General features: G+C 73.8%; 54 protein-coding genes (2 of these 54 cut by a window edge). 5 read left to right on the top strand and 49 right to left on the bottom strand.

Annotated features, from left to right (window positions below; translation table 11 throughout):
- The 7 genes from OVA32_RS09455 to OVA32_RS09485 all read right to left on the bottom strand — a co-directional run.
- Positions 1-694, bottom strand: partial view of an SseB family protein gene (locus OVA32_RS09455; protein ID WP_060973580.1) — the 5' portion only. Its footprint begins 308 nt before the window's first position; only the first 694 of its 1,002 coding nucleotides appear in the window; it begins with the start codon at positions 692-694; its stop codon lies beyond the left edge, outside the window.
- Positions 691-1,476, bottom strand: coding sequence for a bifunctional 1-(5-phosphoribosyl)-5-((5-phosphoribosylamino)methylideneamino)imidazole-4-carboxamide isomerase/phosphoribosylanthranilate isomerase PriA (gene priA, locus OVA32_RS09460; protein WP_020628149.1), 786 nt, complete (start codon positions 1,474-1,476; stop codon positions 691-693). The genes OVA32_RS09455 and priA overlap by 4 nt, the downstream gene beginning before the upstream one ends.
- A gap of 32 nt (positions 1,477-1,508) precedes the next feature.
- Positions 1,509-1,667 carry a hypothetical protein gene (locus OVA32_RS09465; protein WP_004167696.1) on the bottom strand — a complete coding sequence of 53 codons (159 nt, stop codon included), beginning with the start codon at positions 1,665-1,667 and terminating at the stop codon, positions 1,509-1,511.
- Positions 1,667-2,326 (bottom strand): imidazole glycerol phosphate synthase subunit HisH, encoded by a 660-nt coding sequence (gene hisH, locus OVA32_RS09470; protein ID WP_004167703.1) that lies wholly within the window; start codon positions 2,324-2,326, stop codon positions 1,667-1,669. Before hisH ends, OVA32_RS09465 begins: the two co-directional genes overlap by 1 nt.
- Positions 2,326-2,907, bottom strand: a complete 582-nt coding sequence (gene hisB, locus OVA32_RS09475) for an imidazoleglycerol-phosphate dehydratase HisB (RefSeq protein ID WP_152743305.1) — start codon at positions 2,905-2,907, stop codon at positions 2,326-2,328. Before hisB ends, hisH begins: the two co-directional genes overlap by 1 nt.
- Before the next feature lie 181 nt (positions 2,908-3,088).
- On the bottom strand, positions 3,089-4,210 hold the full coding sequence (locus OVA32_RS09480) for a histidinol-phosphate transaminase (protein ID WP_060973582.1): 1,122 nt from the start codon (positions 4,208-4,210) through the stop codon (positions 3,089-3,091).
- Positions 4,211-4,253: 43 nt separating this feature from the next.
- Positions 4,254-4,628 carry a LysM peptidoglycan-binding domain-containing protein gene (locus tag OVA32_RS09485; RefSeq protein ID WP_020628151.1) on the bottom strand — a complete coding sequence of 125 codons (375 nt, stop codon included), beginning with the start codon at positions 4,626-4,628 and terminating at the stop codon, positions 4,254-4,256.
- A gap of 291 nt (positions 4,629-4,919) precedes the next feature.
- On the opposite strand from OVA32_RS09485, the gene lexA reads away from it, so the two are divergent.
- Positions 4,920-5,636: a transcriptional repressor LexA gene (gene lexA / locus OVA32_RS09490; protein ID WP_020628152.1), complete on the top strand. Its 717-nt coding sequence runs from the start codon at positions 4,920-4,922 to the stop codon at positions 5,634-5,636.
- A 43-nt stretch (positions 5,637-5,679) separates the two neighbouring features.
- Here lexA and OVA32_RS09495 read toward each other — a convergent pair whose 3' ends face one another.
- Both OVA32_RS09495 and hflX read right to left on the bottom strand, forming a co-directional pair.
- A complete protein-coding gene (locus OVA32_RS09495) occupies positions 5,680-7,779 on the bottom strand; it encodes an ATP-dependent DNA helicase (RefSeq protein ID WP_036383346.1) in 2,100 nt (699 codons plus the stop codon).
- Positions 7,776-9,416, bottom strand: coding sequence for a GTPase HflX (gene hflX, locus OVA32_RS09500; RefSeq protein ID WP_101967148.1), 1,641 nt, complete (start codon positions 9,414-9,416; stop codon positions 7,776-7,778). Before hflX ends, OVA32_RS09495 begins: the two co-directional genes overlap by 4 nt.
- Positions 9,417-9,860: 444 nt before the next feature.
- On the opposite strand from hflX, the gene OVA32_RS09505 reads away from it, so the two are divergent.
- Together OVA32_RS09505 and OVA32_RS09510 are read left to right on the top strand one after the other, a co-directional pair.
- Positions 9,861-11,024: an NAD(P)-binding domain-containing protein gene (locus OVA32_RS09505; protein WP_036315046.1), complete on the top strand. Its 1,164-nt coding sequence runs from the start codon at positions 9,861-9,863 to the stop codon at positions 11,022-11,024.
- A gap of 25 nt (positions 11,025-11,049) precedes the next feature.
- Complete coding sequence (locus OVA32_RS09510; RefSeq protein WP_020628156.1) at positions 11,050-11,685, top strand: class I SAM-dependent methyltransferase; 636 nt, start codon at positions 11,050-11,052, stop codon at positions 11,683-11,685.
- A gap of 57 nt (positions 11,686-11,742) precedes the next feature.
- Here OVA32_RS09510 and dapF read toward each other — a convergent pair whose 3' ends face one another.
- From dapF to dapA, 14 genes are all read right to left on the bottom strand, one after another.
- A complete protein-coding gene (gene dapF, locus OVA32_RS09515; RefSeq protein ID WP_044658590.1) occupies positions 11,743-12,696 on the bottom strand; it encodes a diaminopimelate epimerase in 954 nt (317 codons plus the stop codon).
- A gap of 9 nt (positions 12,697-12,705) precedes the next feature.
- Positions 12,706-13,716, bottom strand: coding sequence for an IS481 family transposase (locus OVA32_RS09520; protein WP_101967147.1), 1,011 nt, complete (start codon positions 13,714-13,716; stop codon positions 12,706-12,708).
- A 115-nt stretch (positions 13,717-13,831) separates the two neighbouring features.
- Positions 13,832-14,770: a tRNA (adenosine(37)-N6)-dimethylallyltransferase MiaA gene (miaA, locus tag OVA32_RS09525; protein ID WP_101967224.1), complete on the bottom strand. Its 939-nt coding sequence runs from the start codon at positions 14,768-14,770 to the stop codon at positions 13,832-13,834.
- Positions 14,770-16,209, bottom strand: coding sequence for a tRNA (N6-isopentenyl adenosine(37)-C2)-methylthiotransferase MiaB (miaB, locus tag OVA32_RS09530; protein WP_239074780.1), 1,440 nt, complete (start codon positions 16,207-16,209; stop codon positions 14,770-14,772). Before miaB ends, miaA begins: the two co-directional genes overlap by 1 nt.
- A 148-nt stretch (positions 16,210-16,357) precedes the next feature.
- Entirely contained in the window at positions 16,358-17,254 is an 897-nt protein-coding gene (locus OVA32_RS09535) for a regulatory protein RecX (protein WP_231862033.1), read from the bottom strand.
- A gap of 119 nt (positions 17,255-17,373) precedes the next feature.
- Complete coding sequence (gene recA, locus OVA32_RS09540) at positions 17,374-18,438, bottom strand: recombinase RecA (protein ID WP_041104259.1); 1,065 nt, start codon at positions 18,436-18,438, stop codon at positions 17,374-17,376.
- Between the two features lie 210 nt (positions 18,439-18,648).
- A complete protein-coding gene (locus OVA32_RS09545) occupies positions 18,649-18,867 on the bottom strand; it encodes a DUF3046 domain-containing protein (protein WP_002856506.1) in 219 nt (72 codons plus the stop codon).
- A 98-nt stretch (positions 18,868-18,965) separates the two neighbouring features.
- The gene (locus tag OVA32_RS09550; protein WP_036315027.1) at positions 18,966-19,367 is read right to left on the bottom strand and encodes a helix-turn-helix domain-containing protein; all 402 of its coding nucleotides are present in this window, start codon (positions 19,365-19,367) and stop codon (positions 18,966-18,968) included.
- Between the two features lie 106 nt (positions 19,368-19,473).
- Positions 19,474-20,757, bottom strand: coding sequence for a hypothetical protein (locus OVA32_RS09555; protein WP_101967146.1), 1,284 nt, complete (start codon positions 20,755-20,757; stop codon positions 19,474-19,476).
- Between the two features lie 80 nt (positions 20,758-20,837).
- A complete protein-coding gene (locus tag OVA32_RS09560; RefSeq protein WP_170721021.1) occupies positions 20,838-21,359 on the bottom strand; it encodes a CinA family protein in 522 nt (173 codons plus the stop codon).
- A gap of 10 nt (positions 21,360-21,369) precedes the next feature.
- A complete protein-coding gene (locus OVA32_RS09565; protein ID WP_060974316.1) occupies positions 21,370-21,984 on the bottom strand; it encodes a CDP-alcohol phosphatidyltransferase family protein in 615 nt (204 codons plus the stop codon).
- The gene (locus OVA32_RS09570; protein WP_101967145.1) at positions 21,981-25,124 is read right to left on the bottom strand and encodes an FtsK/SpoIIIE family DNA translocase; all 3,144 of its coding nucleotides are present in this window, start codon (positions 25,122-25,124) and stop codon (positions 21,981-21,983) included. The genes OVA32_RS09565 and OVA32_RS09570 overlap by 4 nt, the downstream gene beginning before the upstream one ends.
- 54 nt (positions 25,125-25,178) lie before the next feature.
- Positions 25,179-26,864, bottom strand: coding sequence for a ribonuclease J (locus tag OVA32_RS09575; RefSeq protein ID WP_002856517.1), 1,686 nt, complete (start codon positions 26,862-26,864; stop codon positions 25,179-25,181).
- A 14-nt stretch (positions 26,865-26,878) separates the two neighbouring features.
- On the bottom strand, positions 26,879-27,796 hold the full coding sequence (dapA, locus tag OVA32_RS09580) for a 4-hydroxy-tetrahydrodipicolinate synthase (protein WP_036384223.1): 918 nt from the start codon (positions 27,794-27,796) through the stop codon (positions 26,879-26,881).
- Positions 27,797-27,837: 41 nt separating this feature from the next.
- Here dapA and OVA32_RS09585 point away from each other — a divergent pair, with 41 nt between their 5' ends.
- Positions 27,838-29,109, top strand: coding sequence for a heparan-alpha-glucosaminide N-acetyltransferase domain-containing protein (locus OVA32_RS09585; protein ID WP_101967144.1), 1,272 nt, complete (start codon positions 27,838-27,840; stop codon positions 29,107-29,109).
- Positions 29,110-29,126: 17 nt separating this feature from the next.
- Here the strand turns inward: OVA32_RS09585 and OVA32_RS09590 are convergent, their stop codons facing one another.
- The 5 genes from OVA32_RS09590 to rpsO all read right to left on the bottom strand — a co-directional run bounded on the left by OVA32_RS09590 (position 29,127) and on the right by rpsO (position 34,712).
- The gene (locus OVA32_RS09590; RefSeq protein WP_060973492.1) at positions 29,127-29,645 is read right to left on the bottom strand and encodes a hypothetical protein; all 519 of its coding nucleotides are present in this window, start codon (positions 29,643-29,645) and stop codon (positions 29,127-29,129) included.
- A complete protein-coding gene (gene dapB / locus OVA32_RS09595) occupies positions 29,638-30,429 on the bottom strand; it encodes a 4-hydroxy-tetrahydrodipicolinate reductase (protein ID WP_060973493.1) in 792 nt (263 codons plus the stop codon). The genes OVA32_RS09590 and dapB overlap by 8 nt, the downstream gene beginning before the upstream one ends.
- A 43-nt stretch (positions 30,430-30,472) precedes the next feature.
- Positions 30,473-31,801, bottom strand: coding sequence for a M16 family metallopeptidase (locus tag OVA32_RS09600; RefSeq protein WP_036315003.1), 1,329 nt, complete (start codon positions 31,799-31,801; stop codon positions 30,473-30,475).
- Between the two features lie 83 nt (positions 31,802-31,884).
- A complete protein-coding gene (locus OVA32_RS09605; RefSeq protein ID WP_036315001.1) occupies positions 31,885-34,146 on the bottom strand; it encodes a polyribonucleotide nucleotidyltransferase in 2,262 nt (753 codons plus the stop codon).
- Positions 34,147-34,442: 296 nt separating this feature from the next.
- Complete coding sequence (gene rpsO / locus OVA32_RS09610) at positions 34,443-34,712, bottom strand: 30S ribosomal protein S15 (RefSeq protein WP_017488396.1); 270 nt, start codon at positions 34,710-34,712, stop codon at positions 34,443-34,445.
- A 131-nt stretch (positions 34,713-34,843) separates the two neighbouring features.
- Between rpsO and OVA32_RS09615 the strand changes: the two genes are divergently transcribed.
- Positions 34,844-35,848, top strand: a complete 1,005-nt coding sequence (locus OVA32_RS09615; RefSeq protein WP_044658601.1) for a CPBP family intramembrane glutamic endopeptidase — start codon at positions 34,844-34,846, stop codon at positions 35,846-35,848.
- Here the strand turns inward: OVA32_RS09615 and OVA32_RS09620 are convergent.
- The 21 genes from OVA32_RS09620 to OVA32_RS09720 all read right to left on the bottom strand — a co-directional run.
- Positions 35,826-36,668 (bottom strand): class I SAM-dependent methyltransferase, encoded by an 843-nt coding sequence (locus OVA32_RS09620; RefSeq protein WP_060974128.1) that lies wholly within the window; start codon positions 36,666-36,668, stop codon positions 35,826-35,828. The genes OVA32_RS09615 and OVA32_RS09620 overlap by 23 nt on opposite strands.
- Complete coding sequence (locus tag OVA32_RS09625; RefSeq protein ID WP_036314988.1) at positions 36,665-37,642, bottom strand: bifunctional riboflavin kinase/FAD synthetase; 978 nt, start codon at positions 37,640-37,642, stop codon at positions 36,665-36,667. The genes OVA32_RS09620 and OVA32_RS09625 overlap by 4 nt, the downstream gene beginning before the upstream one ends.
- Positions 37,642-38,073 (bottom strand): hypothetical protein, encoded by a 432-nt coding sequence (locus tag OVA32_RS09630; RefSeq protein WP_036314984.1) that lies wholly within the window; start codon positions 38,071-38,073, stop codon positions 37,642-37,644. Before OVA32_RS09630 ends, OVA32_RS09625 begins: the two co-directional genes overlap by 1 nt.
- An 11-nt stretch (positions 38,074-38,084) precedes the next feature.
- Positions 38,085-38,453 carry a hypothetical protein gene (locus OVA32_RS09635; protein WP_002855305.1) on the bottom strand — a complete coding sequence of 123 codons (369 nt, stop codon included), beginning with the start codon at positions 38,451-38,453 and terminating at the stop codon, positions 38,085-38,087.
- Positions 38,450-39,415: a tRNA pseudouridine(55) synthase TruB gene (gene truB / locus OVA32_RS09640; protein WP_078026112.1), complete on the bottom strand. Its 966-nt coding sequence runs from the start codon at positions 39,413-39,415 to the stop codon at positions 38,450-38,452. The genes OVA32_RS09635 and truB overlap by 4 nt, the downstream gene beginning before the upstream one ends.
- Positions 39,416-39,428: 13 nt before the next feature.
- Complete coding sequence (rbfA, locus tag OVA32_RS09645) at positions 39,429-39,881, bottom strand: 30S ribosome-binding factor RbfA (RefSeq protein ID WP_073116937.1); 453 nt, start codon at positions 39,879-39,881, stop codon at positions 39,429-39,431.
- Between the two features lie 80 nt (positions 39,882-39,961).
- Positions 39,962-42,763 (bottom strand): translation initiation factor IF-2, encoded by a 2,802-nt coding sequence (gene infB, locus OVA32_RS09650; protein ID WP_267714214.1) that lies wholly within the window; start codon positions 42,761-42,763, stop codon positions 39,962-39,964.
- Between the two features lie 191 nt (positions 42,764-42,954).
- Positions 42,955-43,296 (bottom strand): YlxR family protein, encoded by a 342-nt coding sequence (locus OVA32_RS09655; protein WP_049147995.1) that lies wholly within the window; start codon positions 43,294-43,296, stop codon positions 42,955-42,957.
- Between the two features lie 42 nt (positions 43,297-43,338).
- Positions 43,339-44,325 (bottom strand): transcription termination factor NusA, encoded by a 987-nt coding sequence (gene nusA / locus OVA32_RS09660; RefSeq protein WP_036314069.1) that lies wholly within the window; start codon positions 44,323-44,325, stop codon positions 43,339-43,341.
- A gap of 1 nt (position 44,326) precedes the next feature.
- Positions 44,327-44,914: a ribosome maturation factor RimP gene (gene rimP / locus OVA32_RS09665; protein ID WP_049147994.1), complete on the bottom strand. Its 588-nt coding sequence runs from the start codon at positions 44,912-44,914 to the stop codon at positions 44,327-44,329.
- Between the two features lie 130 nt (positions 44,915-45,044).
- A complete protein-coding gene (locus OVA32_RS09670) occupies positions 45,045-45,794 on the bottom strand; it encodes a sulfite exporter TauE/SafE family protein (RefSeq protein ID WP_179288550.1) in 750 nt (249 codons plus the stop codon).
- 43 nt (positions 45,795-45,837) lie between these two features.
- Positions 45,838-47,664, bottom strand: coding sequence for a proline--tRNA ligase (locus OVA32_RS09675; RefSeq protein ID WP_207477098.1), 1,827 nt, complete (start codon positions 47,662-47,664; stop codon positions 45,838-45,840).
- A 120-nt stretch (positions 47,665-47,784) separates the two neighbouring features.
- A complete protein-coding gene (locus tag OVA32_RS09680) occupies positions 47,785-48,717 on the bottom strand; it encodes a GNAT family N-acetyltransferase (RefSeq protein ID WP_267714222.1) in 933 nt (310 codons plus the stop codon).
- Positions 48,692-49,876, bottom strand: coding sequence for a flavodoxin-dependent (E)-4-hydroxy-3-methylbut-2-enyl-diphosphate synthase (ispG, locus tag OVA32_RS09685; protein ID WP_061866731.1), 1,185 nt, complete (start codon positions 49,874-49,876; stop codon positions 48,692-48,694). Before ispG ends, OVA32_RS09680 begins: the two co-directional genes overlap by 26 nt.
- Positions 49,877-49,981: 105 nt before the next feature.
- Positions 49,982-51,349, bottom strand: a complete 1,368-nt coding sequence (locus tag OVA32_RS09690) for a M50 family metallopeptidase (protein ID WP_041104226.1) — start codon at positions 51,347-51,349, stop codon at positions 49,982-49,984.
- Entirely contained in the window at positions 51,346-52,581 is a 1,236-nt protein-coding gene (dxr, locus tag OVA32_RS09695) for a 1-deoxy-D-xylulose-5-phosphate reductoisomerase (protein WP_166795261.1), read from the bottom strand. Before dxr ends, OVA32_RS09690 begins: the two co-directional genes overlap by 4 nt.
- A 139-nt stretch (positions 52,582-52,720) precedes the next feature.
- A complete protein-coding gene (locus OVA32_RS09700; RefSeq protein WP_216880333.1) occupies positions 52,721-54,343 on the bottom strand; it encodes a cation acetate symporter in 1,623 nt (540 codons plus the stop codon).
- Positions 54,340-54,714 (bottom strand): DUF485 domain-containing protein, encoded by a 375-nt coding sequence (locus OVA32_RS09705; RefSeq protein ID WP_134416518.1) that lies wholly within the window; start codon positions 54,712-54,714, stop codon positions 54,340-54,342. Before OVA32_RS09705 ends, OVA32_RS09700 begins: the two co-directional genes overlap by 4 nt.
- A 201-nt stretch (positions 54,715-54,915) precedes the next feature.
- A complete protein-coding gene (locus OVA32_RS09710; protein ID WP_134416516.1) occupies positions 54,916-55,794 on the bottom strand; it encodes an HpcH/HpaI aldolase/citrate lyase family protein in 879 nt (292 codons plus the stop codon).
- The gene (locus tag OVA32_RS09715; RefSeq protein WP_002855019.1) at positions 55,791-56,321 is read right to left on the bottom strand and encodes a MaoC family dehydratase; all 531 of its coding nucleotides are present in this window, start codon (positions 56,319-56,321) and stop codon (positions 55,791-55,793) included. Before OVA32_RS09715 ends, OVA32_RS09710 begins: the two co-directional genes overlap by 4 nt.
- A 1-nt stretch (position 56,322) precedes the next feature.
- Positions 56,323-56,461 carry the final stretch of an acyl-CoA dehydrogenase family protein gene (locus tag OVA32_RS09720; RefSeq protein WP_036314059.1) on the bottom strand. 1,049 nt of this gene lie beyond the right edge of the window, so the window shows 139 of its 1,188 coding nt (coding positions 1,050-1,188); its start codon lies off the right edge, out of view — the gene reads right to left on this strand; it ends in the stop codon at positions 56,323-56,325.

Consider the following 56,461-nt stretch of genomic DNA (forward strand, 5'->3'; position numbering starts at 1 on the left):
TCTGCTGGGCGAGCGACCACACGGCCGGGCGTCGCACCACGTACGTGTGCTCGGCGCCGGCGTCGATGACGACGAGCTCACAGCCCTCGTCCACGGCGGACAGGCAGGCACGCGGCAGCCACACGGCCACGGGTCGGGCGACCGGGTTCCACGCCGTCAGCGCGGGCACGTTCGTGAACACCGGCAGCGCCTGCCGGCCGTCCGGCGCGCGCATGGTCACGAGGGCCACGTCCGCGGCCTTGTCCCCGTGCGCCGCGACGTCGTGCTCGTGGCCGGTGTGGTCGGCGTGGTCGTGGACGTCGTCCTCGTCCCCGGCGAGGGTGGGCACGACGGCGGCGAACACGCGGATGCGCGCGAGCACCTCCGTCACCTCCCGCTCACCGGCGGAGCCGTCCGTCAGGGCCGCCATGACGGCGGTCCACTCGGCCGGGCTGGTGCCGTCGTCCTCGTCGAACACGTGCAACGGGTTCGCGGAGCCGTCCACGCCGGGGCCGGAGAGGTCGCGGCCCTGCCACGGGATGCCCGCGGTGTCCGCGGTGTTCTCGCCCGCGGTCTTCTCCCGCATGCGGTCGAGTGCGGCCCGGATGTGCCCCGGCAGCTCCCGGGCCGCCGGATGCGGCACCGCGACCGTCTCGTCGATCGGACCGAGCCCGTCGCCGCGGGCCAGGCCGCCGTCGTCGTGCGAGCCCGTCACGGGGCGACCGGGCCGGGCTGCTCGGAGCGCGCCTGCTCCACCGTGGCGCCGCCGGCGACGGCCAGCGCCTGCTCCAGGCTGAAGCGGCCGGCGTACAGCGCCTTGCCCATGATCGCGCCCTCGACGCCCTGGCCGGTCATGGCCGCGAGCGCGGCAACGTCCTCGAGGGAGGAGATGCCGCCCGAGGCGACGACCGGCTTCGCGGTCTTCGCGCAGACCTGGGCGAGCAGCTCCGTGTTCGGCCCCTTGAGCGTGCCGTCCTTCGTGACGTCGGTGACCACGTAGCGGGCGCAGCCGGCATCCTCGAGGCGGGCGAGCACCTCCCAGAGGTCGCCGCCCTCCTTGGTCCAGCCGCGGGCGGCGAGCGTGGTGCCGCGCACGTCGAGGCCCACGGCCACCCGGTCGCCGAAGCGCTCGATGACGCGCGCGGTCCAGTCCGGGTCCTCGAGGGCGGCGGTGCCCAGGTTCACGCGCGCCGCACCCATCTCGAGGGCGTTCTCGAGCGAGGCGTCGTCGCGGATGCCGCCGGACAGCTCGATCTTCACGCCGATCTCCTCCACCACACGGCGCATGACCTCGCGGTTGTCACCGCGACCGAAGGCCGCGTCCAGGTCCACGAGGTGGATCCACTCCGCGCCGGCGCGCTGCCAGTCCAGGGCGGCGGTGACCGGGTCGCCGTACGAGGTGGCGCTGCCGGCCTCGCCCTGGACGAGGCGGACGGCCTGGCCGTCCTGGACGTCGACGGCGGGCAGCAGCTCGAGGGCGGGGGCGTTCGGGGTCATGGGGTTCCTCTCGGGTGGGGCGGCCGGCGCGGTCAGGCGCCGACGGTCAGGAAGGAGGCGGCGATGGCCATGCCGGCCAGCACGAGGACGATCACGATGGCCCACAGCGGCGCCTTCTGCGTGCGCATGGACCAGGCGGCGCCGAGCAGCAGCCCGCCGAGGGCGAGGTAGAGGACGGACCAGTAGGGCATCAGAGGGTCTCCAGCCAGTTGCGCAGCAGCTGCAGCCCGGCGTCCCCGGACTTCTCGGGGTGGAACTGCGTGGCCGACAGGGGGCCGTTCTCCACGGCGGCGATGAAGTCCGCGCCGTGGTGCGCCCAGGTGACCTGGGGCGGACGCATGGCGGAGATCGTCTGGTCGAACTCCCATTCGAGCACGCCGTAGGAGTGGACGAAGTAGAACCGCTCGTCCTCGATGCCCGCGAAGAGGGCGCTGCCCTCGGGCGGCCGGACGGTGTTCCAGCCCATGTGGGGCAGGACCTCGGCGGGCAGCTCGGCGACGACACCCGGCCACTCCCCCATGCCTGCGGTGCGCTCGCCGTGCTCGACGCCGGCGTCGAAGAGGATCTGGTGGCCCACGCAGATGCCGAGGACGGGTCGGCCCCCGGCCACGCGGCGGCCGATCCAGCGGGTGCCGCCGACCTCGGTCAGTGCCCGCATCACGGACGCGTACGCCCCGACGCCGGGCACGAGCAGCCCGTCGGCCTCCTGCACGGCCTGCGGATCGCGCGTGAGCTCGACCTCCGCGCCGGCCCGCTCCACGGCACGCAGCGCCGAGTGCACGTTGCCCGAGCCGTAGTCCAGGACGGCGACGCGCGGCCGCACGCCGGGGACGGTGGTGGGGCGGGCCATCAGAGGGCGCCCTTGGTGGAGGGCACGCCGGTCATGCGGGGGTCGTCCTCGACGGCGGCGCGCAGGGCGCGGGCGAAGGCCTTGAACTGCGCCTCGACGATGTGGTGCGGATCCCGGCCTCGCACGACGTCCATGTGGAGGCAGATCGCCGCGTGGTACGTGATCGACTCGAACACATGGCGGGTCATGGAACCGGTGAAGTGCCCGCCGATGAGGTGGTACTGCTGGCCCTCGGGCTCGCCCTCGTGCACGAGGTACGGCCGGCCGGAGACGTCGACGACGGCGCGCGCCAGCGCCTCGTCCAGCGGCACGGACGCCTCGCCGAAGCGGCGGATGCCGGACTTGTCCCCGAGCGCGGTCTTGAGCACCTCGCCCAGGGTAATGGCGACGTCCTCGACCGTGTGGTGCACGTCGATGTGCGTGTCCCCGGTGGCACGGACCGTCAGGTCGATCTGGGAGTGCCGGGACAGCGCGGTGAGCATGTGGTCGTAGAACGGCACGGTGGTGGAGATCTCAGCGCGGCCGGTGCCGTCCAGATCCATCTCGACGTACACGTCCGACTCGCTCGTGGTGCGCGTCATGCGCGCACGGCGTCCGGAGATCAACTCGGCTGCCACGGGTCCTCCTCGGGCTGGGTCCGCACCGGTCCGGGACGGGTGCGGGGGGATGCGGGTGCGCGCGGCCGGTGCCGGCGGGCCGGGGCGCCGCGCGCGCTGTCCCTATCCTAGGGAGCCGGGCGGACGCCGAGACTCCGGTGACGCCTCAGGACCGGTCCCCGGTCTCGCCGAGGACCTCCGCGAGAGCGGTGAGGAACGCCGTCGTCTCCGCCTCGGTGCCGGCGGTGACGCGCAGGTGGTGCGGGATGCCGACGTCCCGCACGAGGACGCCGCGGTCGAGCAGGCGGCGCCACACGTCGGACGCGTCCTCGAGGTGACCGAAGAAGACGAAGTTCGAGTCGGACACCGAGGGCCTCAGTCCCAGGCCGCGCAGGGTGGAGACGATGCGGTCGCGCTGGGCCTTGATGTCCTCCACGGTGCGCAGCAGCGCGTCCACGTGATCGAGGGCGGCCTCCGCCGTGGCCTGCGTGACCGCGGAGAGGTGGTACGGCAGGCGCACCAGGCGCAGGGCGTCGGCGACGGCGGGGTCCGCGGCCAGGTAGCCCAGGCGCGCGCCGGCCAGGGCGAACGCCTTGGACATGGTGCGCGTGACGATCAGCCGCTCACGGCCGGGCAGGAGGGTGAGGGCGGAGCGGGTGCCGGCGAGGGCGAACTCCGCGTAGGCCTCGTCCACGACGACCATGGCGCCGGGCCCGCCGGCGGCCTCGTTCTGCGCCTGCGCGGCGTACACGGCCTCGATGGTCGCCAGGTCCAGGGCGGTGCCCGTCGGGTTGTTGGGCGAGGCCAGGAAGACGACGTGCGGACGGTGCTCCCGCACCATGGCCGCCGCGTGCTCGGCGCTGAGGGTGTGGTCTTCGGCACGGCCGCCGTCCACGAACACGGTGTCCGTGCCGCCGGCCAGCAGCGGGTACATGGAGTACGAGGGCAGGAAGCTCAGCAGTGTCCGCCCGGGGCCGCCGAAGGCCTGGAGGATCTGCTGCAGGATCTCGTTGGAGCCGTTGCCGGCCCACACGTGGTCCGCCGTGAGGCCGTGGCCGAGGTAGCCGGCGAGCGCACGTCGCAGCCCCGTGAACTCGCGGTCCGGGTAGCGGTTCAGCCCCCCGGCGACGGCCGCGACCCGCTCGGCGATGGCGGCGGCGACCTCCTCCGGCACCGGATGCGTGTTCTCGTTGGTGTTGAGCATGTACGGCACGTCCAGCTGGGGGGCGCCGTAGGGGCTCAGGCCGCGGAGGTTCTCACGCAGGGGCAGAGAGCTGAGGTCGGTCATGGCCGCCAGTCTAGGAAGCGTGGAGGGCGAGGCCCGCCGTGCGTCACCGCGTGGCCGGGACGAACAGCTCCTCGCCCGGCGCGGGGGCCCGGCCCTCGAGCCCGTTGAGCTCGTCGATCGTGGCGATCACCTCGTAGACGTCCGCCTCCGGAGCCACCGTGGTGGCGATGGTCCACAGGCTGTCCCCGGGCATGACCGTGACGGACTGGGTGGCGGGCCCCGCGGTGTCCGCGGACACCGCGGCGGGCGACAGCAGCACACCCAGGAAGAAGGCGGCCGCCAGCGTGGCGGCCACGGCCGCGGCGATCACGGGGATCCCCCGCAGCACGAGGCGGCCGCGGCGGGTCAGACGGATGGTGGCCGGACGCGGCCGCGCCGTCGCGGGCGAGCCGGCGAACTGGGCGGTGGTGAGCGTCATGGTGTCCTCCTCCGGGGCGGATGCCCTCCAGGTGATCGAACATGTGTTCGAATCCGTTCGAATGCCTTTCTAGCACAGGTGTTCGAGACATGCCACGACGAGATCGAACATATCTTTGAAGGAGAGGCGGCTCTCCTCTAGGCTCGAGGCCATGCACGGACGCCCCGGAACGCCCCGGGACCGCCAAGACACAGGCAACCAGCGGGGGCGGACACGGTAAGCGTCCGGACGGCAGCCGGACGCCGGAACACGAGTCCGGCCACCATCACCCCGGGAGAACGGACGGCAGCCATGAGCACCACCGACGATCAGCCGGCGGCGCGCGCGCCGCTCACCGACCGCCAGCGGCGGATCGTGCAGACCATCCGGGACGCGATCGCCGACCACGGCTACCCGCCCTCCATGCGCGAGATCGGCGACGCCGCGGGCCTGGCCTCGCTCTCCTCCGTCACGCACCAGCTGGGCCGTCTCGAGCGGCACGGCTACATCCGGCGCGACCCCGGACGCCCGCGTGCCCTCGAGGTGCTGCTCGACGTGGACGGCACCCCGCTGGGCGAGGCCGCCTCCCCCACCGCTGCGCCGTCGTCGCGGGTCTCCGCGATCCCCGCGTGGCACACCGGCGCAGACGAGGCGGACAGCGTGCCGGTCCCCTGGGTCGGCCGCATCGCGGCGGGCGGCCCGGTCCTGGCTGAGCAGCAGGTCGAGGACGTCATGGCGATCCCGCGACGCCTCACGGGCGAGGGCGAGCTGTTCATGCTGCGCGTCACGGGCGACTCGATGGTGGACGCCGCGATCTGCGACGGCGACTGGGTGGTGGTGCGCCGGCAGGACACGGCGGAGAATGGCGACATCGTCGCGGCCCTCCTCGACGACGAGGCCACCGTGAAGACCTTCCGCCGCCGCGACGGGCACACCTGGCTCCTCCCCCAGAACACGGCCTACGAGCCCATCCTCGGCGATCACGCCACCGTGATGGGGCGGGTCGTCACGGTCCTGCGTTCGCTCTGACCCGCTCCCTCCGGCCGGGCCGACGGCCCGAGGCCGAGCGAGGTCAATCGCCCGAGGCGAGCCGTGCCAGCACCCCGCGGACGACGTCGCGGTCCGTGGTGCGCCAGAAGTCCGGCAGGGCGCTCGTGATGTAGCCGCCGTACCGCTCGGTGGCCAGGCGGGGGTCCAGCACGGCCACCACGCCGCGGTCCGTCACGGAGCGCACGAGGCGCCCGGCGCCCTGGGCCATGCGCACGGCCGCATGCGTGGCGGAGATCCGCATGAACCCGTTGCCGCCGTGCCGGGCGACGTCCCGGGTGCGGGCCTGGGAGAGCGGGTCGTCCGGCCGCGGGAACGGGATGCGGTCGATCACCACGAGCCGCAGCGAGTTCCCCGGCACGTCCACGCCCTGCCACAGGCTCATGGTCCCGAACAGGGACGTGTCCGGCTCCTCGGAGAACTGGCGCACGAGGGCGGAGAGGGTCGCGTCCCCCTGGCACAGGATCGTGGTCTTCGGCCCGAGCCGACGGCGCATCTCGGCGGCGGCGTCCTCGGCCGCCCGGCGCGAGGAGAACAGGCCGAGGGCCCCGCCCCGCGACGCCCTCAGGAGCGCCTCGAGCTCATCCAGGGACTCGGGCGAGGCCGTCCGGCCGGGCCGGGGCAGGTGCCGGGCCACGTAGAGCACCCCCTGACGCGGGTAGTCGAAGGGGCTGCCGACGTCGAGGGCCTCGAACTTCGGGGCGTCCGGGCCGGCCAGGCCCACGTCGCCGGCCACCGAGTCGAACCGGCGCTCCCCCGAGCCCACGGTGAGCGTGGCGGAGGTGAGCACCGTCGTCGCCTTGCCGAACAGGCCCTCCCGCAGCTTGCCGGCCACCGAGAGCGGGGCCACGTAGAGCTGGGGCGGGTCGGTCTCGTCCCCCGGCTGCCAGCCCACGCCGGGCTCGAAGTGGCCGGGGCGGGTGGCCCACAGCACCTCGGGGAAGTCGGCCTCGGGCCGGGCCGCGAGCATGCGCTCCACCACCTCGAGGACCTCGAGGATCCGCGAGCGCGCCATCTGCCGTCCGCCGTCGGCGTCGGCCTCCTTGTCCTTGTCCTGGCCGAGGTCGGACAGGCACTGGCGCGCGGCCGTGAGGACGCCGGTGAGGGCCTGCTCCTGGACCTCGTCCGGGCCCGCGGCGATCAGACCGGACGGAGTGTCCGTGAACGCGCGGTCCAGGGCCGCCCCGGCCTCGATCAGGTCCTCCACGGCCACGGTGGTGTGGCGGCGCAGCGAGGTGGCCGCGCCGTGCACGATCGACCCGGACAGCTGCCCGGTGACCGCACCGGTCACCCGGTCCTGCAGCTCGTGGGCCTCGTCCACGACGACGGCCGAGTACGCCGGCAGCACCGCGAGGCCCTCGAAGGCGCTGATGGCGAGCATCGCGTGGTTGGTGACCACGACGTCCGCGTCCGCCGCGTCCGCGCGGGCACGCTCGGAGAAGCACTCCTCGGCCTGGGGGCAGCGGGACGCGCCGAGGCAGTCGACCGCGGTGACGGAGACCTGCCGCCACGCGCGGTCGGTGACGGGGACCTCGAGGTCGTCGCGGTCCCCGGTCTCGGTCTGGTCCGCCCACGCCCGCAGGTACATGACCTCCTTGCCCAACAGGGAGGAGGGCCCGGCGGCGCCGTCCGTGGCGGAGCCGATCACCCCGCCGTCGTCGGCGACCGTGAAGAGGGCCTCCTCGCCCTCATCCCCGGGGTAGCCGCCGTCCACCTTGTGGCGACAGAGGTAGTTGGAGCGGCCCTTGACCAGGGCGACGACGGGCTCGCGAGGCAGCTCGTCCTTGAGCGCCTCGACCAGCCGGGGGGCGTCCCGCTTCATGATCTGGGCCTGCAGGGCGAGCGTGGCCGTGGCGACGACGACGGGGTCCTCCTGCGTCATCGCGTGCTGGATCGCGGGGATCAGGTAGGCCAGGGACTTGCCGGTGCCGGTGCCGGCCTGCACGAGCAGGTGGCGGCGCGACTCGAGGGCGCGCGCCACCTGCAGCACCATCTCCCGCTGGCCCGCGCGGTGCTGGCCGCCGGTGGCCTGCACCGCGGCGTCCAGCAGGCGCAGTGCCTCGCGCTCGTGCTCCGTGCGGGGCTGCGCGCCGCCTGCCCCGACTTCCTCCGCCCCGCCGCTCACAACGCGTCCGCCTCCACGACGAACTCGGCGAAGTCCGGCGCGATGTCCTCACGGACCAGCACGGACAGGCGGGTGCCGCCCTCCTCGTAGCCCTCGGCCAGGATCTCCGCGTCCGCCGAGTGGAGGCGGGAGACCAGCTCACCCCGGGTGAACGGGATCAGCAGTTCGAGCCGCACGTCCGGCCGCGGGATGGTGGCCGCGATGGCGCGCTCGAGCTCGTCGATGCCCTCGCCGGTGCGCGCCGAGACCACCACGGCGTGGGGCTCCTTGGCCCGGATCCGGGCGATGACGGCCGGGTCCGCGGCGTCCGCCTTGTTCAGCACGATGATCTCGGGGATCCGGTGCGCGTGCACCTCCGCGAACACGGAGCGCACCGCGGCGATCTGGCCCTCGGGGTCCGGGTGCGAGCCGTCCACGACGTGCAGGATGACGTCCGCTTCCGCGACCTCCTCGAGGGTGGAGCGGAACGCCTCGACCAGCTGCGTGGGCAGGTTCCGCACGAAGCCGACCGTGTCCGAGAGGGTGTAGCCGATGCCGTCCGGCGTCATGGCCTTGCGCACGGTGGGGTCCAGCGTGGCGAACAGGGCGTTCTCCACGAGCACCCCGGCGTGGGTGAGGCGGTTGAGCAGGGACGACTTCCCGGCGTTGGTGTACCCGGCGATCGCCACGGACGGCACCCGGTTGCGACGACGGTTGGCGCGCTTGGCCTCCCGGGCCGGCTTCATCCCGGCGATGTCCCGGCGCAGCTTCGCCATGCGGGTGCGGATGCGGCGGCGGTCCAGCTCGATCTTGGTCTCACCGGGTCCACGGGAGCCGATGCCCTCGCCGGCGGCGGCACGGCCGCCGGCCTGCCGGGACATGGACTCGCCCCAGCCGCGCAGGCGCGGCAGCAGGTACTCGAGCTGCGCGAGCTCGACCTGGGCGCGGCCCTCACGCGAGCTCGCGTGCTGGGCGAAGATGTCCAGGATCAGCGCGGTCCGGTCGATCACCTTCACCCGCACCACGTCCTCCAGCGCGCGACGCTGAGACGGGGCGAGCTCGGAGTCCACCACCACGGTGTCCGCACCGGAGAGCGCCACGATCTCGGCGAGCTCCTGCGCCTTGCCCTTGCCGAGGAACGTGGCCGGGTCCGGGGTGGCGCGGCGCTGGATGACGCCGTCGAGCACCTCCGAGCCCGCGGTCTCGGCGAGCGCGGCGAGCTCCCGCAGGGAGTTCTCCGCATCCTCCGCGGAGCCCTCGGTCCAGACGCCCGCCAGCACCACGCGCTCCAGGCGCAGCTGGCGGTACTCGACCTCGGTCATGTCCTCGAGCTCGGTGGACAGACCCTGCACGCGCTTGAGGGAGTGGCGCGCGGCGAGCTCGTCCTGGTCACCGTCGGCGTCCGTGTGCCCGTCCTCGCCCTCGTCCAGGGCGAGTGCACGGCCCGCGAGCGCGCCGGAGCGGTCCGGGGTGCCGGCGTCGGGGGCGTCCTCGTGGTCCGCGACCACACTGTCCGCGGAGCCGCGCCCGGTCGCCTCGCGCTCGGAGGCGCGGCGAGCGTCATCGGCGGCCAGGATGCGGTCGATCACGGCCTGGATCTCGTCCTCGGAGCCGTGGGCGCCCTGGGGGCCGGGGGTGTGCTGGTTCTTCTCAGTCATGGTCTCCTCTGGGCCGCCGCGGTCGGGCGACCCGATCGTCTCAGGGTAGAGGGGTCGGCGGACGCGTTAGGCGGCTGTCCGCAGGGGGCGGACGTGGCGGGTGACGCGCACGGCCGGTTAGGCGGAGGTCGGCGCCGCGCTGCGACGATCTCGCGGCGGCTCCGTCGGCATGGGGAAGGTGAGCACGCGGCACCGCAGCCACGAGGTCTCGTCGGCGGGCGTGCAGGGACGGACCACATCGTCCATGGTGGGATCTCCATCAGGTGCCGGGGCGCGCTCGACGGCCTCATCCGAGGCGGGCGCGCGAGGGGGCGGGGGCGGGCAGTGACGCGGGGGCGTCAGCGCAGGAAGATCCACATGGGCGTCGAGTGTACCGGGCGGCGCGTGTGGGCGACAGGGGCCCCGGCGCCCGGTCCGCTGACGACGCGCACGTATCCTGCGGGCATGACCGCGTCCCCCTCCCCCGCCCCGCCGCGGCCCGGCCGGACGGGCCGGGCGACCGTCGTCGTGATCGGCGCGGGCCAGGCGGGGCTGTCCGCCGCCTACCACCTGCGCCGCCGCGGTTTCGTGGGGCTGGGTCCGAACGACGACGGCGCCGCCGGCGTCCCCGACGACGCCCCCGGCACGTTCGTGGTGCTCGACGCGGAGACCGCCCCGGGCGGCGCGTGGCAGCACCGCTGGGACTCGCTCACGATGGCCACCGTCAACCACATCCACGAGCTGCCCGGCGACCCGGTGCCGCCGGCCGACCCGGCCGCGCACGCCAACACCCTGCTGCCGGCCTACTTCGCCGATTACGAGGCACGGTTCGCCCTGCCGATCCGGCGGCCCGTGCGTGTGAGGCGCGTCGAGCGGATCGGCGAGCCGGGACGTGCGCGCGGGTTCTTCGTCCGCACGGACGGGGCGCCGGGCACGTGGCGGGCGGACTTCGTGGTCAACGCGACCGGCACCTGGACGTCCCCGCGGTGGCCCTCGGTGCCCGGGATGCGCTCGTTCCGCGGCCGGCAGCTGCACACCCGTGACTACGTGTCCAAGGACGAGTTCGCCGGGCAGCGGGTGGTGATCGTGGGCATGGGCGTCTCGGCGACGCAGCTGCTGGCCGAGATCTCCACGGTCGCGGACACCCTGTGGGTGACCCGCCGCGAGCCGCAGTGGCAGGACTCGGCCGCGCCCGGCGCCCTGGCCGAGTCGGTGCGCGGGGTGGACGAACGGACCCGTGCGGGCCTGCCGCCGGGCTCCGTGGTCGGGGCGACCGGGATGCACCGCTCGTCCTGGGTACGCGAGGCCGAGACGCGAGGCGTGCTGGTGCGCCACCCCATGTTCATGGCCGTCGAGCCGGACGGGGTGCGGATGCCCGACGGCTCGTTCGAACCGGCGGACGTGATCCTCTGGGCCACCGGCTTCCGGCCGGCGATCCGGCACCTCGCTCCGCTGCGGCTGCGCACGCCCGCCGGCGGCATCCGCGTGGCGGGCGGGCGCGCCCTGGACGAGCCGCGCCTGTTCCTGCTCGGCTACGGGCCCTCCCAGTCCACGGTCGGGGCCAACCGCGCCGGGCGCGACGCAGTGCGCGCGATCCTCGCGGACCTGGCCGGGCCGGCATCGGGCTGAGGGCCGCCACGACCCGCTGGCTACCATGGTCGCCGTGAGCTCCGCATCCCACTACTTCGACGCCGACCCCTCCGCGCCCGAGCGGCGGCGCACCGTGCGGACACGCCTGGCCGGCCGCGACGTCGAGGTCCAGACGGCCAACGGGATCTTCTCCCCGGACGGTCTGGACAAGGGCACCGCGGCCCTGTTCTCGGCCGTGCCCGCGCCGCCGGCGAGGGGCCGGTTCCTCGACGTCGGCGCGGGCTGGGGACCGATCGCCCTCACGCTGGCGCTGCGGTCGCCCGAGGCGGAGGTGACCGCCGTCGAGGTCAACGACCGCTCCCTGCAGCTGACCCGCGACAACGCCGCGGCGCTGGGTCTCGACAATCTCGTGGCACTGCGGCCGGAGGACGTCCCCGAGGGCGCGGAGTTCGACCTCATCTGGTCCAACCCGCCCATCCGGATCGGCAAGCCGGCGCTGCACGCCCTGCTGGAGCGGTGGCTGCCGCGCCTGGCCCCCGGCGGCGAGGCCTGGCTGGTGGTGCAGAAGAACCTCGGCGCGGACTCGCTGCTGCCGTGGATCGGCCGGATGCTCGAGGAGCGCGCGCCCAGCCGGTTCACCGCGGAGCGGGCGGACAGCGTCAAGGGCTTCCGGATCCTGCGGGTGGCGCGGGCGCGCTGAGGCGCCGTTTCCCGAACGACAGCGGTCCGTGGCCCGCCGTTTCCCGAACGAAAGCGGTCAGGCGGTGAGTTCGCCGTCGAAGACCAGCTCGGCCGGGCCGGAGAGGACCACGTGCTCGGTCCCCTCCGGACCCGGCACGACGTCGACGGCCAGCACGCCGCCGGGCACCTCGACGAGCCACGAGTCGGTGCCCTGGTCGCCCGACCACGCGCGCATCGCCACGGCCACCGCGCACGCACCCGTCCCGCAGGACTGGGTCTCGCCCACCCCGCGCTCGTGCACGCGCATCCGCACGCGGCCGACGCCCTCGCGCACGAGCGGCTCGTGCGCGGCCACGAACTCGACGTTCGTGCCGTGCGGCGGGGCGGGGTCCACCTCGGGGGCGCGGCCCAGGTCCAGGCCCTGCAGGTCGGCGAAGGAGGCCAGCGGGACCACGGTGTGGGGGTTGCCCATCGAGACGCTCAGCGCCGGACGCGGATCGGTGAGGCCGTGGGCGAGGACCATCGAGTCCGACGCCGCCTCCTCCGCCAGCTCGGGGTTGAGGTACGACCAGGGGCCCATGTCGATCGCGTAGCCGTGCTCGAGCCGGGTCACGGCCTTCACGCCGGCGCGCGTGCCGATGGTGATCGCCCGGCCGGGGGCCAGGTCCACGAGGCCCTTCTCGACCAGGAAGTGCACGAAGACGCGCACCCCGTTGCCGCACATCTCGGCGATCGAGCCGTCGCCGTTGCGGTAGTCCATGAACCACTCGGCCTCGGGGTGCTCGGCGAGCAGCGCCTCACCCTCCGGCAGGCGTGCCGAGCGCACGGCGCGGATGACGCCGTCGGCGCCGATCCCCCGGTGCCGGTCAGCCAGCCGTGCGACGCGCTGGGCGTCGAGCTGCGTGTTGCCGTCCGGGTCGGCGATCAGCACGAAGTCGTTGCCCGTGCCATGGCCCTTCGTGAACGGCACGCGCGGCGCGCTCGCGTGGAGGGGGTCCTGGGCGGCGGGCGCCGCGGGCTGCTCGGTCATGGGCCCAGTCTAGGTGTAGGAGGGCATGACGTTGTTGACACGCACCGGGGCCAACGAGGCCGGAGGAGCCTCTCCGCAGGAGGTATGCGGCCGATGGTAGTTGTAGTGATTCACCCACACCTGCAGGGCCTCACGCCGAGCCCGCTCTGAGGAGTACGGGCGGGCGTAGAGGACCTCGTCGACCATCAGCCGGTTGTACCGCTCGACCTTCCCGTTGTGGCGCGGGGTGTAGGGGCGGATCCGGTGATGCCGGCCCCCGAGAGAGACCACCTTCCGGGTGAAGTCCACGGCCCGGTAGTTGTTCCCGTTGTCCGTGACCACCCGGTCCACGGTGATGCCGTGAGCGGCGAAGAACGCGCGGGCCCGGCAGTAGAACCCGATCGTGGTCACCGCCCGCTCATCCTCCAGCGCCTCCGTGTACGCCAGGCGGGTGAACCCGTCGATCGCCGAGTGCAGGTAGGTGTAGCCGACCCGCTGGCCAGACCCCCGCTTGGAAGCACGCCCTGCCTCACTGTCTCTTCCGTGGGCGCGCCAGCCTCCCCCTTCAGGGATGCGTCCGATCTTCTTCACGTCCAGGTGCACCATGTGCCCTGGCCCCCTCGCGGTGATCCTCCGGGCCGGCTGCCGGCGGAGGTCTTCTCCGGCTGGGGTCAGGTCCCGTAGGCGGGAGATCCCGGCCCGGTGCAGCCATCGCCCCACGGTGCGAAGACACACCTGGTAGCCCTCGCCGACCAGATGGTGATGGATGCGCCGGGCGGACCACTTCTCGGCCCGGCGCAGGGCCTCCAGCTCGGCCACGATCGCGGGGTCGAGCCGGGCAGGTGAGCGATGGGGCCGGCTCGAGCGGTCTTGCAGTCCTGCCTCGCCTTCGGCACGGTAGCGGGCGACCCAGGTGGCCACCGTGGGCCGACTGACGCGGAACTCCGCGGCCACGTGGGACTGCGGGATCCCGTCGTTCAGGTGGCGGTGGACCATGCGCAGCCGGCCGGTGGGGGTCAGAGGTGCGTTAGCGTGAGTCACGAGCGGGCTTCCTTCCGCGGATGAGTGGATGTCGCAATTCCCATCCTGCGGGGCGGAGCCCGCTCGTCTCATCTCAGCCCGTGCCTCGTGTCAAGAACCTCATGACCCACAACATCTAGGTGGCGTCCCCGGCGACGACGGCGAGCGCCTCCGCCACGACGTCCTCGTCCTGCGCGTCGAGCCAGACGACGCGCGGGTCGGCCCGGAACCAGGTCTCCTGGCGGCGGGCGAACCGGCGCGTGGCCACGACGGTCTGGTCGGCCGCCTCCGCCTCGGTGAGCTCGCCGTCGAGGACGGCGAGCATCTGGGCGTAGCCGATCGCGCGGGACGCGGTCGGTCCCTGCCGCAGCCCGTCCGGCCCGGGGACGTCGAGGCGGCGGACCTCGTCCAGCAGCCCCTCGGCCAGCATGCGCTCCACCCGGGCCGCGATCCGCTGGTGCAGCTCGGCCCGGTCCAGGCGCAGGCCGAGCTGCACCACGGGGGCGACCTCCGGGGCGTACGTGCGCTCCGGCATGAACGCGGAGAACGGACGGCCCGTCAGCCGGCACACCTCCAGCGCGCGCACGATGCGGCGGGCGTCCTGCAGCCGCTCCGCCGAGACCGGGTCCAGGGAGGCCAGCTCGGCCCTCAGCCCGGCCAGGCCCTCCCGCTGCGCGCGCGCCTCCAGCTCGGCCCGCAGCGCCGGGTCCGTGGGCGGGAAGTCGAGCACGTCCAGCGCCGCCCGCACGTACAGCCCGGAGCCGCCCACGAGGATCGGGGTCCGACCCCGCGCGCGGATCTGGTCGAACAGGTCGCGGGCCGCGGACTGGAAGGCCGCCACCGAGGCCTCCTGGCCGACGTCGAGCACGTCCAGCAGATGGTGCGGGACGCCCTCGCGTTCAGCCGGGGTGACCTTCGCCGTGCCCACGTCCATCCCCCGGTAGAACTGCAGGGCGTCCCCGTTGACCACCTCGCCGTCCAGCGCGTGCGCCAGGGCGACGGCGAGGGCGGACTTGCCCGTCGCCGTCGCCCCGACGACGGCGACGACGGGCGGCCGGGCCGCGGCGGCGGGCATCAGGACCGCGGGCGCAGGGTCGGCATGCCGAGGCTCGTGGCACCGGAGCCGCCCGCCGTGCCGGGGGCCGGCGCGCCGCACGATTCGGCCTGGGCGCGGTCCCACGCATCGCCGGCGCGGGAGCGGCGCAGGACGTAGTCCTGTGCGGTCGGGTCGGCGACGGCGAAGAACGGGTGGGCCTCGGTGACCGTCACGGTGACGAAGTCGCCGGGGCGGGGGGTCTCGGCGCCGGCGGGCACGGAGAAGTGCACGAGCCGGTTGTCGGGTGCGCGCCCGGACAGGCGGCCGCGCTCCGCGGCCTTGGAGCCGGAGTCGGCGGTGACGAGCAGCTCCTGGCGGGTGCCGACGAGCGTGGCCATCTCCTCGGCCGAGATCCGGTCCTGCAGGGCCACGAGGCGCTCGAAGCGCTCCTGGACGACGGCCTTGGGCACCTGGTGGTCCATCTCCCCGGCGGGGGTCCCGGGGCGGATGGAGTACTGGAAGGTGAACGCGGAGGAGAAGCGGGAGGCCTCGACCACGCGCATCGTCTCGGCGAAGTCCTCCTCGGTCTCCCCGGGGAAGCCGACGATGATGTCCGTGGTGATGGCGGCGTGCGGGATGCGCTCGCGCACCTTCTCCAGGATCCGCAGGAACTTCGCGGACCGGTAGGAGCGGCGCATGTCCTTGAGCACCTTGTCCGAGCCCGACTGCAGGGGCATGTGCAGCTGCGGCATGACGTTGGGGGTCTCGGCCATCGCGTCGATGACGTCGTCCGTGAACGCGGCCGGGTGGGGGCTGGTGAAGCGGACGCGTTCGAGGCCCTCGATCTCCCCGCACGCGCGCAGCAGCTTGGCGAACGCGCCGCGGTCGCCGAACTCGACGCCGTAGGTGTTCACGTTCTGGCCCAGCAGCGTGACCTCGACGGCGCCGGCGTCGACGAGCGCCTGCACCTCGGCGAGGATCTCCCCGGGGCGGCGGTCCTTCTCCTTGCCGCGCAGCGACGGGACGATGCAGAACGTGCACGTGTTGTTGCAGCCCACGGAGATGGACACCCAGCCGGAGTGGGTGGAGTCGCGCTTGGTGGGCAGGGTGGAGGGGAACACCTCGAGCGACTCGAGGATCTCGATCTCGGCCTCGGCGTTGTGGCGCGAGCGCTCCAGCAGCACGGGCAGGGAGCCGATGTTGTGGGTTCCGAAGACGACGTCCACCCACGGGGCCCTGCGCTGGATGGCGGCCTGGTCCTTCTGGGCGAGGCACCCGCCGACGGCGATCTGCATGCCCGGGTGCGCGTCCTTCACCGCGCGCAGGTTGCCGAGGTTGCCGTACAGGCGGTTGTCCGCGTTCTCGCGGACCGCGCACGTGTTGAAGACCACGAGGTCGGCCTGGGCGTCCTCGGCGACCGGGGCGTAGCCGGTGGACTCGAGCAGGCCGGAGATGCGCTCGGAGTCGTGCACGTTCATCTGGCAGCCGAAGGTGCGGACCTCATAGGTCAGACCCTCGTGCGGGCGCGCGGCGGCGCCGTCCTGCGCGAGCGGGGTGGTGCGCGGGGGTGGGGTCCGTCAGAGTCACCGCACCATTCTAGGAACTCCGGGCGCGGCCCGGATCCGCTCACTCCTCGTGCTCGGCGAGGACCTCCTTCACGACGGCGAACGCGAGGCCGCCGCCGTAGCCCTTGCGTCCCAGCATGCCGACGAGGCGGCGGGTCACCTTGTCCCGCTCAGCCCGGGCCTCCGGCGAGGCACCGCCGGGGACGGTGCGGCCCCGCAGCCGTCGGCGCACGAGGTCGAGGGCGGCGGCCCGTTCGTCCTCGCCGTCGATGGCCTCCAGCGCCTCGGCGGCGATCTCCCGGTCCACGCCCTTCTGCTGGAGCTCGTGCCCGAGGGCACGGCGCGCCAGGCCCTTGCTTCGGTGACGGCTGCGGACCCAGACCTCGGCGAAGGCGGCGTCATCCACGAGGCGCACCTCCTCGAAGCGGTCGAGGACGCGCTCGATCAGCTCGGGCTCGGCCTGGCGCTCGGCGAGCTTGCGTTCGAGCTGGCCGCGGGAGCGGGGGCCCAGGGCGAGCTGGCGCAGGACGACCTCGCGTGCGGCCTCCTCGCGCTCACGCGGTGCGGTGGGCAGGGGCGCCGGGCCGGGGCGACGTCGGGGGCGGTCGGTCTCGACGGCGGGGCGGGGATCCACGGCCGGGCGGCCCTCGTCGCGCGGGCGGCCACGCCGCGAGGGCGTGGTGGTGGCCCGCTTCCGGCCCCGGCGCTCGGTGTCCTCCCGGGTGTCCTCGCGCCCGGACCAGGGCAGCGTCCGGGGCCCGGCGCCGGGCGCGGGGCTGGGCAGGTCGCTCGCGCGAGTCAGCAGGGCCCCGAGATCCGGTGCCACGCCGGGGGCGGGATCCGGGACGTCCCCCGCGGGGGTCCCGGCATCGTGCGCGGGCACGGCGTTCCGCGCGGCCTCCGTGGCGTCCGCGTCGGACGACGTCGGCTCCGGTGCGCCGGCCAGATCGAGCCACATCCGGCCCACGTCCGAGTCCCGGGCGTCGTCGAACGCGGACGCACCGGGAGCGGAGCCGCTCCGGCCGGTCGTCTCCGACCGGTGGGCGGCCCCGCCTCCGACGTTCCGGCGCGATCGGGTCATCCGGCCGCGGTGTCCCCCGGAACCGCGGTCAGGGCCGGGGCCTCGTCGTCCTCGGCCTCCGGGGCCACGCCGATGCCGAGCTTCGTGAGGATGCGCTCCTCGATCTCGTTGGCGAGGTCCGGGTTGTCCTTGAGGAAGCGACGGGCGTTCTCCTTGCCCTGCCCGAGCTGGTCCCCGTCATAGGTGAACCACGCGCCGGACTTCTTGACGATGCCCTCCTCGACACCCATGTCGATCAGGCCGCCCTCGCGGGAGATGCCGACCCCGTAGAGGATGTCGAACTCGGCCTGCTTGAAGGGCGGGGCCATCTTGTTCTTGACGATCTTCACGCGGGTGCGGTTGCCGACGGGGTTGCCGGCCTCCTTGAGGGTCTCGATGCGGCGGACGTCGATGCGCACGGACGCATAGAACTTGAGCGCCTTGCCGCCCGTGGTGGTCTCCGGGGAGCCGAAGAACACGCCGATCTTCTCGCGCAGCTGGTTGATGAAGATGGCCGTGGTCTTGGTCTGGTGCAGGCGGCCGGTCACCTTGCGCAGCGCCTGGGACATGAGGCGGGCCTGCAGGCCGACGTGGGAGTCGCCCATCTCGCCCTCGATCTCGGCGCGCGGGGTCAGCGCGGCCACGGAGTCGATGACGACGATGTCCAGGGTGCCCGAGGAGACGAGCATGTCCATGATCTCCAGGGCCTGCTCGCCGGTGTCCGGCTGGCTGACCAGCAGGGCGTCCGTGTCCACCCCGAGCTGGCGGGCGTAGACCGGGTCCAGGGCGTGCTCCGCGTCGATGAAGGCCGCGATGCCGCCGTTGCGCTGCGCGTTGGCCACCGCGTGCAGGGCCAGGGTGGTCTTGCCCGAGGACTCCGGGCCGTAGATCTCCACCACGCGGCCGCGCGGCAGGCCGCCGATGCCCAGGGCCACGTCCATGGCCACCGAGCCCGTGGGGATGACCTCGACGGGTGCCTGGGTCTGGTCCCCCAGCCGCATGACGGAACCCTTGCCGAACTGCTTGTCGATCTGGGCGAGAGCGGCCTCGAGGGCCTTCTCGCGATCCGTCACCTTGCTCATCCTTCACCCCTAGCTCTGGTGGTGCTGCCGCGGACGCTGGAGCGCCCGCCTCGGTCATGTCCGTGAATCTACGGGGGGCGGCGGACACGATAAGCGTGGCCGGCCCCGCCTGTGCACGAGATCACCCCGTCGCACTGCTGTGCAGGACTCTACCGCATTCTTCGAACACGTGTTCGAACAGGGGCAGTGCCCCGCCAGCGCGTCGCGGCGTCAGCGTTTCGGCGGCACGTCCCGACCGAGACGCCGCTCCTGCGGGATCTCATGCAGGTCGCAGACCGCCAGCCAGACCCGCCGCGGGTCCACGCCGGCGGCGAGCGCCGCCGTCGCGGTGGTGTCCAGGCCGGGCAGGTGCAGGGAGTCGGCCACGAGGCCGGCCCGGGCGGGGCCGAACTCCTCGTCCATCAGCCGGCGGAACTCGCTCTCGCGCACGGGCGGTCCTCTCTGTGGTCGGTCGCGGGGTCAGGGACGGGGACGCAGACGGCGCGGGCGCCCCGAGACGGGGCGCCCGCGCCGTGGGTGTGGCGGGGTCAGCGGCCGGCCAGCGAGCCCAGGCTGGGGTCCGTGAGGTCGTCCGGCAGGGTGTCCGGGACGACCATGCCCTCCTGCTCCACGAGCCGGTCCGAGACCTCCCGCAGCAGGTAGGACAGCGGGATGTCCAGCGCCTGGCAGATCGAGGCCAGCAGCTCGGAGGAGGCCTCCTTCTGGCCGCGCTCCACCTCCGACAGGTAGCCGAGCGAGACACGGGCATCGTGCGAGACCTCGCGCAGGGTGCGGCCCTGGAGCTGCCGGACGTCGCGCAGGACGTCGCCGATCTCGTGGCGGAGGAGGGGCATGCTGCGCTCCTTGATGTCGGGGGCGGCCGCGCGGGGACGGGGCTGGTCATCGACCCAGCGCGTGATTCCGTGGGAATGGACGGGATGTCGCATCATGTCTATCGCCTGCTCCTGGACTTTTCCTGAAGGCACCGGGCCGCGGGCCTGATCCCGCGAGGCACTCTTCTTGACTCATTACATTCAACGTCGGGCGGGGTCGCGTTCATTCCCGAGGCACGGCCTCCCCCTCCCTCGGGCGTTCCGCGGCCCCGTCGCCCCCGTGCCGCTCCGAGCGCCGATGCCGTTCCCGCAGGGAGTACGTGGCGTTCCGGATGCGCTCGGAGTCGTCCAGGCTCGATCCGACGGCCCCGGCCATCGTGCCCATCGACGCCGCCAGCCACACGAGCCGGACGTAGTCGCCCACACCGCTGGGCTGCTCGAGCTCCTCCCCCAGATACTCCACGGGGATGATCATGAGCGCGACCAGCAGCAGCGTCACGAAGAGCAGCACGTAGACGACGGTGCAGGCCAGGCCCACGGTGAGCACGGTGGAGAGGTTGTCCAGTCGCGAGCTGTGCCGGTGGGCCGCACCGTGCGTCCACAGACCGTTCGTGGTGACCAGCCACGCCACCAGCAACACCACGGACAGCACGCTGACCGCCGCGAGCCGCCCCGGAGACATCACGCTGGAGAGCACCCAGATGGAGCCGAAGAACACGCCGTAGGCACCGGCCGCGCTGGCCGAGGCGATCGTGAACGTCATGTCCCGCGGCATGAGCAGCGGCCGGTTGGCCATCACCATCCCGGCCAGCAGGCGCAGCGTGCCCGTCCAGCCCTTCACGTACACCGTGGACGTGCGCCGGGACCCGCCGCCCATCCCGGTGGTCGTGGTCACGTCCGCGTCGACGTCGCCCAGTGGGGCGATGCCCCGCAGCGCGGCCGTGTCGGGCTCGGGAGGCTCGTCCGCCGGGGACCGGCCGCCGTCCTCCTCCACCTCGCCGGACTCGTCGGAGGACTGCACGTCCAGCTCCCCGTCCGGCGGGTCCACGTGCGGGGCGGTGTCGATGTGCTCGACGATCCGCAGCACCGTCTCCCGCAGCCGGCGGGCCGGGGTGATGACCCCCAGCGCCGGGACGCACACGACGCCGACCCGCAGCTGCGGCACGACGTCCGCCACCACGCCGCGCCGGTCGTCGAACCGGGGCAGGTCGACGACGGCGACCACCGTGTCCCATCCCTGCCCGTCCGCGAGTGAGCGGACCGGCTCCTCCAGGACCATGCCCCCGGTCGCACCGACCGGCAGCGACTCCTGCCGTGTCTCGACCCGCCAGCCGCCGGGCTGCGGCAGGCGGTCGTCGAGCCGGTCCTCGACATCCCCGGCGATGCGGCGCACGAGGGCCCACGGGGTGCCCGGGTCGGCCACGAGGCCGATGACGCGGGGGCCCGGGGCGTCGTCGCCGTCCTGCGGCGCATGCTCGGGCGGGGTGGGAGGCGATGCGGTCTCCATCGCGCCGAACCTACGCGGCGGGGCGGGCCGGCACCAGGGACGGGGCGCCGAGGCGGGTCGGTCGGCGCCCCCATGCAGCCTCAGTGGCCGCGGCCGGCGAGCAGGCGCGTCAGGGCCTGCAGCGCCGCGGCGACGGTGGCCTCCCGGATCGCGGCCCGGTCGCCGTCGAGCCGGAGGAGGATCGCGGTGGCCGCGCCGTCGCGCTCGCCGCCGAACACGTCCAGCGCGCTCGCGTCCGCGTCGGGCACGGCCAGGCCGAGCCACACGGTGCCCACCGGCTGGCCCTGGTGCGGCTCGGGCCCGGCGACGCCCGTGGTGGCCACACCGACGTCGGCGCCCAGGGCCGCCCGGGCGCCGAGGGCCATCCGCCGGGCCACGTCCGCGTCCACCGCCCCGACCCGCGCGAGCAGGTCCTCCGGCACACCCAGCAGGCCGGTCTTCACGGCGTTCTGGTAGGCCACCACGCCCCCGTGCAGCACGGCCGACGCCCCGGGGACGTCGGCCAGGCGCGCGGCCACCAGACCGGCGGTGAGGGACTCCCCCGTCGCCACCGTGAGGCCCGCGTCCGCGAGCGCGTGCACCACGTCCCGGGCCGCCGCCATGGTCATCGCCTCAGGCCCCCCGCTGGGCGGCGAGCGCGTCCCGCCGCAGGACCCACGCGTCCTTGACGTACTCCAGACCGGTCAGCACCGTCAGCACGGTGGCGGCCCCGATGACCACCCATCCGGCCCACGGCCACCAGCCGCCCACGAGCGGGGCCAGGGGCAGGAGCAGCAGGCCGATGCCCACGGTCTGCAGCACGGTCTTGAGCTTGCCGCCGCGGCCGGCCGGCATCACGCCGTAGCGGATCACCACGAAGCGCATCAGGGTGATGCCCCATTCACGCACCAGGATCACGATGGTCACCCACCACCACAGCTCGCCCAGCAGGGAGAACAGCACGAGGGCCGTGCCCGTGAGCAGCTTGTCCGCGATGGGGTCCGCGATCTTGCCGAAGTCGGTGATCAACCCGCGGGCGCGGGCGATGTCCCCGTCGAGCTTGTCGGTGTACATGGCCGCCGCGAACAGCGCCAGCGCGACCCAGCGGGCGACGAGCGAGTCGCCGCCCCACGGCCCGCCGGCCCACAGCGCCCAGGCGAAGAAGGGCACCATCAGGATGCGCACCGAGGTCAGGATGTTCGGCAGGTTCCAGGCGGACACGTGCTGCGCCCCACCCGCCGTGCTCATCTGCCCGTCAGCTGCCACGCGTCCTCCGATCCCTCGTCGTCGTCCTCATCGTTCCAGTCCACGGCGGCCGGGCGCGAGTCCAGATCCTCCTGCACCAGGTCGCGCGGACCGGCCGACGCCGAGGCGTCGCCGTCGCCGGAGGTGGCCGAGGGCGGGGTGTCTCCGGAGATGGTGGCGAGCACGTCCGCGAGGTCGTCGGGCTTGACCAGCACGTCGCGGGCCTTGGAGCCCTCGGAGGGGCCCACGACGCCGCGGGACTCCATGAGGTCCATGAGGCGGCCGGCCTTCGCGAAGCCCACCCGCAGCTTGCGCTGCAGCATGGACGTGGAGCCGAACTGCGTGGTGACCACGAGTTCGACGGCCTGCAGGAGCAGGTCCAGATCGTCGCCGATGTCCTCGTCGATGACCTTCTCGGTCTTCTCGGGGATCACGTCCTCGCGGTACTGGACCTGCATCTGCGACTTCACGTGCTCCACGACGGCGTGGATCTCGGACTCGTTGACCCACGCCCCCTGCACGCGCATGGGCTTGGACTTGCCCATCGGCAGGAACAGCGCGTCGCCCTGGCCGAGCAGCTTCTCCGCGCCGGGCTGGTCCAGGACCACGCGCGAGTCCGTGACCGACGACGTCGCGAACGCCATGCGCGAGGGCACGTTGGCCTTGATCAGGCCCGTGACCACGTCCACGGACGGCCGCTGCGTGGCGAGCACGAGGTGGATGCCGGCCGCACGGGCCAGCTGGGTGATGCGCACGATCGCGTCCTCGACGTCGCGCGGGGCGACCATCATCAGGTCCGCGAGCTCATCCACGATGACCAGCAGGTACGGGTACGGGCGCAGCACGCGCTTGGAGTCCGGCGGCAGCTTCACCTGGCCGGCCCGGACGGCCTTGTTGAAGTCGTCCACGTGCTTGTAGCCGAACGCCGCGAGGTCGTCGTAGCGGGTGTCCATCTCCTTGACGACCCACTGCAGCGCCTCGGCCGCCTTCTTCGGGCTCGTGATGATCGGGGTGACCAGGTGGGGCACGCCCTCGTACGCGGTGAGCTCGACGCGCTTGGGGTCCACCATCACCATGCGCACCTCGTCCGGGGTGGAGCGCATGAGGATCGAGGTGATCATCGAGTTCACGAACGAGGACTTGCCGGCGCCGGTGGCGCCCGCCACGAGCATGTGGGGCATCTTCGCGAGGTTGGCCACCACGTAGCCGCCCTCCACGTCCTTGCCGACGCCCATCACCATCGGGTGGTCGGTGCGCTGGGCGGCCTGCGAGCGCAGGACGTCGCCGAGGGCCACGACCTCCTTGTCCGTGTTGGGGATCTCGATGCCGATCGCGCGCTTGCCCGGGATGGGGCTGAGGATCCGCACGTCCGAGGAGGCCACCGCGTACGCGATGTTCTTCTCCAGCGCCGTCACCTTCTCCACCTTGGTGCCGGGGGCGACCTCGACCTCGTAGCGCGTCACCGTCGGCCCGCGGGAGAACCCAGTGACCTGGGCGTCCACCTTGAACTCGGTGAACGTGGTGGTCAGCGCGGCGACAACCCGGTCGTTGGCCTCGGAGCGCTCCTTCGGCTGGGGCCCGGCCGGGAGCAGGGCCGACTGCGGCAGCGTGTAGGACACGTCCCCGCCCAGCTCGGACTGGGTGCCGCGGGCCGGCTCGGCGGTCACCGGCGGCACCGGCGCGGGGGTGCTGGCGGGCACGGCGGAGGACGACGACGGCACGGCGGCCCCGGAGCCCTGACCTGGGGCGTCGTCCAGGGCGAACGGGGTGTCCTCCCCCGCGTCCCCCTCCTGGCGCGCGGCGGCCGGGGCGGCGGCCTCGCGCTGGGCGCGGGCATGCTCGCGGACCTGCTCGAGGGCACGGTCCGCGGCCGTGGGCCGGCGCACTCCGGCGGGCGGCTGCGGCTCGGCGTCCGCGTCCTCGGGCGCGTCGTCCTCGTCCACCCACGGGTCGAAGTCGTCCGAGGCGTCCCGGCCCGCGTCCCGCGCGTCCGCGGCGGCCTGCTCGGCGTCGAACACGCCCTGCTCCCCGCGAGCGGCTCGCCGGGGGGCGGGCCGGGGCAGGACCTGGGTGGTCTCCGCCTCGGGGGCGGCGTGGGAGCCGGCCTCGGCCTCGTGGATCACCGGGGAGTCGTAGGCGGTGCCGGCGGTGTGCTCCGGGGCGGCGTCGGCGGCCTGCTCCTCGCGTGCCCGGCGCCCGCCGAACAGGCGCGCGAACAGGCCGGGGCGGGAGGCCCCGGCGGCGTGGGCGCCGGCGGCCGGGCCGTCCAGGTAGGACTGGTCGTGGTCCGGGTGGGTGCGCCCGGTCTCCGCATCCACGGAGAGCGGGGTGGCGAGGTCCTCGGCCTCGCGGCGCTCCTCCCGGGCCCGGCGCCGCTCGGCACGGCGGGCGGCCCGCTGCTCGGAGGCACCCTCGGGGTCCTGGCCCGTGAGCCAGTCGTAGCCGCCCGCGATCCGCTGCGGGATCGAGCCGACGGGCGTCGCGGTGAGCACGAGCACCGAGAAGAAGGCCAGCAGGATCATGAGGACCCAGACGGGCACGGGTGTCAGCAGGGAGGCCAGCGGCGCCGTCGCCAGGTAGCCGACCATGCCCCCGGCGCCGAGCATGTCCTCGAAGGCCTCGGCGGCCGAGGGCACGCCGCCCACGAGGTGGGCGATGCCGGAGCCGGCGACCGTGGCCATGAGCAGGCCGATGATGATGCGCCCGTTGGCGCGATGGTCCGTGGCGTGGCGGAAGCAGCGCACGGCCACGACGAGCAGGGCGATCGGCACCAGGAGGGCGAACCACCCGACGGTGCCGCCCACCACCCCGTGCACCACGCGGCCGACGGCGGTGCCGCGCAGGCCCCACCACTCCACGGCCGCGATCAGCGCGGCGAGCAGCAGCAGGAGCAGGCCGGTGCCGTCACGGCGTTCCTCGCGGTCGATGCGCACGTCCGGGCCGAGCTTGCGGAAGCCCGCGCCGACCGGTGTGGCCAACCCCATCCACAGGGTGTGCAGGGCGCGCAGGGGCGCGGCGGGCCGGTCGGCCTCGGGGACGGTCGCGGTCGACCCCTTCCGTCCGGAGCCTCGGCGTCCGGCGGAGCCGGAGCGGGACGTGGCGGAGGAGGACGACGAACGCGTGGGGGAAGTACGGGTCGCCATGCCCACCAAACTACCGCGAACCGCGGACACGGCAGGCATGGCGACCCGGAGGGGTCAGGCCTCCAGGACCACCGGGATGATCATCGGGCGGCGGCGCAGCTTGCGGTTGACCCACGTGCCGACGGTCCGGCGGACCACCTGCTGGAGCTGGTGGGCGGTGTGGTCCTTGCTGGACTGCACGGCCTCCTCGAGCGCCCGGACGATCTTCGGCTTGATCTCCTCGAACACCTTCTCGTCCTCGGCGACGCCGCGGGCGTGGACGTCCGGGCCGGACACGATCGTGCCGGTCTGCCGGTTGACCACGGTGATGATCGAGATGAAGCCCTCCTCGCCCAGGACACGGCGGTCCTTGAGGTCCGAGTCGGAGATCTCGCCCACGGAGGAGCCGTCCACGTACACGTAGCCGCACTCCACCTCGCCGACGACCTTCACGAGGCCGTCGGTCATGTCCACCACGGTGCCGTTGCCGGCCAGGATGACGTTCTCGGCCGGCACGCCGGTCTTCTCCGCGATCCGGCCGTTGGCGATCAGGTGGCGGGTCTCGCCGTGCACCGGCATCACGAACTCGGGCTCGACGATGTTGTAGCAGTACAGCAGCTCGCCCTCGGAGGCGTGGCCGGAGACGTGCACCTTGGCCATGCCCTTGTGCACCACGGTCGCGCCGAGCTTCATGAGCCCGTTGATCACGCGGAACACGGAGTTCTCGTTGCCCGGGATCAGGGAGGAGGCCAGCACGACGAGGTCGCCCTCCTCCAGCTGCACCTGGTGGTCCCCGTTGGCCATGCGGGACAGGGCCGCCATCGGCTCGCCCTGGGAGCCGGTGACCATGAGCACGATCTCGTCGTCGCGGTACTTGTCCACCTTGCGGATGTCCACGAGGATCCCGTTCGGCACGTTGAGGTAGCCGAGCTTCGCCGCGATGGTCATGTTGCGGATCATGGAGCGCCCGCCGAAGGCCACCTTGCGACCGTGCTTGTGGGCGGCGTCGAGGACCTGCTGGACGCGGTGCACGTGGGAGGAGAACGAGGCCACCACGATGCGGCGCTTCGCCGTGGCGAAGTAGCGCTCGAGGGTGGGGCCGATCTCCGCCTCCGTGGTGGTGAACCCCGGGACCTCGGCGTTCGTGGAGTCGGTCATGAACAGGTCCACGCCCTCCTCGCCGAGACGGGCGAAGGCGCGCAGGTCCGTGATGCGGCCGTCGAGCGGCAGCTGGTCCATCTTGAAGTCGCCGGTGTGCAGGATGGTGCCGGCGTCCGTGTGGATGGCGACGGCGAGCGCGTCCGGGATCGAGTGGTTCACGGCCACGAACTCGCACTCGAACGGGCCGAACTCGACGATGTCGTCTTCCTTGACCACGCGGGTGCGCGGCTTGATCCGGTGCTCCTCGAGCTTGGCCTCGATCAGGGCGAGGGTCAGCTTGGAGCCGATCACGGGGATGTCGTCGCGCAGGCGCAGCAGGTACGGCACGGCACCGATGTGGTCCTCGTGGCCGTGGGTCAGGACGATGCCGACGACGTCGTCCACGCGGTCCCGGATGTAGTCGAAGTCCGGCAGGATCAGGTCGACGCCGGGCTGGTGCTCCTCGGGGAAGAGGACGCCGCAGTCGACGATGAGGATCTTGCCGTCGATCTCGAAGGTGACCATGTTGCGGCCGACCTCCTCGAGGCCGCCCAGCTGGACGATGCGGCAGGTGCCCCGCTTGAGCTTGGGCGGGGTGGACAGGCGGGTGCCTGCGGTCATGGAACGGGTCCCTTCTAGAAGGTGATGCCGGCCTCCGCGAGGTCGGCTCGGATGACGGAGAGCTCGTCCGGCGTGGCCTGGACGAGGGGCAGCCGCACGGCTGCGGACGGGATGACGCCCTGGGCGGCGAGGACGGCCTTCGCGGCCACCGCGCCCTGGACGTGGGTCATGATGCCGCGCTGGACGGGGTCCAGCGCGAAGTGGTGATCACGGGCACCGGCCAGGTCGCCGGCGTGGACGGCGTCCACGAGCTGGCGGTACAGCTCGGGGGCCGCGTGCGCGGCCACCGAGACGACCCCGACGGCGCCGAGCGCCATGAGCGGCAGGGTCGCGCCGTCGTCGCCGGAGTAGAGGTCGAGGTCTGTGTGCGCCAGGACGGTGGTGGTGGACTGCAGGTCCCCCTTCGCGTCCTTGAGCGCACGGATGTTGGGGTGCTGCGCGAGCGCGATGATCGTCTCGGGCTCGATCGGCATCACGGAGCGGCCCGGGATGTCGTAGAGCATGATCGGCAGGTCCACGCCGTCGGCCACGGCCTCGAAGTGCGCGCGGATGCCGGCCTGGTTGGGCTTGTTGTAGTACGGGGTGACGAGCAGCAGCCCGTCCACGCCCGTCTCGGCCGCGCGGCGGGACAGCTCGAGGGTGTGCGCCGTGTCGTTGGTGCCGGTGCCGGCCACGACCCTGGCGCGGTCCCCCACGGCCTCGACGACGGTGCGGAACATCGCCACGTTCTCGTCGTCCGTGAGCGTGGAGGTCTCGCCGGTGGTGCCGGTGACCACGAGGCCGTCGGCCCCGCGGTCCACCAGGTGCTCGGCCAGCGCGGCGGCCGCCTCGAGGTCCACGGCGCCCTCGTCCGTCATGGGGGTGACCATGGCGGGCACGACCGTGCCGAAGAGCAGCTCGGAGGGGATGACGGCGGAACGGACGGCACTCATGGGCCCCACCCTACCTGCGAGACTGGGGGCCCGCGCCGTCCGTGGCCCCTCCGCGACGCGCGGCGACTCGAGAGGAGCCCGCCCTGCGTCCCGCCCCGCCCCCCGCCGCCGTCCGCCCGGACCGGCCCGCGCGTCGCCGGCTGCCCGGCGTCGACGCGGCCCGCGGAATCGCCCTGCTCGGCATGATCACCGTCCACGTCCTCGACCCGGCGACGGCGGACGGGGCGCCGCACCCGGCGTTCCTGTCCTTCGCCGGACGCGCCTCGGTGCTGTTCGTCCTGCTGGCCGGCGTCGGGCTGGCCCTGTCCACGGGGGGCGCGACGCCGGCCACGGGGGCCCGGCGCGCGACGCTGCGCCGCCGGATCGCCCGACGCGCGGGCCTGCTGTTCGTGCTCGGGCTCGCGTGCGGGACGCTCGGGGTCCCCGTGGCCGTCATCCTGTGCCACTACGCCCTGCTCTTCCTGCTCGCGCTGCCCCTGCTGGGCCTGCGTGCCCGCACCCTGGGGGTGATCGCGGGGGCGTGGCTCGTGCTCGGGCCGGTGCTGGTGTTCGCGGTGGTCGCGGCCGTGCAGGCCGTCGTGGGGCGCCAGGAGTTCTTCGTGGGCGGGCGGCTCTGGCTCTCCCCCGGCCCCGCGGACCTGCTGCGTCCCGGGCTGCTGCTGGCCGATCTGACGCTCACGGGCTACTACCCCGTCCTGTCCTGGGGCGCGTTCCTCGTGCTGGGGCTGGCCCTGGGGCGGCTGCCGCTGGACCGGCCCCGCGTGGCCGCCGGGATCCTCGGCGGCGGGGCCGCGGCGTGGGCGGCGGCCGGCGTCGTCGGTGCGGCGGTGCTGCGGGCTCCGGGCACGGTCGGGCGGGTCGCCGCGGCGATCGGCACGGACCCGGTCGAGACGGCGCTCACGCTGCGCACGGGCGAGCCGCGGCTCGCGCTGCTGATCCCGGATCCGCTGTGGCTCGCCCTGCCGACCCCGCACTCCGGGTCCGTGGTGGCCGCCGTGTTTGCGGCGGGCTGGGCCTGCGCCGTGCTGGGCGCCTGCCTGCTGGCCCGGCCGCTGGTCGGGCACGCCGCGCTGCGCCCGCTCGTGGGTGCGGGGCGCATCCCGCTCACGCTCTACGTGGGGCACCTCGTGGTGCTCGCGCTCGTGGACGCGACCGGACTCGACCCGGCCGACGGGGCACTGCTCGCCGCCCTCGTCGTGCTGAGCCTCGCGGCCGGGCTGGCCGCCGAGCTCAGCGGCCGACGGGGTCCGCTCGAAGCCGTGATGGCCCGGCTCTCCCGGGCGGGTGGGGAACGGGCCGTCGCAGGGCGTTGAGCGAGGCGTGGGCCGCGTCAGCCGGCGCGGTGCAGGCGGACGGCCTCCCGGGCCGCCTCGCGGGCGCGGCGGCGGTCGCCCGAGGCGTCGTAGGCCAGGGCGAGGCGGTAGCGGGCGCGCCAGTCGCGCGGTGCGGCCTCGGCCTCCACGCGGTACAGGTCGAACTGGGCGTCGGCGGCCTCCCGGTCGATCCGGCCGCCGGGCGAGCGCGGCAGGTCGTCCTCCGGCAGCCCGCCCTCGGCCTCGAGCTGGTCGGCCAGGCGTTCGGTCTGGCGCCCGAACCACACCTCGCGGGCCAGGACGGCCACGGTCACCAGCACCACGAGGATGACGCCCACGCCGATCGCCTTGGCCAGCGGCTGCGGGGCGCGCACCAGCGCGACGGACGCGTTGAGGGCGAACCCGGCGAACAGCAGCACGAGCAGGGACACGAAGCCGACCCACACCTTGCTCATCACGGTCGAGCGGCGGGCACGGGCGGCGTGCTCGGTCGGGCCCACGGCGCCGTCGTCGGGGATGCGGGAGGGCTCAGCCAAGGTCCAGGTATCCATCCAGTCCGTAGGTCAGACCCGGGCGGGAGGCCACGGTCCGCAGGCCGAGGACGACGCCGGGCATGTAGGCGCCGCGGTCGAATGCGTCGTGCCGGACCACGAGCTGCTCACCCGGCCCGCCCAGCAGCACCTCCTGGTGCGCCTCCAGGCCACGCAGGCGCACCGCGTGCACGTGCACGCCGTGGACGACGGCGCCGCGCGCGCCGTCCGGGTCATGCTCGGTGGCGTCCGGGGAGATGGGCACGCCGGCCGCGTCCCGGGCCGCGCCGATGAGCTCGGCGGTCCGCACGGCCGTGCCCGACGGGGCGTCCACCTTGTCCGGGTGGTGCAGCTCGACGAGCTCGACGGACTCGAAGTACCGCGCCGCCTGCGCGGCGAACGCCGAGGCCAGCACCGAGCCGACCGAGAAGTTCGGGGCGATCAGCACGCCCACCCCCGGGTGCTCAGCCAGCTGCGCCTCGAGGCGCTCGCGGCGCTCGGGCACCCAGCCCGACGTGCCGACCACGGTGTGCAGCCCGTGCTCCACGGCGAAGGCCACGTTCTCAGGCGAGGCGTCCGGCACCGTGAGGTCCAGGACGTGCGTGGCGCCGGCGTCGAGCACCGCGTCCAGGCGGTCCTGCGAGCCGAGCTCGGCCACGAGCTTCAGCCCCTCGGCCGCTCGCACCGCGGGCACCGCGTGGCGGCCCATGCGGCCACGGGCGCCCAGGATCGCGACGCGCGGGACGTCGTCGGGAGCGGACACGGCGGAGGGGGTGCGGGTCTCGGTCATGGCCTCCAGCCTACGCGGCCCGCCCCGGCGGCCGTGGCCGAGGTCAGGCCGGGGCGACGACGACGCGCGCCCGGTCCCCCGCGGCCAGGCGCGCGGCCACGGCCCGGACCTGGCCGGCGTCGACCTCGCGGACCCGGGCGAGGGAGGCCGCCAGGTCCACGTACTCCCCCGTGACCAGCTCGGCCCGTCCCAGCCGGGACATGCGGGCGCCCGTGGACTCCATGCCCAGCACGGTGCCGCCGCAGATCTGCCCGTGGGCGCGCGCGAGCTCCTCCCCGGTGACGTCGGCCTCGGCCATCCGGTCCAGCTCGGCCTCCATCAGCGCGGCCACCTCGTCCACCCGGTCCGGCTGGCAGCCCGCGTACAGGCCCCAGTAGCCGGCGTCGGAGTACCCGGCGGAGAACGAGTAGGTGTTGTAGGCCAGGCCGCGGCGCTCGCGGATCTCCTGGAACAGCCGCGAGGACATGCCCCCGCCCAGGACGGACTGCATGACGCCCAGGGCGAAGCGGTCCGGGTCCGTGGTGGACAGCGAGCGGCCGCCGACGAGGACGTTGGCCTGCTCGACCGCCTTGGTGACGGTGTGCGTGCCGGTCCGCACCCGCGAGGCCGCGGCCCCGGCGGTGTCCACGGCACGACGCGGGGCGGGCAGGGCCCCCTGGGTGAGCTCCCAGCCCGAGGCGCGCAGGGCGGCGAGGACGAGGCGGCAGACCTCGTCGTGGTCGAGGTGGCCGGCGGCGGTGACGACGAGCTCGTCCGGGCGGTACCAGTGCGTGTAGTGCCCCACCACATGGTCGCGGGTGACGGCCCGGATCGTCTCGGGCGTGCCGCCGATCGGCCGGCCGAGGGGGTGGCCGTCCAGCATGACCTCGGCGAGCTTCTCGTGGGCCACGTCCACGGGGTCGTCCGCGTCCATGGCGAGCTCCTCGAGGATCACGCCGCGCTCGGTCTCGAGCTCGTCCGGGTCGATCAGGGAGGAGGTGAGCATGTCCGTGAGGACCTCCACGGCCATCGGCAGGTCCTCGTCCAGCACGCGGGCGTGGTAGACGGTGGACTCCTTGGCCGTGCCGGCGTTGGACTCCCCGCCCACGCGGTCGAAGGCGGCCGCGATGTCCATCGCGGTGCGCGTGGGAGTGCCCTTGAAGAGCAGGTGCTCGAGGAAGTGCGTGGCGCCGTAGCCCTCGGGCGACTCGTCACGGGACCCGACGGCCACCCAGTAGCCGATGGTCACCGAGCGCTGGTCCGGCATGGCCTCGGTGAGCACGCGGACGCCGCCGGGCAGCACGGAGCGGCGCACCACGGAACCGTTGCCCTCGTCCGCCAGCACGCCGTCGAAGTCCAGGGGGATCTCACGGTGAACACTCATGACGGCCATTCTCGCCCATGCGCGACGACGGCGCCGCACCACTCGCGGGGAGGGTGCGGCGCCGTCGTGGTCACCGGGCCGGGCGGGGCGGATCAGGCCTCGATCTGCGAGGACTCGATCGCGTCCGCGGTCTCGGCCAGGGCGTCGGACTCCGCCACCACCGGGGAGAGGGACAGCTTGCCGCGGTCGTCGATCTTGGTGATCTCGACCTGGACCTTCTGGCCCACGCCGAGCACGTCCTCGACGTCGTCCACGCGCTTGCCCTCGTTGAGCTTGCGCAGCTCGGAGATGTGCAACAGGCCGTCCTTGCCCGGGGTGAGCGAGACGAACCCGCCGAACGTGGTCAGCTTCACCACGGTGCCGAGGTAGCGCTCACCGACCTCGGGGACCTGCGGGTTGGCGATCGCGTTCACCGCGGAGCGCGCGGCCTCGGCCGAGGCGCCGTCGGTGGCGCCGATCAGCACGGTGCCGTCGTCCTCGATGGTGATGTCCGCGCCCGTGTCGTCCTGGATCTGGTTGATCATGGCGCCCTTGGGGCCGATGACCGCGCCGATCTTGTCCACCGGGATGCGCACGGAGATGATCCGCGGGGCGGTGGGGGCCATCTCGTCCGGGGCGTCGATGGCGGCGTTCAGCACGGACAGGATGTGCAGGCGCGCCTCGCGGGCCTGCGTCAGGGCGGCGGCCAGCACGGAGGCCGGGATGCCGTCCAGCTTGGTGTCCAGCTGGATCGCGGTGACGAACTCCGCGGTGCCGGCCACCTTGAAGTCCATGTCGCCGAACGCGTCCTCGGCGCCGAGGATGTCGGTCAGGGCCGCGTACTGGGTCTGGCCGTCCACCTCGGCGGAGACCAGGCCCATGGCGATGCCGGCCACGGGCGCACGCAGCGGCACGCCCGCGTTCAGCAGGGACAGGGTGGAGGCGCAGACGGAGCCCATCGACGTCGAGCCGTTGGAGCCGAGGGCCTCGGAGACCTGGCGGATCGCGTAGGGGAACTCCTCGCGGGCCGGCAGCACGGGCACGAGGGCGCGCTCGGCGAGGGCGCCGTGGCCGATCTCGCGGCGCTTCGGGGAGCCCACGCGGCCGGTCTCGCCGGTGGAGTACGGCGGGAAGTTGTAGTGGTGCATGTACCGCTTGGCCGTCTCCGGCGCCAACGAGTCGATCTGCTGCTCCATCTTGAGCATGTTCAGCGTGGTGACGCCCATGATCTGGGTCTCGCCGCGCTCGAAGATGGCGGAGCCGTGCACGCGGGGCAGGACCTCCACCTCCGCGGTCAGCTTGCGGATGTCCGTCAGGCCGCGGCCGTCGATGCGCACCTGGTCGGTGAGGATGCGGCGGCGCACGATCTGCTTGGTGAGGGAGCCGTAGGCCTTGGCGATCTCGCCCTTGCGCTCGGCGAAGTCCTTGCCCTCGCCGGCGAGCTCCTCGAGCACCTCGAGCAGGTAGGCGTCCGAGGCCGACTCGCGCTCCTGCTTGTCGCCGATGGAGAAGATCTCGGTCAGGCGGTCCGTGGCGAGCTTCTCGACGGCGGCGTAGGCGTCGTCCTGGTAGTCCTGGAACACGGGGACGTCCACCGGGTCCTTGCCGGCGCGCTTGACCAGGTCGGCCTGGGCCTCGCACAGGGCGCGGATGAAGGGCTTGGCGGCCTCGAGGCCCTCGGCCACGATCTCCTCGGTGGGCGCCTGCGCGCCGCGCTCCTTGACCAGGGTCCAGGAGTCCGGGGTCGCCTCGGCCTCGACCATCATGATGGCGACGTCGTCGCCCACCACACGGCCGGCCACGGCCATGTTGAACACGGCGCCCTCGAGCTGGGAGTGCTTCGGGAACGCGACCCACTGGCGCGTGCCGGAGCCGTCGTCCATGAGGGCCATGCGCACGCCGCCGATGGGACCGGAGAACGGCAGGCCGGACAGCTGCGTGGACAGGGAGGCGGCGTTGATGGCCACCGTGTCGTAGATCTCGTCCGGGGCGATCGAGGTGACGGTCACGACGACCTGGACCTCGTTGCGGATGCCCTTGACGAACGCCGGGCGCAGCGGGCGGTCGATCAGGCGGCAGGTGAGGATCGCGTCCGTGGACGGGCGGCCCTCGCGGCGGAAGAACGAGCCGGGGATGCGGCCCGCGGCGTACATGCGCTCCTCGACGTCCACGGTCAGCGGGAAGAAGTCGAAGCCCTCGCGGGGCGACTTGCCGACGGTGGTGGCGGACAGCATCGACGTCTCCTCGTCGATGTAGACCATGGCGGCGCCGGCGGCCTGCTGGGCGAGGCGCCCGGTCTCGAAGCGGACGGTGCGCTTGCCGTACGAGCCGTTGTCGATGACGGCCTCGGCGAAGGTGATCTCAGGACCCTCCATGAGGGCCTCCTTTCAGGTGGACGGCGCCGCAGGCGTCCCTGTCCCCCTGGTCTTCGATCGAGGCCCTCGGCATCCCGCCGTGCGGCGGGGTCCGGGAGCCACTGTCGAGGACCGCGAGCGATGGGCGCGGAGCCGTCGGGTGTGTCGATGATGCGGGGATGCGCGCCATGGCGCGCCGGAGTGCCGCAGGCTGCGGCGATCTCTCCCCCGGGACACACTACGTGCGTCCGGGGGCAGACGAAAGGCGGCGCCGGCGCTCGCGGGTCTCCCGCGGGCTCCGGCGCCGCCTCCTCAGGTCACTTGCGCAGGCCGAGGCGCTCGATCAGCGCGCGGTAGCGCTCGATGTCGACCTTCTGCAGGTAGCCGAGCATGCGACGACGGCGACCGACCAGGGCCATCAGGCCGCGACGGGTGTGGTGGTCGTGCTTGTGCTCCTTGAGGTGCTCGGTCAGGTCCTTGATGCGGCGGGACAGGACCGCGATCTGCACCTCGGGGGAACCGGTGTCGCCCTCGTGGGTGGCGTACTCCTTGATGATCTGCTGCTTGACAGCGGGATCCAGGGCCATGGTGGGCCTCCTTCACTTCGGTACCGCGAACACGGGCCGCGCCCCGCCGGGGCGGACGACGCGGGGCCCACCCCACCGCGGACTGCAGGGAGGCCGAGGGTCGAGTCTACCGCATCGCCTACCCTGGCCCGGTGAGCACCCCACCGGTCCCCCACTCCCCGGCCCCGTCGTCGTTCCCCCTCCGGCCGCCCGCGCCGCCCCTGGATCTGCCGCTGATCGGCCACGGCTACCCCGCGCTGCTGCGCACGCCGCGGGCCCGATGGTGGAACCCGCTCGCGTCCTTCGGCCTCGTGCTGGCCGGCCTGGTGGGCCTCCTCGTGCTCGGGGGCGTGCTGGGCGCTCTCGCCCTGATCGCCACGTCCGGGCCCGCGCTGCTCGGCGCGGCCGACCCGACGGACGTGACCGACCTCGACCTGTACTCCGCGCCCATGGTGCTGCTGAACAACCTCCTGCTCGCCGCGCTGATCGGGGTCGCGCTGCTGGCCGTGGCGCTGGGCCACCCCGTCGCCGCCCGCTTCGTCCACTCGGTCGAGGGCCGCGTGCGCTGGCGCTGGCTGGCGCGCTGCGTCGTCGTGCTGACGCCGCTGTTCCTCGCCTACGTGCTGGGCGCGTGGGCCCTCGACGGCGCCCCCACGGCCCCGCGCGCGCAGGACTGGGTCTGGCTGCTCGTCATGGCGTTCGTGCTCACCCCGTTCCAGGCCGCGGGCGAGGAGTACCTGTTCCGCGGGTGGCTGCTGCTGGCCGTCGGCACGTGGATCCGCCGGCCGGTCGTGGCCGCCGCGGTCACCGCGGTGCTCTCGGCGGCGACCTTCTCGCTCGCCCACGGCTCGCTCGACCCGTGGATCCTGCTGGACCTCGCCGCGTTCGCCGTCGCCGCCGTCCTGCTCACGTGGCGCACGGGCGGGCTCGAGGCCGCCGTCGCCCTCCACGTGGTCAACAACGTGGTGATCATCGCCGTCGGCACGCTCGTGGGCACCGTCGAGGACAGCTACGTGGGCGCGGAGACCGCCGGCTCCCCGGCGGCCACGCTGCTCTCGGTGGCGGTGGTCGCGGTGGCCACGGCGCTGCTGCTCTGGCAGGCGCGGCGGGCCGGGATCGCCCGGACGGTCCCGGTCACCGTGGGCGCCCGCCCCTGACCGGCGCCGCCCACCAGGCCACCGTCACGTAGGGCACCTGCAGGACCGCGTCCGCCGCATGGCCCAGGTGCTCGTGCAGGTACCAGTCGAGGTTGGCCGTCATCCGGGACCGGATCCGCTCGTCCGCGCGCAGCCAGTACGAGCGCGAGGCCATGAGTCCGTGCAGCCCCGCCGCGGTCATGGGCTGCGTCCACGCCCAGCGCGCGTGCTCCTCCGCCCCGAACGGGGCGGCGAACCGGCGCTGCTCCGGCCGGGCGGCGTGCACGTCCCCGGCGTGCATGATCCGGGTGAGACGGTGCACCCACGGCACCGCCGTGTCGAGCTGGTTCCACACCGCGGCCAGGCGCCCACCCGGGCGCAGCACCCGTGCGGCCTCCGCGCTCGCCGCGGCCGGGTCCATCCAGTGCCATGCCTGGGCCGCCACCACGGCGTCGGCGCTCGCCGCCGGCAGGCCCGTGGCCTCGCCCGTGCCCGGCACGGCGCGCACCCGCCCGCCCGTGCCGGCCGCGACCTCGCGTTCCAGGACGGCGCGCATCGACGCCGACGGCTCGAGGGCCGTCACCGTCCGCACCCGGTCCGCCGGGCGGGCCGCGAGCAGCCGGGTGAACAGTCCCGTCCCGGCCCCGAGCTCCACCACCTCCGCGCCGTCGGCGATGCCCGCCAGGACGCGGTCCACCACGGCGGCCGGGTAGGAGGGGCGGACGGCGTCGTAGTGCTCCCCGCCGGTCTCGAAGGGGTTGGGCCCGGCCCGACGGGCCCGGGCCGGGCGCCCCGGCAGGTTCGGCACAGCGGGGGGAGCGCCCGGCTCCGGGGCGCTCACCGGTCGGAGGGGGTCGTGGCCAGGATCGCCCGGGCCTCGTCCACGTCCTGCGTGATCTGCGCCACGAGCTTCTCGACGCCCTCGTAGGCGACCATCCCGCGCAGCCGGGCCACGAACTCGACCTCGATGTGCTGGCCGTACAGGTCGAAGTCCTCCACCCGCTCGTCATGGCGGTCGATCACGTGCGCCTCCACCACGCGGGAGACGTCCTCGAACGTGGGGTTCGAGCCGATGGAGATCGCGGCCGGCCACACGCCGCCGTGCGCGTCGTGCACCCAACCGGCGTAGACGCCGTCGGCCGGGATCATGCCCTGCACATCCGTCTCGAGGTTCGCCGTGGGGAAGCCGAGCTCGCGGCCGCGCGCGAACCCGTGCACCACCTCGCCGGCGAGCACGTGGTGCCGGCCGAGCACGGCCGCGGCCTGAGCGACGTCGCCCGCGGCCAGGGCCTCGCGCACCCACGTCGAGGAGCAACGGCGCTCCGGCTCGGCCCCGTGCTCGGCGGGGAACTCCTCGACGGCCTCGACCTCGAAGCCGTAGCGGGCCCCCAGGCGCACCATCTCCGCGACGTCGCCGGTGTTGCCCCGGCCGAAGCGCACGTCGTGCCCCACGACCACGACGGCGGCATGCAGCCCGTGCACGAGCATGCCGCGGACGAACTCCTCCGGGGACTGGTCCGCGAACTCGAGGGTGTACCGCTGCAGGAGCACCGCGTCCAGACCCGCCTCCTCCAGGAGGACGACCCGCTGCTCGGGGCTGATGATGTCCACGTGGGGCACCTCGGGCTGGTGCACGGCGCGCGGGTGCGGGGTGAAGGTCACGGCCACGGCCAGGGCGTCGCGGGCCCGCGCCAGCTCGACGACCCGGCGCAGCACCTCCCGGTGGCCGCGGTGCACGCCGTCGAAGTTGCCCAGGGTGACCACGGTGCGCGGCAGGTCCGTGGGGACCTCGTCCAGGCTGTTCCAGACCCGCATCAGAGCGCCCCCGCCTCGGCCGGGCGGGCGGGGCGGTGCGTCAGCAGCCAGATCAGGCCGACCACCGGCAGCACGAGCGGCACATAGCCGTAGCCCGCGCCGAACCGGGACCACACGGTGTCGTGGGCGAACATCCCCGGATCCAGGACGGTCCACAGGCCCACGCCCACCACGCCGGCCAGCTCCACGAGCACGGCGCCCAGCGCCACGGCCCAGGCGCGCGCGCCGGAGCGGGCGAGCGCGAACGTCGCCACGATGTACACGACCGCCGCGACCGCGGAGAGCGTGTACGCCACGGGGGCGGCGTCGAACTGCGTGAGGATCTGGAAGAGGCTGCGCGCGCTCGCGGAGAGGGCGAACACCGCGTAGACCATGACGATGATCCGGCCGAGACCCTGGTTGCGCGCGGGGGCGCCGTCGCTGGGTGCCATGTCCATCCTCCTCACCACTGCCCGAACCAGATGACCTGCATGCGATGCAGCATCACGGCGATCGTGGGCCCGACCACGGCCAGCACGAGGTTGGACCACCGGGTCTTGTCCGTGACGGCCCAGCCCACGGCGATCACCGGCACGATCAGGGCGGTGAGGATGTAGCCCCAGAACTCCCAGCCGGGGCCGTTCAGGGTGTCCCCGCCGAGCTGGCGGACGGCGGCGGCCGCCGCATAGACGAGCGTGAACAGCTCGACGGCGGCCACCGAGAGGATCGAGGCGTCCGCGGGGTGGCGGCGGATCGCCGTCATCACCACGCAGACGACGAACGAGACGGCACCGATCACCAGTCCCGTCCAGAACCAGGCGTCGAGGATCATGCGGTCCTTCCCTGTCCCGGCCCCTCGGCCGGGGCGAACACGAGCTGGGGCTTGGCGACGTCGGCGCCGCGGCGGCGCACGTCGGAGACGAGGGCGATGACGCGGCCGTCCGGCGCGCGCCCGGCGACGAGCGTCTCACCCGTGCCGGTGGGCGCCACGACCCGCCCGAAGGCGAGCTCGTGGGCCTCGTGCTCCGTCAGCTCGCGCACCGGGAAGAGCCCGGCGGCGGCCTCGGAGAGCTCGGTCATCGCGAAGCGCTCCGCGAGGGCCTCGAGCGAGAGCGCGTCGGCCACGTCGAACGGGCCGACGGCGGTGCGGCGCAGCGCCGTCAGGTGACCGCCGGTCTCGAGGGCCTCGCCCAGGTCGCGGGCGAGCGCCCGGATGTAGGTCCCGGAGGAGCAGCGCACGGTGACGTCGAGGTCGACCAGCCGGCCGCCGTCGAGCCGGCGCAGCTCGTGCACCGTGAACTCGTGCACGGTGACGGGGCGGGCGTCGAGGGTGACGTCCTCTCCCGCGCGGACGCGATCGTAGGCGCGCCGGCCCGCCACCTTGACGGCGGAGACGGCCGAGGGCGCCTGCAGGATCTCGCCCGTGAGGGCGGCGACCTGCTCGGCCACGCGCTCGGGCGTGACGGCGTTGGCCAGCCGGGTCTGCACGACCTCGCCCTCCGCGTCGTCCGTGACGGTCGACTGCCCGAGCCGGATCGTGGCCGTGTACGTCTTGTCCGTGCCCGTGATGGCGGTCAGCAGGCGCGTGGCCTTGTTGACGCCGACCACGAGCAGGCCCGTGGCCATGGGGTCCAGGGTGCCGGCGTGGCCCACCTTGCGGGTGCCCGCCAGCCGGCGGACCCGCCCGACGACGTCGTGCGAGGTCCACCCCTGCGGCTTGTCCACGAGGACGACCCCCGACGCCTCCGTTCCCGGCGCGTCGGGGGCCTGTCCCCCGGTGCTGCGAGCGCTCACCGTGCCGCGGGCCTCAGGCGCGCGGGGCGTCGTCGGCGTCGGCGTCCGGCTCCGCGCTGCGGTACGGGTCCGCGTCACCGGCGTACGACGCGCCCTCGCGCGCCTTCGCCAGCTCGGCGTCCCGCTCCTTGGCCGCGCGGAGGACGTCCTCCAGGTGTGCGGCCGCCTCGGGGACGGTGTCCGCCACGAACTCGAGCGTGGGCACCAGGCGGATGGTGAGCCCGCGGCCCACCTCGCGGCGCAGGATGCCGCGGTTGTCCTGGATGCCCTCGTGGGCGGCGGCCACCGTGGCCTCGTCGCCCAGGACGGTGTAGTAGACGGTGGCGTGCTGCAGGTCGTTGGTCACGCGGACCTCCGTCACGGTGACGGGCTCCACGCGGTCGTCCTTGACGCCGCGGCGCAGCGCCTCGGCCACGAGGACCTTGATGCGCTGGGCCAGGCGGCCGGCGCGTGCCGGATCGGCCATGGTGCGGTTCCTTCCGGTGGTGATGGTTCAGAGGGTGGGACGCGGAGGGCGGGGGCCCGTGCGGGCCCCCGCCCCGGCCGTCAGACGCGCGGCTTCTCCTGCATCTCGAAGGTCTCGATCACGTCGCCCTCCTTGATGTCGTTGAAGCTGCCCAGGCCGATGCCGCACTCGTAGCCCTCGCGGACCTCCGTGGCGTCGTCCTTGAAGCGGCGCAGCGACTCGATCTTGAGGTGATCGGAGACCACCACGCCGTCGCGCACCAGGCGGGCCTGGGCGTTGCGGCGGATGAGGCCCGAGCGCACGAGCGAACCGGCGATGTTGCCCCACTTGGAGGAGCGGAACACCTCGCGGACCTCGGCCGAGCCGAGCTCGACCTCCTCGTACTCCGGCTTCAGCATGCCCTTGAGCGCGTTCTCGATGTCATCGATCGCGTCGTAGATCACGCTGTAGAAGCGCATGTCCACGCCCTCGCGGTCGGCCAGGTCGGCGACCCGCTCGGCGGGGCGCACGTTGAAGCCGATGATGATGGCGTTGTCCACGGTCGCCAGGTTCACGTCATTCTGCGTGATGGCGCCGACGCCGCGGTGGATGACGCGCAGCTGCACCTCGTCCTCGCCGACCTCGATCTTGAGCAGCGAGTCCTCGAGCGCCTCGACGGCACCGGACGCGTCGCCCTTGATGATGAGGTTGAGCGTGTCCAGCTTGCCCTCGGCCACGGCCTGGTCGAAGTCCTCCAGGGTGATGCGCTTGCGGCGCTTGGCCAGCTGGGCGTTGCGGTCCGCGGCCTCGCGCTTCTCCGCGATCTGGCGGGCGGTGCGCTCGTCGTCGGTGACGAGGAACGAGTCGCCGGCACGCGGCACCGCGGACAGGCCGAGCACCTGGACGGGACGCGACGGATCGGCCGCCTCCACGGCGTTGCCGTTCTCGTCGAACATGGCGCGCACACGGCCGTGGGCGGAGCCCACCACCATGGTGTCGCCCACGCGCAGCGTGCCGGTCTGCACCAGCACGGTGACGACGGCGCCGCGGCCCTTGTCGAGGTTGGCCTCGATGGCCACGCCGCGGGCGGCCTTGTGCGGGTTCGCCGTGAGCTCGAGGGCGGCGTCCGCGGTGAGCAGGATCGCCTCGAGCAGCTGGTCGATGTTGATGTTGTTGCGCGCGGAGACGTCCACGAACATCGTGTCGCCGCCGTACTCCTCGGGCACGAGGCCGTACTCGGTGAGCTGACCGCGGATCTTGTCCGGGGCGGCGGTGTCCTTGTCGATCTTGTTGACCGCCACCACGATCGGCACGCCGGCCGACTGGGCGTGGTTGAGCGCCTCGACGGTCTGCGGCATGACGCCGTCGTCGGCCGCCACCACCAGCACGGCGATGTCGGTGACCTTCGCACCGCGGGCACGCATGGCGGTGAACGCCTCGTGACCCGGGGTGTCGATGAAGGTGAGGCGACGCTGCTCGCCCTCGTGCTCCACGGGCACCTGGTAGGCGCCGATGTGCTGCGTGATGCCGCCGGCCTCGCCCTCGATGACGTTCGAGGAGCGGATGGCGTCCAGCAGACGCGTCTTGCCGTGGTCCACGTGGCCCATGACGGTGACGACCGCGGGGCGCGGCTCGAGGTCGGCCTCGTCCTCGTTGGCCGCCTCGGCCTCGAGGTCGATGTCGAAGGCCTCCAGCAGCTCCTTGTCCTCGTCCTCCGGGGACACGATCTGGACCTTGTAGCCCAGCTCGTCGCCGAGCAGCTGGAAGGTCTCCTCGTCGAGGGACTGGTTGGCCGAGGCCATCTCGCCGAGGGTGAAGAGCACCTTCACCAGGTCGGCGACGTCGGCGCGGATCTTCTCGGCGAAGTCGGCCAGGGACGCGCCGCGGCGCAGGCGCAGAACGGTGGTGCCGTCACCCTTGGGGACCTTGACGCCGCCGATCTCACGCGTGTGCTGCTGCTCGAACTCCTGGCGCTTCGCGCGCTTCGACTTGCGTCCCCTGCGCGGGCCGCCGCCGCGCCCGAAGGCGCCCTGGGCGTTGCCGCGACCGCCACGGCCGCCCGGGCCGCCGGGACGACCCGGACCGCCACCGGGGCCGCCGCCCGGACGGCCACGGCCGCGGGCCGGCTGCGGGGCCGGGGTGATCTGCTTGGGCATCATGCCCGGGTTCGGACGCGGCCCACCGGGGCGGGGACCGCCGGCGCCCGCGGCCGGGCGCGGACCGCCCGGACGGGGACCGCCGGCACCGGCCGGCGGACGGGGGCCGCCCGGACGAGGCGCGCGGTCCTCACGACCGGAGCGCATGCCCTGCGAGGGGGCGAACGGGTTGTTGCCCGGACGCGGAGCACCGCCACGGCCGCCCGGGCGGGCGCCCGGGCGAGGCCCGGCGGAGCCGCCCTTGGGGCTGAACGGGTTGTTGCCGGGACGCGGGGCGCCCGGCTTGGGCGCGGAGGCACCCGGCTTGGGCGCGGCGGCGCCCGGCTTCGGCGCGGCCGACCCCGGCGTGGCCGGCGGCTGCGGGGCCTTCGGCTCGGCCGGGGCGGCCGGCGTCGGTGCGGCGGGGCCGGGGGTCGGGGCGGCGCCCGGCTTGGGCGCGGCGGTGCGGCCCGCGGCGGGACCGGGCGCCGGGGCGCCGGCATTCGACGTGGGGGCCGCGGCGCGCGGCGACGGGGCGGCCGCCGGCTTCGGCGCGGCGGAACGGCCCGGGGCGGCGGGCGTGGAACCGGGCTTGGCGGCGGACTTGCCGGCACCCGGGTAGGCGTTGCGCAGCTTCTTGACCACCGGGGGCTCGATGGTGGACGAAGCCGAGCTGACGAACTCGCCGAGGTCCTTGAGCGTGCTCAAGGCCTCCTTCGAGGTGATGCCGAGCTCCTTGGCGAGCTCATGGACGCGGACCTTGGCCACGGTTCTCCTGTTCTGGCCCCACGGGCCGGAACGGAGCCGCTCGGGCTGTCCGTCTCAGCGCGTCCTGGGACCGTTGACGTTGCTCCAGGCCGTCGCGCGCACCACCAGGGCACGCGCACCACGGCCTGCCTGATAGCAGGGGGTGAAGTTCATCGCTGGGCACTCATGCTTCAGTGCTCATCGGGTACGCATCAGATCTCTGACCCGCCTTCATCTGTCGGTCTGTCAGCCGGTGCCTCCGCGGTGCGGACCAGCGCGTCGGCGTCGACGGCGGACCGGAAGGCCCGCCCGAACGCGCGGCGGCGCAGGGCGAGGTGGAGGCAGTCCTCGCCGGGGTGCAGCCACGCACCCCGGCCGGGACGGCGTCGTTCCGGGTCCCAGACGACGGATGGGGGTTCCGTCGAGGAGTCCAGGGCGACGCGCACCAGCTCTTGCCGGTCCGCCCTCGATCGGCATCCGATGCAGGTGCGCACGACCGTCCGAGACGTCATGCGTTCACCCCTCACGGGCGTCGGATCGAGAAAGGACCTCATCCATCCTAGCGCGTCCGGGCCCGGATCTGTTCCCGGGGACGGTCAGCGTCCCGGGGCGGAGGTGGTGACCCCGTCGCCGACGATGTCGATCCGCCAGCCCGTGAGCTTGGCCGCGAGGCGGGCGTTCTGGCCCTCCTTGCCGATGGCCAGGGACAGCTGGTACTCCGGCACCACGGCGCGGGCCGAGTGCTGGTCCGCGTCGAGGATCTCCACCGAGACGGTCGTGGCGGGCGAGAGGGCGTTGGCGATCATCGCGGCGGGGTCGTCCACGTGGTCGACGATGTCGATCTTCTCGTCGTTGAGCTCCGTCATGACGGCGCGTACGCGGCTGCCCATCTCCCCGATGGAGGCGCCCTTGGCGTTCACCCCGGGGCGGGTGGCGCGCACGGCCATCTTGGTGCGGTGGCCGGCCTCGCGGGCCAGCGCCGTGATCTCGACCGAGCCGTCCGCGATCTCCGGGACCTCGAGCTCGAAGAGCTTGCGCACGAGGCCGGGGTGCGAGCGGGACACCGTGACGGACGGGCCCTTGGCGCCGCGCGTCGCGGAGACCACGTAGGCGCGGATCCGGCGGCCGTGGGCGTAGTCCTCGCCGGGCACCTGCTCGGGCGGCGGGAGGACGGCCTCGAGGGTGCCGAGGTTCACCTGGACCATGTGGCGGTTCAGGCCCTGCTGGATGACGCCGGAGACGAGCTCGCCCTCCTTGTCCTTGAACTCGCCGAGGACCTTGTCGTCGTCCTCCTCGCGCATGCGCTGGATCATCACCTGGCGCGCCGTGGAGGCGGCCACCCGGCCGAAGCCGTTCGGGGTGTCGTCGAACTCGCCGATGGGCGTGTCGTCCTCGTCCAGCTCCGTGGCCCACACGGTGACGTGGCCGGTCGCGCGGTCGATCTCCACGCGGGCGCGCTTCAGGGCCCCCGGGGTGCGGTGGTACGCCATGAGCAGGGCCTGCTCGATGGTGGGGATGAGGCGGTCCATCGGGATCTCCCGCTCCGCCTCCAGCATGCGCAGCGCGCTCATGTCGATGTCCAACTCATGCCTCCGTGTGCTCGGCCGTGTCCTCGCCCGCGGCGGCGTCGGCGTCGCCGGCCTGCTGAGCGGGGCTCCACTCTACCTGCACGATCGCCGGACCGAGGCGGTCGAGGGCGACCCGCTCGGCGGGCAGCTCCTTGGCCCTCATGCCCTTCTTCGCGGGCGGGCGCACCACGGCCAGCTCGACGTCGTCGTCCGTCACGCCCTTCAGGCGGGCGGTCACAGGCGCGGCGTCGTCGACCGAGACCTCGACGAGACGGCCGACGTTGCGGGCGAAGTGGCGGGGCTCGGTGAGCGGGCGGTCCACGCCCGCGGTGGTGACCTCCAGCAGGTACTCCCCCGCACCGACGCCGGGCACGTGGTCGCCCAGGGCGTCGAGGGCGGCGGAGACCCGGCCGGAGAGGCGGGCGACGTCGTCCAGGCTCAGGCCCTGGGTGCCCGAGGCGCGGTCGAGGACCACCTCGACGGTGCGGTGCTCGGCGGTGCCCGTGGCGCGCACCTGCTCCACCACCACGTCGTCGGCCGCCAGGGCCTCCTCGACGCGGGTGCGCAGCTCGGCGAGGTCGTCGCGGCGGTCGGTGCTGTCCATGGGGTGCCTCACTCGTCGGGTCGGGGCCGCCGCGCCACGCGGGCGGGGGCCGGGGTCGGGATCCGGGGCCGAGCCTACCGGCGGCCCACGGCGGGGCCGAGTGCTCCCGACCGGGTCGGACGGGGCGGGCTCAGCGCAGCAGCGGGGCGAGGGTGTCCGCGCCGACCTTGACGATGAGCGCGGCCACCACCATGAGGTACACCACGCGGATGAAGCCGGTGCCGCGGGCGATCGCCATGCGGGCCCCCACGTAGCCGCCCACGAGGTTGGCCGCGCCGAGCAGCAGCCCCAGGCCCAGCACCGCGTGCCCCGAGGGCACGAAGTACGCGAGCGCGCCGAGGTTGGTCGCGAGGTTGACCACCTTCGCCTGTGCCGAGGCGTGCAGGAAGTCGAACTTGAGCAGCAGCACCAGCCCCAGGATGAGGAACGTGCCCGTGCCGGGGCCGAGGACGCCGTCGTAGAAGCCCACCGCCGCGCCGAGCGCCACGGCCCGGGCCAGCGCGGTGCTCCGCCGCGGCCCCACGCCGGCGACCTGTCCGAGGCCCGGGCGCACGGCCGTGAACACGGCGACGGCGATCAGCGCCACCAGGATCACGGGCCGGATCACGCCGGCCGGCAGATGCGCGGCGACCACGGCCCCGCCCAGGGCCGCCGCGAAGGCGACGGCGGCCATCGGCAGTGCGGTGGACAGGTCCTGCCGCAGGCGCCGCCGGTAGGTGAGCGCCGACGTCGCCGTGCCGAACACCGAGCCGAGCTTGTTGGTGGCCAACGCCTGGATCGGGCTCAGCCCGGGCACGAGCAGCAGGGCCGGCAGCTGCAGGAGCCCGCCCCCGCCCACGACGGCGTCGATCCAGCCCGCCGCGAAGCCCGCGGCGAGCACGAGGACGAGCAGTCCGGCGGTCAGCTCGACGGCGCCGAACCACTCAGCGCCCGTGGCGCACCTCCGCGAGCACCGCCGCGACGGCACCGTCCACGGGCACGGGGCGCGCCTCACCGGTGGCCCGGTCCTTGAGCTCGAGCTCACCGTCGGCCAGGCCGCGGCCGATCACCACGGTGGTGGGCACGCCGATGAGCTCGGCGTCCTTGAACTTCACGCCGGGGCTGACCTTCGGACGGTCGTCCACGAGCACGGTCAGGCCCTCGGCCTCGAGGCCCGCGGCGAGGGTCTCGGCGGCGGCGAGGCCGTCCTCGCCCTTCGTGGCGACGACGACGTGCACGTCCGCCGGGGCCACCGCGCGCGGCCACGCCAGGCCCTTGTCGTCGTGGTAGCGCTCGGCGATCGCGGCGACGGCGCGCGTGATGCCGATGCCGTAGGAGCCCATGGTCACCACGACCTGCTTGCCGTGGACGTCGAGGACCTTCAGGTCGAGGGCCTCGGCGTACTTGCGGCCGAGCTGGAAGATGTGGCCCATCTCCATGCCGCGGCGGGTGTGCAGCGGGCCGGAGCCGTCGGGGGCCTGGTCGCCCTCGCGCACCGCGGTGGCCTCGAGCACGCCGTCCCACATGAAGTCGCGGCCGGCCACGAGGCCGAACACGTGGCGCTGGTCCGCGTTCGCGCCGGTGATCCACGCGGTGCCGGGGGCGATGCGCGGGTCCACGAAGAAGGGCAGGCCCGAGACGGAGCCCTCCGCGCCGAGCACCGGGGTGCCCTCGACCGCATCGGCCGCCGCGGGGCCGATGTAGCCCTTGACCAGGGCGGGGTGCGCGGCCAGGTCCGCGGCGGTCGCGGCCTCGAGCGTGGGCTCGCCGACCACGCCGAGCGCCGGGCCCACGGAGGCCTCGAGACGCTTGAGGTCCACCTCACGGTCGCCGGGCACGCCCACGACGAACGGGCGACGCTCACCGCCGTCCACCACCGCGGTGACCACGACGCACTTGAGCGTGTCCGCGGCGGTCCACGGCTCGCCGTCGCGCGGGGCCAGCCGGTTGGCGACGTCCACGAGCGCGGCGATGGTGGTGGAGACCGGGGTGTCCTTGACCTCGGCGGCGGGCAGGGCCGCCATGGCCGCCTCGTCCAGCGGGGCGGGGGCCACTGTGGTGACGGCCTCGACGTTGGCGCGGTAGCCGCCGTCGGACTCGACGAAGGTGTCCTCGCCCACCTCGGTGGGGTGCAGGAACTCCTCGGAGCGGGAGCCGCCCATCGCACCGGAGGTGGCCCGCACCGGCACGACCTCGAGGCCGAGACGGTCGAAGATCCGCAGGTAGGCGGCCCGATGGGCCTCGTACGCGGCGTCCAGGCCGGCGTCGTCCACCGTGAAGGAGTAGGAGTCCTTCATGATGAACTCGCGCCCGCGCAGCAGGCCGGCGCGCGGGCGGGCCTCGTCCCGGTACTTGGTCTGGATCTGGTACAGGTACGCGGGCAGGTCCTTGTACGAGGAGTACAGGTCCTTCACCAGGAGCGTGAACATCTCCTCGTGCGTGGGGGCCAGGAGGTAGTCGTTGCCCCTGCGGTCCTGCAGGCGGAACAGCCCGTCGCCGTACTCGTCCCAGCGCCCCGTGGCCTCGTAGGGCTCCCGCGGCAGCAGCGCCGGGAAGTGCACCTCCTGGGCGCCGATCGCGTCCATCTCCTCGCGCACGATCCGCTCCACCTTGGCCAGCACCTTCAGGCCCAGCGGCAGCCACGAGTAGATGCCCGGGGCCGCGCGACGGATGTAGCCGGCACGGACGAGGAGCCTGTGGCTCGCCACCTCGGCCTCCGCCGGGTCGTCGCGCAGGGTGCGCAGGAACAGGGTGGACATGCGCAGGGGCATGGCGGGGCCTCCTCGGACGGGCTCGCGCGGTCGGGGGCGGCGCGCGGGACGGGACGACGCCGGCACGGGGTGCCCGGCGTCCTGACCGCCGATCCTATCGCCCGCGCAGGGTCCGCCGGGTCAGTACAGGACGGTCGCGAACGTGCCGCGCCGCTCGAACCCCACGCGCTCGTACGTGCGCAGCGCGGGGGTGTTGTACGCGTTGACGTAGAGGCTGACCACGGGCGCCTGGAGTCGCACGTAGTCCACGACGGCGGCCATCGCCGACGCCGCCAGTCCTCGGCCCCGCGCGGCGGGGGCCATCCACACGCCCTGGATCTGGGCGCACCGGGAGGAGAGCAGCCCGATGTCCGCCTTGAAGCGCAGCGGGCCGCCCGCGTCGCGCGGTCCCGGGTCGATGAAGACGCGTCCGGTGTGGATCAGCCGCTCGACCCGGTCCCGGTACTGGGCCGCGCCCCCGGCGAACGGGGAGAAGCCGAGCTCCTCCTCGAACATCGCCGCGCTGGCCGGCAGGACGCGCGCGAAGTCGCGTGGCTGCGCCTGCACCACGTACGGGTTCGGGTCGATCCCCCCGGCCGTGCCCAGCACGAGCAGCGGCTGGTTGGGGCGCACGGACCGGGACCGGTGGCCCGCGGCGGCGAGGGCCTCGCCGGCGGCCAGCACGGGACCGGCCGGGCCGTAGACCGACCCGTACCGGCGGCGCAGCGCGGCGGCCGCCGCGCCGAGCGCCTCCGCGTCGCCCGGCGCCCAGCCCGCGTCCGGGGCCTCGGACGCGGCGACCGGCACCACGTTCGAGCCGATCCAGACGGCCGCGCGCAGCGCGCCGGCGCCCGGGGCGTCGTCGTCGATCCCGAGGAACAGGGTGCCCGCCGCTCCCCCGCGCGGGCCGGCCAGGCGGCCCGCCTCGAGCAGGGAGTCCACGAACACGTTGGACACGGGGGCACGGGCGGACAGGGCCGCGAGCGCGGCGGTGTCCGCGTCGGTCAGCAGGCGGACGCGGTCACCCGTGGCGGCCCGGACCTCCCGGTCAGTGGACGGAGACCACCGGGGCACCGGCGGCAGCCTGGTCACCGCCGTCCTCCCCCAGGTCCATCTCACCGGCGATCCGGTTGGCCTCCTCGATGAGGGTCTCCACGATCTGGTCCTCGGGCACGGTGCGGATGACCTCGCCCTTGACGAAGATCTGGCCCTTGCCGTTGCCGGAGGCGACGCCGAGGTCGGCCTCGCGGGCCTCGCCCGGCCCGTTGACGACGCAGCCCATGACGGCCACCCGCAGCGGGACCTCGAGGTCCTGGAGGCCCTCGGTGACCTGCTCGGCCAGCGTGTACACGTCCACCTGGGCTCGGCCGCACGAGGGGCAGGAGACGATCTCGAGCTTGCGCTCGCGCAGGTTCAGGGACTGCAGGATCTGCAGGCCCACCTTGACCTCCTCGACCGGCGGCGCGGAGAGGGAGACGCGGATGGTGTCGCCGATGCCCTGGCCGAGCAGGTAGCCGAAGGCGGTGGCGGACTTGATGGTGCCCTGGAAGGCCGGACCGGCCTCGGTGACGCCGAGGTGCAGCGGCCAGTCACCCTGCTCGGCGAGCAGCTCGTAGGCGCGGGCCATGATCACCGGGTCGTTGTGCTTGACGGAGATCTTGAAGTCCTTGAAGCCGTGCTCCTCGAAGAGGGAGGCCTCCCAGACGGCGGACTCGACGAGGGCCTCCGGGGTGGCCTTGCCGTACTTCTGCAGCAGGCGCGGGTCCAGGGAGCCGGCGTTGACGCCGATGCGGAGGGAGGTGCCGTGGTCCGAGGCGGCCTGCGCGATCTCCTTGACCTTGTCGTCGAACTTCTTGATGTTGCCCGGGTTCACGCGCACGGCGCCGCAGCCGGCCTCGATCGCCGCGAACACGTACTTCGGCTGGAAGTGGATGTCCGCGATCACGGGGATGGTGGACTGCTGGGCGATGACCTTGAGGGCCTCGGCGTCCTTGTCCGTGGGGCAGGCCACGCGGACGATGTCGCAGCCGGCGGCCGTGAGCTCGGCGATCTGCTGCAGGGTCGCGCCGATGTCGTGCGTCTTGGTGGTGGTCATCGACTGCACCGAGACGGGGTGCTGCGAGCCGACGCCCACCGAGCCCACCTGGATCTGCCGGGTGGTGCGGCGCGGGGCCAGCACGGGCGGCGGGGCGGACGGCATTCCAAGGCTGACGGGCACGGGGGCGCTCCTCATGGGTTCTCGGGGTCGACGGCGCGGGGCCGCCGGGTTCTCCGGTCCATCCTAGGCGCGCGGGCGCCCCGGGGCTCGGGGCGACCGCCCACGGCGAACGGGCCGGGCTCAGAACAGCCGGACCGGCTCCACGATGTCCGCCACGATCAGGATGACGCCCATGAGCAGCATCGCCGCGCCCACCGCGTAGGTCAGCGGCAGCATGCGGGCCAGGTCGAACGGCCCCGGGTCGGGGCGGCCCGTGAGCCGGGCCCAGCCTCGGCGGACCGCCTCCCACAGGGCGCCGGCCACGTGGCCGCCGTCGAGCGGGAGCAGCGGGATGAGGTTGAACACCATGAGCGCCACGTTCACGCCCGCCAGCAGGGACAGCAGCAGGGCGGCCTTGTCCGTCAGCGTGGCCTGCTCGAGCGCCGCCGCCTCCCCGGCGATCCGTCCGACGCCCACCACGGACATCGGTCCGTCCGGGTCGCGCTCGGCCGGGGTCACCACGGCGACGGCGGTGTCCCACAGCCGCTGCGGCAGCACGAGGACGACGTCGACGACGCCCCGCACCTGCTGGGCCACGAGCGGGCCGGCGTCGAGCGGAGTGCCGCGGACCGTCTCGAGCTGCGCGCCCATGCCGATGAACCCGACCTCGTGGGTCGCGACGGTCCCGTCCGGGGCCCGCTCGGGCCGGCCCAGCGCGTCCGTCACGGGCCGTTCCGTCAGGCGCGGGGTCAGGGTGGCGCTCATCCGCTCGCCGTCGCGCTCCCACTCGATCCGGGTGGGCTGTCCGGCGCGGTCCCGGATCGCGGCGGAGAGGGCGTCCCAGTCGGAGACCGGCCGCCCGTCGAAGGCGAGCACGGTGTCCCCGGGGCGCAGTCCCGCCTCGTGGGCGGGCGCGGCGGGATCGCCCGGGCGGCAGTCCTCTGTCCCGCCCGAGGCGGCGCGGGCCTGCTGCTCCTGCATCGTGACCACGCACCGGTAGACCTCGGCGACGGTGGTGCTGGGCTGCGAGGTGCCCACCGTGGTGACCAGCAGGGCGGTGGCGCCCAGCGCGATGAGCAGGTTCATGAACGGCCCGCCGAGCATGATCACCACCCGCTTCCATACCGGCAGGGCGAGGAAGCGGCGGTGCTCGTCGCCGGGGCGGACCTCCTCGGCGGCCTGGGCCCGCGCGTCGTCGGCCATGCGGCCCAGCTGCTGGACGAAGCCCGTGGACGCCGCGCGGGGCGTCTGCCCGGGCCGCGGCGGGGGCAGCATCCCGATCATCGCGACGTAGCCGCCCAGCGGCACGGCCTTGAACCCGTACTCCGTCTCGCCGCGGCGCCACGAGACGAGCGTCGGGCCGAAGCCGATCATGTACTGCGTGACGCGCACGCCGAAGAGCTTGGCCGGGACGAGGTGGCCGATCTCGTGCAGGGCGATCGAGACCGCCAGGCCCAGCGCGACCGCGAGGACGCCCGCGACGTACCAGAGGATCTCCACGACGGTCACCAGCGGGCCCGCGCCGCACGGCGCGCCCAGGCCTCGGCGGCGAGCACGGCATCCACGGTGAGCCCCGTCGGCGCGGGGTCGTGGCCGGCCGCGGCGAGCACGTGCTCGGGGGCATAGTCGGCGACGACGGCGCGGACCGTGTCCACGATCCCGTCGAAGGGCAGGGCGCCGGCGTGGAAGGCGTCCACGGACTCCTCGTTGGCGGCGTTGAACACGGCCATGTGGGTGGGCGAGGCGGCCGCCGCCTCCTTCGCGGCCCGTACCGCGGGGAAGGCCTCCTCGTCGAGGGGCTCGAACGTCCAGGTGGCCGCCCGCGTCCAGTCGCCGGCCGGGGCCGCGCCCGGGAGACGGCGCGGCCAGCACAGCCCCAGGGCGATGGGCAGGCGCATGTCCGGCGGGGAGGCCTGGGCGAGCGTGGACCCGTCGACGAACTCGACCATCGAGTGGACCACGGACTGCGGGTGGACCACGACGTCGATCCGGTCCAGGGGCACGTCGAACAGCAGGTGGGCCTCGATCACCTCGAGGGCCTTGTTCACGAGGGAGGCGGAGTTGGTGGTGACGACGCGGCCCATGTCCCACGTGGGGTGTGCGAGGGCCTGGGCGGGCGTGACGGCGTGCAGGGCGGCGCGGTCCAGGCCGCGGAACGGCCCGCCCGAGGCCGTGAGCACGAGGCGGCGGACCTCGTCCGCCGTGCCCCCGCGCAGCGCCTGCGCGAGCGCGGAGTGCTCGGAGTCCACCGGCACGAGCTGGCCCGGGCGGGCGGCCGCCTTCACGAGGGCCCCGCCGACGATGAGCGACTCCTTGTTGGCCAGGGCCAGGCGGTGGCCGGCGTGCAGCGCGGCGAGGGTGGGCCGCAGGCCGATCGAGCCCGTGATCCCGTTGAGCACGGTGTCGGCGCCGGGCCACGCGGCGATCTGCTCGGCGGCGCACGGACCGGTGAACAGCACGGGTCGGGGGGCCGGGCGCCCGAGACGGGCGGCGGCGTCGGCGAGGGCGGCCCGCAGCTCCTCCTCCCCCGCCGCGGCGGAGCCCACCGCCTCGACCTCGAAGCGCACGGCCTGCTCGGCCAGCAGGGTCGTGTTCGCCCCGCCCGCGAGCGCGACGGCCCGGAGCCGGGCGGGGTCCTGGGCGATCACGTCGAGGCCCTGGGTGCCGATCGAGCCCGTGGAGCCGATCAGGGCGACGGCGCGCGGGGCGCCGTCGTCGTCCGCCGGGGCGGGGGCGGGCAGCGTGTAGTCGGTGAGGGATCCGTGCGTCACCCCGCCATGATGCCAGTCGGGCCTGGACACGGACGGGGGGCCGGCCGGACGGACACCGCACCGCGACGTCCCGCCCCGCCGACCCCCGTGGGGCCGGGTCAGCCGCGGATCAGTGCTGCACCGGCTTCTCGGCGCCGATGCCGGTGAGGGAGCGGACCTCCATCTCGGCCTGCTTGTCCGGGTCCTCGGCGCGCGACGAGGTCACCGAGCCGAGCCAGCCGAGGAAGAAGGCCAGCGGGATGGAGACGATGCCCGGGTTCTTCAGCGGGAACACCGCGAAGTCCGCGCCCGGGATCATCGAGGTCGGCGTCCCGGACATCACCGGGGACAGGACGATCAGGATGATCGCGGAGAGCAGTCCGCCGTACATCGACCACACCGCGCCGCGGGTGGTGAAGCGCCGCCAGAACAGGGAGTAGAGGATGGTCGGCAGGTTCGCCGAGGCCGCCACCGCGAAGGCGAGCGCCACGAGGAACGCCACGTTCTGGCCCTGGGCGGCGATGCCGCCGACGATCGCCAGGACGCCGATCACCACCACGGTGATCTTGCCGATCCGCACCTCCTCCTGCGGGGTGAGCGGGTGCTTGGCGATCACGGAGCCGTACACGTCGTGGGCGAAGGACGCCGCCGCCGTGATGGCCAGGCCCGCGACCACCGCGAGGATGGTGGCGAACGCGACCGCCGAGATCAGGCCCAGCAGGATGGAGCCGCCGAGCTCGAACGCCAGCAGCGGGGCCGCGGAGTTCTGCCCGCCGGGCGCGGCCAGGATGCGCTCGGGGCCGATCAGCGCGCCGGCGCCGTAGCCCAGCACGAGGGTGAACAGGTAGAACGCGCCGATGAGGACGATGGCCCACACCACGGACTTGCGCGCCTCCTTGGCGGTGGGCACCGTGTAGAACCGCATGAGCACGTGCGGCAGGCCGGCGGTGCCGAGCACGAGCGCGATGCCCAGGGACACGAAGTCGAGGCGGGTCAGCGCGCTGGCGCCGTACTGCAGGCCCGGCTCGAGGATCGCCTCGCCCTTCGGGTTCATCTCGACGGCGGCCCCCAGCATGGCGTTGAAGTCGAAGCCGAACAGGGCCAGCGACCACACGGTCATGATCCCCGCGCCGGCGATCAGCAGGATCGCCTTGATGATCTGCACGTAGGTGGTGCCCTTCATGCCGCCGATCAGCACGTAGACGATCATCAGCACGCCCACGATCACGATCACGAGGGCCTGGCCGGCCCGGTCGTTGATGTTCAGCAGCAGGGACACCAGGCCGCCGGCGCCGGCCATCTGGGCCAGGAGGTAGAAGAGGCAGACGGCCATGGTGCCGAAGGCGGCGGCGATGCGCACGGGCTTCTGGCGCAGCCGGAAGGAGAGCACGTCCGCCATGGTGAACTTGCCGGTGTTGCGCAGCAGCTCGGCCACCAGCAGCAGGGCCACGAGCCACGCCACGAGGAAGCCGATCGAGTAGAGGAAGCCGTCGTAGCCGTAGAGGGCGATCGCGCCCACGATGCCCAGGAACGAGGCCGCGGAGAGGTAGTCACCCGCGATGGCCGTGCCGTTCTGGGTGCCGGAGAAGCCGCGGCCGCCGGCGTAGTAGTCGGCCGAGGACGCGTTCGTCTTGGACGCGCGGATCACGATCACGAGGGTGACCACCACGAAGGCGACGAAGATGCCGATGTTCACGGCGGGGTTGCCGACCGTCTGCGCGGCGGCCTGGAGCAGGGGGGTGAGCGCGCTCATCGCGTGGCCTCCGGGTTCTCGGGGGCGCCGGCCGCCTCGCGCTCGAGGCGCTCGCGCAGCGCCGTGGCGCGGGGGTCCAGGGTCCGGTTGGAGAAACGGACGTAGGCGAAGGTGATCAGGAACGTGGTGACGAACTGCAGCAGTCCGAGGACCAGGCCGAGGGTGATGTTGCCGCCGAGGCGGATCGCCATGAACTCGGGGAAGAACGCGCCGACGATCACGAACACCAGGTACCAGACGAAGAACGCCACGGTCATGGGGAAGGCGAAGGATCGGTGGGTGCGCCGGAGCTCGATGAACTCCTCGGACTGCTGAGCGGCGCGGAACTGCGCGGCCGTGGGGACCGGCGCCGTGGGCTCGCTGGATGACATGGGCCCTCCGGGGTGCGTGGGACGAATCAGTGTGAGACAGATCACTGTGATGACAACCACACTCTGGCGGTCGGAGGGGTGCGCCGTCAAGCGCACCCCTGGGCCGTGCGCCCCTGTGACAGCCCCGGGGCGCAGCCGTGCGGACACGGCCGCGCCCCGACGGCACGGAGCCGCCGGGGCACGGGGCCGCCGAGGAGCCGGTCAGGGACTCGCGGGCCGGGCCGCGTCCGCGCGGCGCAGGACCGCGCGGGCCTGGGCGAGGACCACCTCGTCGACCATCGTCCCGTCCAGCTCGAAGGCCCCGTGTCGGCCCTCGGCCGCGGCGAGGACGCGCCGGGCGCGCTCGACGGCCTCCGGGGCGGGCGTGTAGGCGGAGCGCACGACGGGCACCTGGCGCGGGTGCAGGCACACGGTCGCGGTGCAGCCCAGGGCGACGGCGTCCTCGGCCTCGGCGGCCAGCCCGGCCTCGTCGCCGAGGTCCAGGTGGACGGCGTCCCATGCGGCCGCGCCGTGGGCGGCCGCCGCCAGCAGCACCGTCGCGCGGGCGTGCTGGACCACGGAGCGGTAGGCGCCCTCGGGGGTACGGGAGGAGCTGCCGCCCATCGACGCCACGAGGTCCTCGGCGCCCCACATCAGCGCACCCACGTGCGGGTGGGCGGCCAGTTCGGCGGCGGCAAGGATCCCGGCCGCGGTCTCGCACAGGGCGACGACGCGGGTCTGCGGTCCGAGGGCGGCGACGACCCCGTCCACCTGCGCGGCGGACTCGGCCTTGGCGAGCATGAGCGTGCGCCAGCCCGTCCCGGCGAGCATGGCCAGGTCGGCGTCGTGGTCCGCGGTGCCCGCGGGGTTCACGCGCACCACCACGCGGTCCTCGTCCAGCGGGCCGCCGTCGACCCCGCCCGTCGCCCGCCCCGCCCAGGCCGCCGCGACGGCGTCCCGCGCGGCGGGCCGGGCCTCCGGGATGACGGCGTCCTCGAGGTCGAGGATCACCGCGTCCGCGCGTTCGAGCGCCGTGGCGTACCGCTCGGGGCGGTCCGCCGGGGTGAACATGACGGCCGGTCCGAGGGTCAGCGCGCTCATGCCCGCTCTCCCGTCCCTGCGGCGTCGGCGGCCTTCGCCTTGGCCTCCGCGTGCGCCTGCGCGGTCCACATCAGACAGGTGCGCTGGGCGCGGACGACGACGTCGCCGTGCTGGTTCTCCCCCGTCATCGCGAACGTGACGATCCGCTGCCCCGGCCGCGAGGAGGACTCGCGGATCGCGGTGACCTCGGAGCGCCCGTAGAGCGTGTCCCCGTGGAAGACCGGCTTCGGGAACGCGATCTCCCCCAGGCCGAGCTGGGCCACGAGCGTGCCCTGCGTGGTCTGCCCGACGGCGAGGCCCACCAGGGTGGACAGCGTCAGCATCGAGTTGACCAGCGGGCGGCCGAACGGCTGGGCCGCCGCGTACGCGTGGTCCAGGTGCAGGGCCTGCGGATTCATGGTGAGGGTGGTGAACAGCACGTTGTCCGCCTCGGTGAGCGTGCGGCCGGGCCGGTGCAGGTAGACCTGACCGACCGCCAGCTCGTCCGCGTAGCGGCCCCGCTGCTCGATCTCGACGCGTTCTGTCACGTCAGAGGCCCAGCTCGCGGGCGATCAGCATGAGCTGCACCTCGGTGGTGCCCTCGCCGATCTCGAGGATCTTGGAGTCGCGGTAGTGACGGGCCACGAGGGTCTCGTTCATGAAGCCGTAGCCGCCGAACACCTGGGTG

This window comes from Micrococcus sp. SL257, assembly GCF_026625585.1.
Classification (GTDB): domain Bacteria; phylum Actinomycetota; class Actinomycetes; order Actinomycetales; family Micrococcaceae; genus Micrococcus; species Micrococcus luteus.

Excerpts from the sequence above, each read along its gene's own strand:
- priA (WP_020628149.1), bottom strand. The coding sequence starts at position 1,476 with ATGACCCCGAACGCCCCCGCCCTCGAGCTGCTGCCCGCCGTCGACGTC.
- OVA32_RS09465 (WP_004167696.1), bottom strand. The coding sequence starts at position 1,667 with ATGCCCTACTGGTCCGTCCTCTACCTCGCCCTCGGCGGGCTGCTGCTC.
- hisH (WP_004167703.1), bottom strand. The coding sequence starts at position 2,326 with ATGGCCCGCCCCACCACCGTCCCCGGCGTGCGGCCGCGCGTCGCCGTC.
- hisB (WP_152743305.1), bottom strand. The coding sequence starts at position 2,907 with ATGACGCGCACCACGAGCGAGTCGGACGTGTACGTCGAGATGGATCTG.
- OVA32_RS09480 (WP_060973582.1), bottom strand. The coding sequence starts at position 4,210 with ATGACCGACCTCAGCTCTCTGCCCCTGCGTGAGAACCTCCGCGGCCTG.
- OVA32_RS09485 (WP_020628151.1), bottom strand. The coding sequence starts at position 4,628 with ATGACGCTCACCACCGCCCAGTTCGCCGGCTCGCCCGCGACGGCGCGG.
- lexA (WP_020628152.1), top strand. The coding sequence starts at position 4,920 with ATGAGCACCACCGACGATCAGCCGGCGGCGCGCGCGCCGCTCACCGAC.
- hflX (WP_101967148.1), bottom strand. The coding sequence starts at position 9,416 with ATGACTGAGAAGAACCAGCACACCCCCGGCCCCCAGGGCGCCCACGGC.
- OVA32_RS09505 (WP_036315046.1), top strand. The coding sequence starts at position 9,861 with ATGACCGCGTCCCCCTCCCCCGCCCCGCCGCGGCCCGGCCGGACGGGC.
- OVA32_RS09510 (WP_020628156.1), top strand. The coding sequence starts at position 11,050 with ATGGTCGCCGTGAGCTCCGCATCCCACTACTTCGACGCCGACCCCTCC.
- dapF (WP_044658590.1), bottom strand. The coding sequence starts at position 12,696 with ATGACCGAGCAGCCCGCGGCGCCCGCCGCCCAGGACCCCCTCCACGCG.
- miaA (WP_101967224.1), bottom strand. The coding sequence starts at position 14,770 with ATGCCCGCCGCCGCGGCCCGGCCGCCCGTCGTCGCCGTCGTCGGGGCG.
- miaB (WP_239074780.1), bottom strand. The coding sequence starts at position 16,209 with ATGAACGTGCACGACTCCGAGCGCATCTCCGGCCTGCTCGAGTCCACC.
- OVA32_RS09535 (WP_231862033.1), bottom strand. The coding sequence starts at position 17,254 with ATGTGGCTCGATCTGGCCGGCGCACCGGAGCCGACGTCGTCCGACGCG.
- recA (WP_041104259.1), bottom strand. The coding sequence starts at position 18,438 with ATGAGCAAGGTGACGGATCGCGAGAAGGCCCTCGAGGCCGCTCTCGCC.
- OVA32_RS09550 (WP_036315027.1), bottom strand. The coding sequence starts at position 19,367 with ATGATGCGACATCCCGTCCATTCCCACGGAATCACGCGCTGGGTCGAT.
- OVA32_RS09555 (WP_101967146.1), bottom strand. The coding sequence starts at position 20,757 with ATGGAGACCGCATCGCCTCCCACCCCGCCCGAGCATGCGCCGCAGGAC.
- OVA32_RS09560 (WP_170721021.1), bottom strand. The coding sequence starts at position 21,359 with ATGGCGGCGGCCCGGGACGTGGTGCACGCGCTCGCGGACGCGGGCCTC.
- OVA32_RS09565 (WP_060974316.1), bottom strand. The coding sequence starts at position 21,984 with ATGAGCACGGCGGGTGGGGCGCAGCACGTGTCCGCCTGGAACCTGCCG.
- OVA32_RS09570 (WP_101967145.1), bottom strand. The coding sequence starts at position 25,124 with ATGGCGACCCGTACTTCCCCCACGCGTTCGTCGTCCTCCTCCGCCACG.
- OVA32_RS09575 (WP_002856517.1), bottom strand. The coding sequence starts at position 26,864 with ATGACCGCAGGCACCCGCCTGTCCACCCCGCCCAAGCTCAAGCGGGGC.
- dapA (WP_036384223.1), bottom strand. The coding sequence starts at position 27,796 with ATGAGTGCCGTCCGTTCCGCCGTCATCCCCTCCGAGCTGCTCTTCGGC.
- dapB (WP_060973493.1), bottom strand. The coding sequence starts at position 30,429 with ATGACCGAGACCCGCACCCCCTCCGCCGTGTCCGCTCCCGACGACGTC.
- OVA32_RS09600 (WP_036315003.1), bottom strand. The coding sequence starts at position 31,801 with ATGGCCGTCATGAGTGTTCACCGTGAGATCCCCCTGGACTTCGACGGC.
- OVA32_RS09605 (WP_036315001.1), bottom strand. The coding sequence starts at position 34,146 with ATGGAGGGTCCTGAGATCACCTTCGCCGAGGCCGTCATCGACAACGGC.
- rpsO (WP_017488396.1), bottom strand. The coding sequence starts at position 34,712 with ATGGCCCTGGATCCCGCTGTCAAGCAGCAGATCATCAAGGAGTACGCC.
- OVA32_RS09625 (WP_036314988.1), bottom strand. The coding sequence starts at position 37,642 with ATGCGGGTCTGGAACAGCCTGGACGAGGTCCCCACGGACCTGCCGCGC.
- OVA32_RS09630 (WP_036314984.1), bottom strand. The coding sequence starts at position 38,073 with ATGGCACCCAGCGACGGCGCCCCCGCGCGCAACCAGGGTCTCGGCCGG.
- OVA32_RS09635 (WP_002855305.1), bottom strand. The coding sequence starts at position 38,453 with ATGATCCTCGACGCCTGGTTCTGGACGGGACTGGTGATCGGTGCCGTC.
- rbfA (WP_073116937.1), bottom strand. The coding sequence starts at position 39,881 with ATGGCCGATCCGGCACGCGCCGGCCGCCTGGCCCAGCGCATCAAGGTC.
- OVA32_RS09655 (WP_049147995.1), bottom strand. The coding sequence starts at position 43,296 with ATGAGGTCCTTTCTCGATCCGACGCCCGTGAGGGGTGAACGCATGACG.
- rimP (WP_049147994.1), bottom strand. The coding sequence starts at position 44,914 with ATGGACAGCACCGACCGCCGCGACGACCTCGCCGAGCTGCGCACCCGC.
- OVA32_RS09675 (WP_207477098.1), bottom strand. The coding sequence starts at position 47,664 with ATGCCCCTGCGCATGTCCACCCTGTTCCTGCGCACCCTGCGCGACGAC.
- ispG (WP_061866731.1), bottom strand. The coding sequence starts at position 49,876 with ATGAGGAGCGCCCCCGTGCCCGTCAGCCTTGGAATGCCGTCCGCCCCG.
- OVA32_RS09700 (WP_216880333.1), bottom strand. The coding sequence starts at position 54,343 with ATGAGCGCGCTCACCCCCCTGCTCCAGGCCGCCGCGCAGACGGTCGGC.
- OVA32_RS09705 (WP_134416518.1), bottom strand. The coding sequence starts at position 54,714 with ATGTCATCCAGCGAGCCCACGGCGCCGGTCCCCACGGCCGCGCAGTTC.
- OVA32_RS09710 (WP_134416516.1), bottom strand. The coding sequence starts at position 55,794 with ATGAGCGCGCTGACCCTCGGACCGGCCGTCATGTTCACCCCGGCGGAC.